50 protein-coding genes, 1 tRNA gene and 2 pseudogenes (1 of these 53 running past the window's edge) are annotated in these 56,990 nt (G+C 61.6%); 28 read left to right on the top strand and 25 right to left on the bottom strand.

Translation table 11 applies throughout. The features are described from left to right. Nucleotides 1-1,913, bottom strand: the 5' portion of a protein-coding gene (gene sctV / locus HX801_RS21310) for a type III secretion system export apparatus subunit SctV (protein ID WP_177022687.1). The gene continues 184 nt to the left of window position 1, outside the view; 1,913 of the gene's 2,097 nt are visible here — the first part of the coding sequence; its start codon is at nt 1,911-1,913; its stop codon lies off the left edge, out of view. Beyond that, nucleotides 1,910-3,004 (bottom strand): type III secretion system gatekeeper subunit SctW, encoded by a 1,095-nt coding sequence (sctW, locus tag HX801_RS21305; protein ID WP_177022686.1) that lies wholly within the window; start codon nt 3,002-3,004, stop codon nt 1,910-1,912. Before sctW ends, sctV begins: the two co-directional genes overlap by 4 nt. A gap of 263 nt (nt 3,005-3,267) precedes the next feature. Between sctW and HX801_RS21300 the strand changes: the two genes are divergently transcribed. Then, a complete protein-coding gene (locus tag HX801_RS21300; protein WP_008430705.1) occupies nt 3,268-3,813 on the top strand; it encodes an RNA polymerase sigma factor in 546 nt (181 codons plus the stop codon). Between the two features lie 114 nt (nt 3,814-3,927). Here HX801_RS21300 and HX801_RS21295 read toward each other — a convergent pair whose 3' ends face one another. Further along, the gene (locus HX801_RS21295) at nt 3,928-5,145 is read right to left on the bottom strand and encodes an MFS transporter (protein ID WP_003208347.1); all 1,218 of its coding nucleotides are present in this window, start codon (nt 5,143-5,145) and stop codon (nt 3,928-3,930) included. Nucleotides 5,146-5,571: 426 nt separating this feature from the next. Between HX801_RS21295 and HX801_RS21290 the strand changes: the two genes are divergently transcribed. Both HX801_RS21290 and HX801_RS21285 read left to right on the top strand, forming a co-directional pair. Then, entirely contained in the window at nt 5,572-5,892 is a 321-nt protein-coding gene (locus HX801_RS21290; RefSeq protein ID WP_010177056.1) for a DUF6124 family protein, read from the top strand. Between the two features lie 269 nt (nt 5,893-6,161). Continuing rightward, nucleotides 6,162-6,238 (top strand) — tRNA-Met (locus tag HX801_RS21285). An 80-nt stretch (nt 6,239-6,318) separates the two neighbouring features. Here HX801_RS21285 and HX801_RS21280 read toward each other — a convergent pair. Continuing rightward, complete coding sequence (locus HX801_RS21280) at nt 6,319-7,359, bottom strand: DMT family transporter (protein WP_177022685.1); 1,041 nt, start codon at nt 7,357-7,359, stop codon at nt 6,319-6,321. Nucleotides 7,360-7,504: 145 nt separating this feature from the next. On the opposite strand from HX801_RS21280, the gene rimJ reads away from it, so the two are divergent. The 4 genes from rimJ to HX801_RS21260 all read left to right on the top strand — a co-directional run bounded on the left by rimJ (nt 7,505) and on the right by HX801_RS21260 (nt 12,063). Further along, nucleotides 7,505-8,089 (top strand): ribosomal protein S5-alanine N-acetyltransferase, encoded by a 585-nt coding sequence (gene rimJ, locus HX801_RS21275; RefSeq protein ID WP_087693775.1) that lies wholly within the window; start codon nt 7,505-7,507, stop codon nt 8,087-8,089. Between the two features lie 33 nt (nt 8,090-8,122). Then, nucleotides 8,123-8,638 carry a sigma-70 family RNA polymerase sigma factor gene (locus tag HX801_RS21270; protein ID WP_177022684.1) on the top strand — a complete coding sequence of 172 codons (516 nt, stop codon included), beginning with the start codon at nt 8,123-8,125 and terminating at the stop codon, nt 8,636-8,638. Further along, on the top strand, nt 8,635-9,579 hold the full coding sequence (locus tag HX801_RS21265) for a FecR domain-containing protein (RefSeq protein WP_177022683.1): 945 nt from the start codon (nt 8,635-8,637) through the stop codon (nt 9,577-9,579). Before HX801_RS21270 ends, HX801_RS21265 begins: the two co-directional genes overlap by 4 nt. 75 nt (nt 9,580-9,654) lie before the next feature. Next, nucleotides 9,655-12,063 carry a TonB-dependent siderophore receptor gene (locus tag HX801_RS21260; protein WP_177022682.1) on the top strand — a complete coding sequence of 803 codons (2,409 nt, stop codon included), beginning with the start codon at nt 9,655-9,657 and terminating at the stop codon, nt 12,061-12,063. 42 nt (nt 12,064-12,105) lie between these two features. On the opposite strand, the gene HX801_RS21255 is transcribed toward HX801_RS21260, so the two are convergent. Then, a complete protein-coding gene (locus tag HX801_RS21255) occupies nt 12,106-12,996 on the bottom strand; it encodes a bifunctional helix-turn-helix transcriptional regulator/GNAT family N-acetyltransferase (RefSeq protein WP_177123018.1) in 891 nt (296 codons plus the stop codon). A gap of 197 nt (nt 12,997-13,193) precedes the next feature. Between HX801_RS21255 and ggt the strand changes: the two genes are divergently transcribed. From ggt to HX801_RS21235, 4 genes are all read left to right on the top strand, one after another. Beyond that, complete coding sequence (gene ggt, locus HX801_RS21250) at nt 13,194-15,020, top strand: gamma-glutamyltransferase (RefSeq protein WP_177022680.1); 1,827 nt, start codon at nt 13,194-13,196, stop codon at nt 15,018-15,020. A 23-nt stretch (nt 15,021-15,043) separates the two neighbouring features. Continuing rightward, entirely contained in the window at nt 15,044-15,766 is a 723-nt protein-coding gene (locus HX801_RS21245; protein WP_087693781.1) for a polyphenol oxidase family protein, read from the top strand. 159 nt (nt 15,767-15,925) lie between these two features. After that, nucleotides 15,926-16,246: a transcriptional regulator gene (locus tag HX801_RS21240; RefSeq protein WP_087693782.1), complete on the top strand. Its 321-nt coding sequence runs from the start codon at nt 15,926-15,928 to the stop codon at nt 16,244-16,246. Next, nucleotides 16,233-16,547: a DNA-binding transcriptional regulator gene (locus HX801_RS21235; RefSeq protein ID WP_087693783.1), complete on the top strand. Its 315-nt coding sequence runs from the start codon at nt 16,233-16,235 to the stop codon at nt 16,545-16,547. The genes HX801_RS21240 and HX801_RS21235 overlap by 14 nt, the downstream gene beginning before the upstream one ends. Before the next feature lie 13 nt (nt 16,548-16,560). Here the strand turns inward: HX801_RS21235 and ddlA are convergent, their stop codons facing one another. The 4 genes from ddlA to HX801_RS21215 are packed head-to-tail and all read right to left on the bottom strand — an operon-like array spanning nt 16,561 to nt 19,155. Continuing rightward, nucleotides 16,561-17,655: a D-alanine--D-alanine ligase gene (ddlA, locus tag HX801_RS21230; protein WP_177022679.1), complete on the bottom strand. Its 1,095-nt coding sequence runs from the start codon at nt 17,653-17,655 to the stop codon at nt 16,561-16,563. 43 nt (nt 17,656-17,698) lie between these two features. Next, nucleotides 17,699-18,337 carry a LysE family transporter gene (locus HX801_RS21225; RefSeq protein WP_087693797.1) on the bottom strand — a complete coding sequence of 213 codons (639 nt, stop codon included), beginning with the start codon at nt 18,335-18,337 and terminating at the stop codon, nt 17,699-17,701. A 40-nt stretch (nt 18,338-18,377) separates the two neighbouring features. After that, nucleotides 18,378-18,593 carry a helix-turn-helix transcriptional regulator gene (locus tag HX801_RS21220; RefSeq protein WP_010177071.1) on the bottom strand — a complete coding sequence of 72 codons (216 nt, stop codon included), beginning with the start codon at nt 18,591-18,593 and terminating at the stop codon, nt 18,378-18,380. Nucleotides 18,594-18,600: 7 nt separating this feature from the next. Beyond that, nucleotides 18,601-19,155, bottom strand: a complete 555-nt coding sequence (locus HX801_RS21215; RefSeq protein ID WP_087693784.1) for a DUF2975 domain-containing protein — start codon at nt 19,153-19,155, stop codon at nt 18,601-18,603. Between the two features lie 202 nt (nt 19,156-19,357). On the opposite strand from HX801_RS21215, the gene HX801_RS21210 reads away from it, so the two are divergent. Beyond that, complete coding sequence (locus HX801_RS21210; RefSeq protein WP_076014932.1) at nt 19,358-20,161, top strand: AraC family transcriptional regulator; 804 nt, start codon at nt 19,358-19,360, stop codon at nt 20,159-20,161. A 121-nt stretch (nt 20,162-20,282) separates the two neighbouring features. On the opposite strand, the gene HX801_RS21205 is transcribed toward HX801_RS21210, so the two are convergent. Next, on the bottom strand, nt 20,283-21,653 hold the full coding sequence (locus tag HX801_RS21205; protein WP_371316579.1) for an MFS transporter: 1,371 nt from the start codon (nt 21,651-21,653) through the stop codon (nt 20,283-20,285). A 121-nt stretch (nt 21,654-21,774) separates the two neighbouring features. On the opposite strand from HX801_RS21205, the gene HX801_RS21200 reads away from it, so the two are divergent. Next, entirely contained in the window at nt 21,775-22,659 is an 885-nt protein-coding gene (locus HX801_RS21200; protein ID WP_134325734.1) for a LysR family transcriptional regulator, read from the top strand. Between the two features lie 164 nt (nt 22,660-22,823). Here the strand turns inward: HX801_RS21200 and HX801_RS21195 are convergent, their stop codons facing one another. The 4 genes and pseudogenes from HX801_RS21195 to HX801_RS21185 all read right to left on the bottom strand — a co-directional run bounded on the left by HX801_RS21195 (nt 22,824) and on the right by HX801_RS21185 (nt 25,209). Next, nucleotides 22,824-23,399 (bottom strand): flavin reductase family protein, encoded by a 576-nt coding sequence (locus tag HX801_RS21195; RefSeq protein ID WP_177022677.1) that lies wholly within the window; start codon nt 23,397-23,399, stop codon nt 22,824-22,826. A gap of 54 nt (nt 23,400-23,453) precedes the next feature. Further along, nucleotides 23,454-23,882 (bottom strand): annotated as a pseudogene (locus tag HX801_RS32315) (methyl-accepting chemotaxis protein); the annotation flags it as partial. A gap of 111 nt (nt 23,883-23,993) precedes the next feature. Then, nucleotides 23,994-24,677 (bottom strand): annotated as a pseudogene (locus HX801_RS32310) (PAS domain-containing protein); the annotation flags it as partial. Nucleotides 24,678-24,876: 199 nt separating this feature from the next. Next, a complete protein-coding gene (locus tag HX801_RS21185) occupies nt 24,877-25,209 on the bottom strand; it encodes a DUF2790 domain-containing protein (protein ID WP_177022676.1) in 333 nt (110 codons plus the stop codon). A gap of 238 nt (nt 25,210-25,447) precedes the next feature. On the opposite strand from HX801_RS21185, the gene HX801_RS21180 reads away from it, so the two are divergent. The 4 genes from HX801_RS21180 (at nt 25,448) to HX801_RS21165 (ending at nt 29,416) form a co-directional block, all read left to right on the top strand. Continuing rightward, a complete protein-coding gene (locus HX801_RS21180) occupies nt 25,448-26,776 on the top strand; it encodes an OprD family porin (protein ID WP_134325732.1) in 1,329 nt (442 codons plus the stop codon). Between the two features lie 160 nt (nt 26,777-26,936). Next, entirely contained in the window at nt 26,937-27,122 is a 186-nt protein-coding gene (locus tag HX801_RS21175; RefSeq protein ID WP_008437498.1) for a hypothetical protein, read from the top strand. A 219-nt stretch (nt 27,123-27,341) separates the two neighbouring features. Then, a complete protein-coding gene (locus tag HX801_RS21170; RefSeq protein WP_003214417.1) occupies nt 27,342-28,016 on the top strand; it encodes a heavy metal response regulator transcription factor in 675 nt (224 codons plus the stop codon). Then, nucleotides 28,013-29,416, top strand: coding sequence for a heavy metal sensor histidine kinase (locus HX801_RS21165; protein WP_177022675.1), 1,404 nt, complete (start codon nt 28,013-28,015; stop codon nt 29,414-29,416). Before HX801_RS21170 ends, HX801_RS21165 begins: the two co-directional genes overlap by 4 nt. Nucleotides 29,417-29,453: 37 nt before the next feature. Here the strand turns inward: HX801_RS21165 and HX801_RS21160 are convergent, their stop codons facing one another. The 3 genes from HX801_RS21160 to HX801_RS21150 are packed head-to-tail and all read right to left on the bottom strand — an operon-like array spanning nt 29,454 to nt 34,988. Continuing rightward, entirely contained in the window at nt 29,454-32,615 is a 3,162-nt protein-coding gene (locus HX801_RS21160; protein WP_177022674.1) for a CusA/CzcA family heavy metal efflux RND transporter, read from the bottom strand. An 18-nt stretch (nt 32,616-32,633) separates the two neighbouring features. Beyond that, entirely contained in the window at nt 32,634-33,746 is a 1,113-nt protein-coding gene (locus tag HX801_RS21155) for an efflux RND transporter periplasmic adaptor subunit (protein WP_177022673.1), read from the bottom strand. An 18-nt stretch (nt 33,747-33,764) separates the two neighbouring features. Further along, nucleotides 33,765-34,988, bottom strand: coding sequence for a TolC family protein (locus tag HX801_RS21150; RefSeq protein WP_003214410.1), 1,224 nt, complete (start codon nt 34,986-34,988; stop codon nt 33,765-33,767). A 161-nt stretch (nt 34,989-35,149) separates the two neighbouring features. Between HX801_RS21150 and HX801_RS21145 the strand changes: the two genes are divergently transcribed. Further along, nucleotides 35,150-35,824 carry a heavy metal response regulator transcription factor gene (locus HX801_RS21145; RefSeq protein WP_008437506.1) on the top strand — a complete coding sequence of 225 codons (675 nt, stop codon included), beginning with the start codon at nt 35,150-35,152 and terminating at the stop codon, nt 35,822-35,824. Nucleotides 35,825-35,827: 3 nt separating this feature from the next. Here HX801_RS21145 and HX801_RS21140 read toward each other — a convergent pair whose 3' ends face one another. Then, a complete protein-coding gene (locus HX801_RS21140) occupies nt 35,828-36,733 on the bottom strand; it encodes a cation diffusion facilitator family transporter (RefSeq protein ID WP_008437507.1) in 906 nt (301 codons plus the stop codon). A gap of 217 nt (nt 36,734-36,950) precedes the next feature. Here HX801_RS21140 and HX801_RS21135 point away from each other — a divergent pair, with 217 nt between their 5' ends. Then, nucleotides 36,951-38,321: a gluconate:H+ symporter gene (locus HX801_RS21135; RefSeq protein ID WP_023659163.1), complete on the top strand. Its 1,371-nt coding sequence runs from the start codon at nt 36,951-36,953 to the stop codon at nt 38,319-38,321. Nucleotides 38,322-38,426: 105 nt separating this feature from the next. Here the strand turns inward: HX801_RS21135 and HX801_RS21130 are convergent, their stop codons facing one another. Then, nucleotides 38,427-39,710 carry an MFS transporter gene (locus tag HX801_RS21130; RefSeq protein WP_177022672.1) on the bottom strand — a complete coding sequence of 428 codons (1,284 nt, stop codon included), beginning with the start codon at nt 39,708-39,710 and terminating at the stop codon, nt 38,427-38,429. Nucleotides 39,711-39,899: 189 nt separating this feature from the next. Between HX801_RS21130 and HX801_RS21125 the strand changes: the two genes are divergently transcribed. The 5 genes from HX801_RS21125 to HX801_RS21105 all read left to right on the top strand — a co-directional run bounded on the left by HX801_RS21125 (nt 39,900) and on the right by HX801_RS21105 (nt 45,566). Next, a complete protein-coding gene (locus HX801_RS21125) occupies nt 39,900-41,318 on the top strand; it encodes a TIGR00366 family protein (RefSeq protein ID WP_177022671.1) in 1,419 nt (472 codons plus the stop codon). 137 nt (nt 41,319-41,455) lie between these two features. Continuing rightward, nucleotides 41,456-41,776 carry a hypothetical protein gene (locus HX801_RS21120; protein WP_010177091.1) on the top strand — a complete coding sequence of 107 codons (321 nt, stop codon included), beginning with the start codon at nt 41,456-41,458 and terminating at the stop codon, nt 41,774-41,776. Nucleotides 41,777-41,877: 101 nt separating this feature from the next. Next, complete coding sequence (acpA, locus tag HX801_RS21115) at nt 41,878-43,578, top strand: acid phosphatase (protein ID WP_177022670.1); 1,701 nt, start codon at nt 41,878-41,880, stop codon at nt 43,576-43,578. A 122-nt stretch (nt 43,579-43,700) separates the two neighbouring features. Beyond that, nucleotides 43,701-44,870, top strand: a complete 1,170-nt coding sequence (locus HX801_RS21110; RefSeq protein WP_177022669.1) for a hypothetical protein — start codon at nt 43,701-43,703, stop codon at nt 44,868-44,870. Between the two features lie 171 nt (nt 44,871-45,041). Next, nucleotides 45,042-45,566, top strand: coding sequence for an SET domain-containing protein-lysine N-methyltransferase (locus tag HX801_RS21105; RefSeq protein WP_177022668.1), 525 nt, complete (start codon nt 45,042-45,044; stop codon nt 45,564-45,566). Here HX801_RS21105 and can read toward each other — a convergent pair. After that, nucleotides 45,563-46,207 carry a carbonate dehydratase gene (gene can, locus HX801_RS21100; protein WP_003214385.1) on the bottom strand — a complete coding sequence of 215 codons (645 nt, stop codon included), beginning with the start codon at nt 46,205-46,207 and terminating at the stop codon, nt 45,563-45,565. The genes HX801_RS21105 and can overlap by 4 nt on opposite strands. 150 nt (nt 46,208-46,357) lie before the next feature. On the opposite strand from can, the gene HX801_RS21095 reads away from it, so the two are divergent. Further along, nucleotides 46,358-46,762 (top strand): hypothetical protein, encoded by a 405-nt coding sequence (locus HX801_RS21095; protein WP_003214383.1) that lies wholly within the window; start codon nt 46,358-46,360, stop codon nt 46,760-46,762. 73 nt (nt 46,763-46,835) lie between these two features. Here the strand turns inward: HX801_RS21095 and rimI are convergent, their stop codons facing one another. Together rimI and HX801_RS21085 are read right to left on the bottom strand one after the other, a co-directional pair. Continuing rightward, entirely contained in the window at nt 46,836-47,288 is a 453-nt protein-coding gene (gene rimI, locus HX801_RS21090; protein WP_003214382.1) for a ribosomal protein S18-alanine N-acetyltransferase, read from the bottom strand. Continuing rightward, on the bottom strand, nt 47,281-48,018 hold the full coding sequence (locus tag HX801_RS21085) for a hypothetical protein (protein ID WP_003214379.1): 738 nt from the start codon (nt 48,016-48,018) through the stop codon (nt 47,281-47,283). The genes rimI and HX801_RS21085 overlap by 8 nt, the downstream gene beginning before the upstream one ends. Before the next feature lie 206 nt (nt 48,019-48,224). Between HX801_RS21085 and mksB the strand changes: the two genes are divergently transcribed. The 3 genes from mksB to mksF are packed head-to-tail and all read left to right on the top strand — an operon-like array spanning nt 48,225 to nt 53,036. Beyond that, nucleotides 48,225-49,502, top strand: a complete 1,278-nt coding sequence (gene mksB / locus HX801_RS21080; RefSeq protein ID WP_003214377.1) for an Mks condensin complex protein MksB — start codon at nt 48,225-48,227, stop codon at nt 49,500-49,502. Continuing rightward, nucleotides 49,492-50,199 carry an Mks condensin complex protein MksE gene (gene mksE / locus HX801_RS21075; protein ID WP_003214375.1) on the top strand — a complete coding sequence of 236 codons (708 nt, stop codon included), beginning with the start codon at nt 49,492-49,494 and terminating at the stop codon, nt 50,197-50,199. The genes mksB and mksE overlap by 11 nt, the downstream gene beginning before the upstream one ends. After that, nucleotides 50,196-53,036 carry an Mks condensin complex protein MksF gene (gene mksF, locus HX801_RS21070; protein WP_008437530.1) on the top strand — a complete coding sequence of 947 codons (2,841 nt, stop codon included), beginning with the start codon at nt 50,196-50,198 and terminating at the stop codon, nt 53,034-53,036. The genes mksE and mksF overlap by 4 nt, the downstream gene beginning before the upstream one ends. A gap of 170 nt (nt 53,037-53,206) precedes the next feature. Here the strand turns inward: mksF and HX801_RS21065 are convergent, their stop codons facing one another. From HX801_RS21065 to HX801_RS21055, 3 genes are read right to left on the bottom strand one after another with little or no spacing between them, the layout of a single operon-like run. Then, a complete protein-coding gene (locus HX801_RS21065) occupies nt 53,207-55,510 on the bottom strand; it encodes a PqiB family protein (protein WP_003214369.1) in 2,304 nt (767 codons plus the stop codon). Further along, on the bottom strand, nt 55,503-56,126 hold the full coding sequence (locus HX801_RS21060; RefSeq protein ID WP_003214366.1) for a paraquat-inducible protein A: 624 nt from the start codon (nt 56,124-56,126) through the stop codon (nt 55,503-55,505). The genes HX801_RS21065 and HX801_RS21060 overlap by 8 nt, the downstream gene beginning before the upstream one ends. Then, nucleotides 56,113-56,772, bottom strand: coding sequence for a paraquat-inducible protein A (locus HX801_RS21055; RefSeq protein ID WP_177022667.1), 660 nt, complete (start codon nt 56,770-56,772; stop codon nt 56,113-56,115). The genes HX801_RS21060 and HX801_RS21055 overlap by 14 nt, the downstream gene beginning before the upstream one ends. Nucleotides 56,773-56,990 lie beyond the last annotated feature (218 nt).

Here is a 56,990-nt window from a genome sequence, read left to right as displayed (position 1 = left end):
GCCCGCACGGTAAAGGCTTGCTTGAGCAAGCTCACCAGCGTCGCACTGCTGTCGTTGTCGAGGGAAAAGAACACCCCGGTCTGGGTCTGGCGCAGCGCCTCGCGCAGGACATTCTCGGTATGCGGTGACAACAACCAGGCGTGCAGGCCATCAGCTTCGCTGTACTGGTGCAGAATCTGCGACTTGAGGGCGATTCGCGCATAGTCGGCCAGGGCATCCGCTTCACGCTCATGTTGGCCGTACTCGATCAACGACTCGACAATCAACCGCACCGCGCGCAGCGGAACGCCCTCGCTGGCCAGGCGCTGCAACACGGCAGAGAAGCGCGAAAGCGGCATGATCCGCTGCAGCTCCTGAACCAGCTCCGGCTGGTTGAACTCGAGCCAGCTGAGAATCGACTTGCACTCCTGGATACCGAGAAACTGCGGCCCGCTGAGCAGCATCGCGCGTGTCATGCGCTCGATGATCAAGTCATGGGCGGTATGGCGCTCAAGCTGTGCATCGTCGAGCAGCGGATCATCGGGCGCCAACCATAACCAGTCTTGCTCGTCTCGCTCCGCCAGACCCTGGGTACCTGCTTGTGGCTCGACGCCCAGCGCCGCCGATTCCACCGCGACCCGATCACCGAAGGTAGCTTTGATCACAGGGACTTCGTGCACGCAAAAGCGAAACTCATCGTCGGATAAGGCGGGAATAAACTCGACGTTAAAGGGCGGCAGTGTCAGGCCGATATGGGCAACCAGGCGGTTTCGGGCCTGGCGAATGCCATGAACCACTTGCGCTGTTCGGTCAGAGCCCTGCAGGCCCGATGAAAACTGCAGCAAGTAAGGCCGGGATGGATCAAAGGCGCGCAGGTCTTCGTCACCGTTGATCTCCGCCGGGACGGCGTCAGCCGCCGCATCTGCGGGCGCGTCCTGCTTTTGACGCTGACGCATAAGGTAATAACCCAGCGAGCCCGTCATCAGCGAAATGAGGATAAAGACCACCGTCGGCATGCCCGGAAGCGCTGCAAAAGCCAGCATGCCGATCGAAGAAATGATCCAGCTCTTGGGCTCACTGGTCATTTGCCGGGCGATTTCGGCGCCCATGTTATTGGCCCCTTTATTCGCCCCGGCCGGTGCTACACGGGTAATGATCATGCCGGCCGTCAGGGAGATCAGCAGTGCGGGAATCTGCGCAATCAGGCCATCGCCAATCGTCAGTACCGAATACAGCGCCATGGAGTCGGCGGCGCTCATGCCATGCTGGAACATGCCGGTGCTGAACCCGCCCAGCAAGTTGATCACCACGATAATCAGCCCGGCCACGGCATCGCCCTTGACGAACTTCATGGCCCCGTCCATCGCCCCGAACAGCTGGCTCTCACGGGACAACTGCTCGCGTTTGTCGCGCGCCTGTCCACCATCGATCAGGCCGGCACGCAAGTCGCTGTCGATGGACATCTGCTTGCCGGGCATGGCATCCAGGCTGAAGCGCGCCGCCACTTCGGCGACACGCTCCGAACCCTTGGTGATCACCAGGAAGTTGACGATGGTCAGGATCATGAAGATCACCAACCCCACCGCCAGGTTACCCCCCACCACGAAGTTGCCGAAGGCCTCCACAATGTCACCGGCGTCCTGCTCCAGCAGGATCAGGCGCGTGGTCGCAATCGACAACGCCAGGCGGAACATGGTGGTCAACAGCAGGATCGACGGAAACGAGGAAAACGCAAGCGGCCCGGGCAGGTACAGCGCCAGCACGATCAACAGGCACGAAATGCAAATGTTGACGGCAATCAGGATATCCACCAGCCAGGTCGGCAACGGCACGATAAAGATGAACACAATGCCCAGGATCACGACCGCACCCAGCACCTCGGCGCGTTGTGCAACCTTGAGCAGTATCGCGTTGACTGCCCGCAGCGCACTCATGAGTGGTTTATCGGCAGCGCGCCGACATGCCGGGAGCCTCGTTCGATGCGAGCGTACTCATCCATTACCACCATGAAATTGTGCAACGCTTCCTGGCGGCCCTTGCTGTCGCGCCACAACGCCAGGGGCAGGCTCCCGAGCACGGGGTAAAGGGCATTGAGCGAAACAATCTGGACGGATGATGCCGGCCCACCCAACTCGCAGGCCAGGCGCTGGACTTCGGCAGACGCGATGCCCGTGCCCGCGTAACCGAGAATGCGCTGCAGCAGCGCTACGGTGTCCCGATCAATTTCGGGGTGCAATACGGCCAGCCGATCGATCAAGTCACGGCAGCTGGCCAGCACACTGCCCAGTTGACCACAACTGCTCAACCCCAACAGCAAGGTGCGCAGCTGGGCGGTGGGGAGCGAAGGGCAATACGCCGCAATGTCGTCTGCCAGGGCCCGACGCATCAATTTCAACCCGCGGCCAAACTCATCGCCACCGAACAACCCCAACAGCGCCTGCATCATGCTGGCGAGCGATTGCCGGGCGACCACGCTGGCGTAATACACACTGCGTACCGCCTGCCGCAAACTCGGGTCGTCATTGCTTGCCTGCAAGGCCTGCGCGATGTTCAAGCCGGCCTGGATCTGCGGCTTGAAGCGGACCTCCAGCCGCGCCAGGGCATCGCTGGCCAGCGCCGCCTCGGAGGTACGCGCTTCAGCTTGTGCCTGCGCAGCCACCTGCTTGAGTACAACAAACGTACGGGCCGGGTCGTTTCCTGTCAGCTCCAGCAACTTCTCGAGGCTGGGCTTGAGCAACAGTTGAACCCTGATGGAGCGCGCAATGGTCGCCAGTGTTGCCTGAGCGGGATGGCCCAGTTGCTCATAGAGTTGTGTCAACTGCGCCACAGGCGTCACGCCCAGCCCCAACATACGCCGGCTCAAGGCCTTGCTGTTGAGTTCAACCTCCAGGCCGAACAGCGCCTCGAAATTGTCGACCGCCGTCCCGGCGGGTGCCTGGCGAACTGGCGGGTTATCAATACTCGCTGGAACAGGCTGATCCAGGCTCTGGTTTTTTTGCACATCAATAGAAGGATCAAGTTTCATGGAGATGCCTGGACAGGAAGTTTCGTTTCCTTGTGTGGCTGGCAATCCCGTTACGGTTCCATGTTTATCGACGATACCGGGCATGTGAAAAGATCGGCACGCGCCCGCAGCCACTTGTGCAAAACCTTGCACAAAAAAGCCTGGAAACAAGATATTTATTTATATAAATCAATTGCTTATGAATTTTTTTCCCTTGGCACAGGCAGTGCTAAGAGGGTTCCCGTCGAAATCATTTCGACCGTGTCTACCCTGAGGAAAAAATCATGGATATCCCTATCGATGTTTTAGTTCACCTTACACCTGACCCGCACCGCTCCATCCAGAACCTGTCGGAAGACCACCACAAGAAACTCCGGCGCTTCATTCATAAACGCGTACTCAACCCGGAAGATGCAGACGATATTCTGCAACTGACGTACCTGGAGGCCTGGCGCAGCCGAGACCGCTTCAGCGGCCAGGCCACCATCAGCACGTGGATGTGCGGGATTGCCCAGAACCTGATCCGCAATCACTTTCGGCGCATGTATGCCAAGCCGGTGCATTGCGAGTTCGATGAGGCGCTGTGGCATGGGCAGGAAGACAACAACAACCTGGACTGGCAGTTCGAGGTCAACCGCAAGCTCGAAAGAACCCTGCGGGCGATCACGGATTTGCCGCTGGAAATGCGTAAAACGCTGTACGCCTCACTGGAGACCGACGGCAGCTACCAGGACACCGCCGACGCCATGGACATCCCCATTGGCACCGTGCGCTCACGTTTGTCCCGGGCGCGCGAACACCTGAAGCGGGCCACCTACAACCCGCTGTAGGCGTAAATCAGGGCACCGGCGCAACGCCGACACCCTTTGCAGGAGCAGTTGATTTACCCGTTTGACGCAAGCGTTGGGCAGCAGGGATATCTGCCCGACTCGATTGACCTGGTATCAGGCCTTTTTGGTACGCGGCAACAGAATCGCCAACACCCCGAACAGCGGCAGGAACGAGCACAGCGTGTACACGTACTCGATGCCGTGGATGTCTGCCAGGTGCCCCAGCAGCGCCGCACCGATCCCGCCAAAACCGAACATCAAACCGAAGAACACCCCGGCGATCATCCCCACATTGCCCGGCACCAACTCTTGCGCATACACCACAATTGCCGAGAACGCCGAGGCCAGGATAAAGCCGATCACCACGCTCAGAATGCTGGTCCAGAACAGGTCCACATGAGGCAGCAGCAAGGTGAACGGCGCCACGCCGAGGATCGAAAACCAGATCACCGCCTTACGGCCGATCTTGTCGCCAATCGGCCCGCCAAAGAACGTACCCGCCGCCACCGCGCCGAGGAACAGGAACAGATGCAGCTGTGAACTGGCCACCGACAGGTCGAACTTCTCGATCAGGTAGAAGGTGAAGTAACTGGTGAAACTGGCCATGTAGAAGTACTTGGAAAACACCAGCAGGCCCAGCACCACCAGCGCGCTCAGCACCCGGCCCTTGGACAGGCCGTGAGTGGCCGCCTGGCCTTGCTTGAGCTTGAACAGGTTCAAGTGGTGGGCGTACCAGCGGCTGATCGCATACAGCACAAACAACGCAAACACCGCGAACAGGCCGAACCAGGCCACATTGCCCTGGCCGAACGGAATGATGATCGCCGCCGCCAGCAACGGGCCGAAGGCCGAGCCGGCATTACCGCCCACTTGGAACGTCGACTGCGCCAAACCATAACGCCCGCCCGAGGCCAGGCGCGCCACGCGGGAGGCTTCCGGGTGGAAGGTCGACGAGCCGATACCAATCAGCCCCGCCGCCAGCAGGATCAGCGGGAAGCTGCCCACTTGGGACATCATCAGGATGCCCACCAGCGTACAGATCATCCCGCAGGGCAACAGGTACGGCTTGGGATGACGGTCGGTGTAATAACCGACCCACGGCTGCAGCAGGGACGCGGTGAGCTGGAACGTGAGGGTGATCAGGCCGACCTGGGTGAACGTCAGGCCGTAATTGGCCTTGAGCATCGGGTAGATCGAGGGCAGTACCGACTGGATCAAGTCATTGATCAAATGCGCCAGCGCCACCGCGCCGATTACACGCATCACCAACGGGCTGGTTTGCCCGGCGGCAGGCGTCGTAGCCACGGAGGGCTGGGAATTGCTCAGAGCCATGGGAGGTTTTCCGTACAGCAGATGGATGCACAGGTGCAGGTGCGACAATGTGCCACTTTTGGGTGCAGGAAGGCTATCCCGTTAGCAGGCTAACGAGTAGATGAATCGATGCAGCGGTCATGGTTTGTAAAGGGCCAGCAAGATGAATCCCTTTAATTTGCGGGACGTTTCCTAGAGAATCTTTCGGCCTTGTGCCTGGGGGAGTCGGTGGCTAGTCTTCGGTCCGTCGCTGGTTTTCAGTGATCGGGTTTAGTCGCCCGGACTTATATCAGGCGCATGCTTTCATGAGGTCTCATGGTGGCTGTGCGCAGGGCACCTTCGGGTGCGCCGGGTTTTCCTGATTAGCCGGTCGACTAACCTGCGTACAGCCGCCACCCTTCGTTTAGTCGCGAACGGTACGGCTCCAAGTTAATCAGGAGCTATGCCATGTTTAAAATTGTCCCCGATCCACCCCGTGACCAAGCCAAAGACCGCGCCGCCTTCAACCGAGCGCTCGACCACTACTTACCCACCGACCCGCCGCAACCCTCGACAAACTTCTACGCCATCAGCGACGACATCAGCTTCGAAGACTCCCTGCTCTACACCGCCGACCTGCTGCACAGCGCCTCGGCCACCGCGCTCGACTGTGGCGAACAACTGCAAAGCCCCGAGCGTGCGAAAGTCCTCGCCGTATGGCACCTGCTGGAAATCGCCAAGGCCATGGTCGACCGCTCGATAGAGTGCCTGCACCCGCGCAAAACCTGACGCGCGAACGCCAGAACACCGCAGATCAAATGTGGGAGCGGGCTTGCTCGCGAAGGCGGTGGACCAGCCAATACCTCTGCTGGCTGACACACCGCATTCGCGAGCAAGCCCGCTCCCACCTTTTGATCTTCGCTGCCTTGGGACCTGCGCAAACCCCAACCGCTCGTCACCAAACCCGGTGTTTCCCGTTAAACAGTTGATAGCGTAGATAAATTTTCAAAAAAAGCGCTTGACGCATTCCCGTTCTCCGCGAATAATGCGCGCCACTTGGCTACATAGCTCAGTTGGTTAGAGCATAGCATTCATAATGCTGGGGTCCGGGGTTCAAGTCCCTGTGTAGCCACCAAGTACTAAAAACGGCTTACCGAAAGGTAGGCCGTTTTTTTATGCCTGCAGAAAAGTAAACCGCCCTATTGCCCCACGACGTCAGTGTTTATGCCGATGGTGTACATCGGGAAAATGCGCATGACTGTGCTGGATCGGTGCGTGCTCATGGGCATGACTATGTGGCTCGGTACCGTCCCACGCAAAGTTATGTACATGCCGGTGGTGCTCATCGTGTGTATGGCGATGACCGTGTGTGAGGGGATCGTGCTGATGCTCGTGCGCATGATGTTCCATCAAATGAATCCACACCCCGATGGCCATCAAGGCGGCCGCGAGCAAGAACATCAGCGAAACCGACTCGCCCAGGATCAGGATCGAGATGACTGCACCCAGAAAGGGAGCCGTGGAAAAATAGGCGCCGGTGCGCGCGCTGCCAAGCCCGCGCAGAGCGAGCACAAACAGCACCAGACTCACGCCATACCCAAGCAGCCCAACCACCATGGTTGACCCGAGCGTGGCCACCGCTGGCAGTTGCGACCCGATGGCCAACGCCAAACAGCAATTGACCACACCCGCCGCCAAGCCTTTGCTGCCGGCGATAAACAGCGCATCCGAGGCAGAGACCTTACGGGTCAGGTTATTGTCGATGGCCCAACAAAAACAGGCGAAAGCCACGGCCAGCGGCCCCGTCCAATCATGAGCCGTCGCCGTCCCCTGCGGCCATGACAAAACGATCCCGCCCAGAACAATAGCGATCATGCCGATCACGATGCGGCGATCTGCGTTCTCTTTGAACACGACCCACGCCAGCACGGCCGTGAGCACCGACTCAAGATTGAGCATCAGCGATGCGGTGGCGCCCGCGGTACGGGTGAGGCCATACATGAGCGCCACTGGCGCAAGCACGCCCCCAAAGACGATGGCGCCCATCAACCAGGGCCACTCTCCGGCTGCAAGGCCGGGCCGTTTCCAGCCGTGGTCGCGAGCAAACCGAACGATGGCCAGGCCCAGGCCGCTGCCCAGATAGAGCAGTCCGGCCAACAGGATGGGCGGCGTATCCACCCCCAGGAGCTTGGCAAGCGGAGTGCTGGCGCCGAACAACGCCGCCGCCGCCAACGCGTAGAGAACGCTCACATTCATAATGGGCCGCCCTGTCAGGCTTATTGCATAAGGACGAGCATCATAGCCGTGCCCGGGTAAGAATTATGTGAATGCCAGCCTGGCTGGATTCTGTACGACTGAAGCGGCAGGATAGCCCGGCTGGCAAACCACAAGAAGGTGACGCATGACATTCCCCGCTACCGGCATCAGCACTGACCGCCTCTTACTGCTGGGCGCCCACCCTTCCCACGCTCGCGCCCTGCAAATGTACCTGCTGCAAAATCGCGCCTTTCTGCAGCCTTGGGAGCCTTCGCGTGACGACGCCTTTTTTGAACCGGACGCCATCACCGAACGCCTCCACGCCATGGCCGACAAAACCGCCAGCGGCGAAGCGTTGCACCTGCTGATATTCAGCCAGGACCAAATCATCGGCGCCTGCAACTTCAGCAACATCGTGCGCGGTGCGTTTCAGGCCTGCCACTTGGGTTATGCGCTGGCTAAATCCGCCCAAGGCCAAGGCTTGATGCACGAAGCGCTGACGGCGGCGATTGCCCATGTGTTCGACGCCATGCAGCTGCACCGAATCATGGCCAACTACCGCCCAGAGAATGAGCGCAGTGCGCGCCTGCTGGCACGGCTGGGGTTTGAAAAAGAGGGCGAGGCGCGGGCGTATCTGAGGATCAACGGGGTCTGGGCGGACCATGTGTTAACGGCACTGATCAATCCGGCAAGCGACCGTCTATTGCAGCCCGAAGTTTTAAACCACTAGAATGGGATTAATTCTCACTTACGACTCTCTCTCATGAAGCTGTCTTCGCCCACCGACGCTCCTACGCTCGATGCGCTGTACCGCGGCTACCACGGCTGGTTGTTGACCTGGTTGCGGCGTCGCGTGCATTGCTCCCATCAGGCGGCCGACGTGGCGCAAGACACTTTCGTACGCTTGCTGGCATCGGGTACTTACGTGGCGCCGGGTGAGCCACGGGCTTATCTGGCCACCATCGCGCGCCGGTTGCTGATGGACAATGGCCGCCGCCGACGCCTGGAACAGGCCTACCGCGAAGAGCTCGAACGCTGCGCCGCGTACCTTGAACAGGCGCCTTCGCCGGAGCAGATCCTGCAAGCCGCGCAAATGCTTGAAGCGATTGATCGGGCCTTGGCGCGCATGAACAAGCGGATACGCAACACCTTCATCCTGCGTTACCTCGAAGGCCTGGACCAGGCGCAAATCGCCCAGCGCCTCGGGGTCTCGGTGCGCACGGTACAGAACGATCTGGTGGAAGCCTTGCTGGCGTGTGATGCGTGCGCCCAGCCATGAACCAGCCTCTGCCCCACGCAGTGCTGCGCCAGGCTGCCGAATGGCTGGTGCGGCTGGATCACGAAGGCAACGACGCCAGCGAACAGGCGTTTCGCACCTGGCTGGCCGCCGACCCGCAGCACCCGCAAGCCATTGCCCGCCTTCAGGGCCACTTGCAGCCCCTCAAACAAGCCCCGGCCCGTGCCGCATTGCGCCGGGCCCGGCAGCCTCGCCACGGGGCAACGCTGGTCAAGTGTCTCGCCCTGGCCCTGCTGCTCGCGGGGGTGCCGGCGTACCAGTACGAGCAACGTGGCTATCTGTTCGCCGACCTGAGCACCGACCGTGGCCAATGGCGCCAGACGCTGCTGGCCGACGGCAGCGACCTGCAACTGGAAGGCAGCTCTGCGGTGAACCTGCACCTGGACGCCAGCCAGCGCCGCGTGCAACTGCTGCATGGTGAAATTCTGGTAACAGTGGCCAAGGACACCCAGCGCCCGTTTTATGTCGACACCCCGCAGGGCAGCATTCGCGCCCTGGGCACGCGTTTTATCGTCGAACTCAGCGACACCGCCACCGTGGTCAAGATGCTCGAATCCTCGACCCGCATCGACAGTGCCGGGCATACGATTACCCTCGGCCCCGGCGAGCAGGTGCGCCTGGATGCAAGCGGGCCCGGCACGCCGAAAAGCGTTGATGTGCAAGCGCAGCAGCAAGCCTGGACGGCCCACCAGTTGCTGGCCAATGACGAGCCGCTGGCGGATGTGCTTGAGCGCCTGGCGCGGCATCGCACAGGTGTGCTGATGTTCGATCGCAAGGCGCTGCAAGGCATTCGGGTGAGCGTGATGCTGCCGACGGACGACAGCGACCGCGCGTTGCGCCTGCTCACGCGCACCCTGCCGATTGAGGTCAGCACGTACACCCCGTGGCTCACGCGTGTGCGCCTGAAAGTCCCCGCCGGATAATTCTTACGCAGCGTTGCGTGTTTTCGGTTTTACCGCGTCCTTTCCTTGGCCAACATCCAAAGGAGCACCGATAACATGTCTTCAACCCCCACACGCGGCGGCCTGTTGCTGGCCAGTCGACTGTTGCTTGGCTGCCTGCCCCTGGCGGTGCCGGGCCTGGCCTACGCGCAGCAGCAGGTACAGGCGTTCGACATCGCCCCCGGAAAACTCGGTGACGTGCTGACGCGTTACGCCCAGGCCGCCGGCGTGCCGATCTCGTTCCTGTCGCAACAAGTGGCCGGGTTGGACAGCCCCGGCGTGCGCGGCAGCTACAACGTGGAGGACGGGTTCGCGCAGGTGCTGGCCGGCACCGGCTTCGCAGCACGCGGCAATGCCGATGGCTACCAGCTGGAAAGCCTGCCGGTGGCCGGCGGCGCGCTGTCGCTGGGTGCCACAGAGATCACCGCGAATCAGTTGGGCACCATCACTGAGGGCAGCGGTTCCTACACCCCGGGCACCATCGCCACCGCCACGCGCATGGTGCTGACCCCACGGGAAACCCCGCAGTCGATCACCGTGATCACGCGCCAGCATATGGATGACTTCGCGCTCACTTCGATCGACGACGTGATGCGCCATACACCGGGCATCACCGTGTCGACCTTCGACAGCGAGCGTAACAATTACTACGCCCGCGGCTTCTCGGTGGAAAACTTCCAGTACGACGGCATCCCGACCCTGCGCAACTCCGCCTACTCGTCCAGCCAGACCCTCAGCGACATGGCGATCTATGACCGCGTGGAAATCCTCAAGGGTGCCACCGGACTGCTGACCGGCGCCGGCGCCCCTGGCGCGACGATCAACCTGATCCGCAAAAAGCCCACGCGGGACTTCAAGGCCAGCGTCGAACTCGGCGCCGGCAGCTGGGACAACTATCGTTCCCAGATCGACGTGAGTGGCCCGCTGACCGACAGCGGCAACGTGCGCGGGCGTGCGGTGGCGGCGTACCAGGACAAGCACTCGTTCATGGACCACTACCAGCGCAGCACCAATGTGTATTTCGGCACGCTGGAAGCCGACCTGACCGACGACACCCTGCTCACCGTCGGTTTCGATTACCTGGACAGCGACCCGCAAGGCTCGGGCTGGTCCGGCAGCCGTGCGCTGTTCGATCGCAACGGCAACCGCATCGATGTAAAACGCTCCTACAACAACGGCGCCAAGTGGAGCCGCTGGGAGCAGTACTCCCGCAGCGTGTTCTCCACCCTGGAACACAACTTTGACAATGGCTGGGTGATCAAGGGCCAATACACCCACCAACTCATGGGCTACGACGCGCCCCTGGGCTCGATCATGAGTGGCCCGTTCCCCGCCACCGGACTGTCGTCCCTGTACGCGAACAAGTTCACCGGCAACACCCGCGCCGACTCGGGCGATGTCTACGCCAGCGGTCCGTTCAGCCTGCTGGGCCGTACCCATGAATTGGTGATTGGCGCGTCGGCCTCGAATTCCCACTGGACCGGAAAAGACTACGGCGCCCCCACTTATGTGGGCAACAACCAGATCGATTTCTGGAACTTCGATGGCAACGCTCCGGAGCCGAACTGGGGTGAACCGACACGGATCATCGATGCCACCACCCGCCAATCCGCAGGCTATATGGCCGCACGTTTCAACCTCACGGATGACCTGAACCTGTTCCTCGGCAGCCGCGTGGCCAACTACAAATTGCGTGGCGAAGACGACTCCACCGAGACCGGCAAGCTGGTGCCCTACGCCGGGGTCACCTACGACCTGAACGACAACTTCACCGCGTATGCCAGCTATACCGACATCTTCATGCCGACGACCTACAGCCGCGACCGCAACAACAAATTGCTGGAGCCGGATGAAGGCAAGAACTACGAGACCGGCCTCAAGGGCGAGTTCTTCGAGGGCCGGCTCAACACCAGCATGGCCTACTTCGAAGTGCACGAAACCAACCGTGCGGAGCCGGACGCCGAATACAACGCCGCGCCGACCAACCCATCCCTCGGGTATGCCGAGAAAGGCATCAAGGCCAAGACCAAGGGTTTCGAGGCCGAGATGTCCGGCGAGCTGGCGCCGGGCTGGCAGGCCCAGGCCGGCTACACCCACAAGATCCTGCGGGATGAGCATGGCGACAAGGCTTCGACCTGGGAGCCGGAGGACCAGCTCAGTTTCTTCACCTCGTACAAACTCAAGGGCCCGCTGGACCGCCTGACCGTCGGCGGCGGCGCGCGCTGGCAGAGCAGAAGCTGGCAAGTGGTGTACAACCGGCCCAAGGCGCAAAACGAAGAGTTCTCGCAGGAAGCGTATTGGGTGGTGGACGCGATGGCCAAGTATCAGGTCAGCGAACATCTTTCCGCGACGCTGAACGTCAACAACCTATTCGACAAGCAGTACTACACCAACATCGGCTTCTATAACACGGCCTATTACGGCACCCCGCGCAACGTGATGCTCACCACGCGCTGGGACTTCTAACCGGCCAGGCGCCAGCGCCCCGTGACGTGGGGCGCTGTTGCGTCAAACAGCGTGCCGCACAAAACACTGCTCCACCACAGACTTGCCCCACTGCTGCCCCTCCTGTTCCGACTCCAGCACAAAGCCCGCGTTTTCATAGAGCTTGCGCGCCACATCCAGGCCCTTGAACGTCCACAGCCGCACCGCCGGGAACCGGTGCCCGTCACAGAAATCCAGCGCCTCTTTCAACAACCGTTTACCCAAGCCCTGGCCGTGAGCCGACGGGGCGAGGATGAAGCAGCGCAGGATCGCCTCGCCGTTTTCGCCCTCGCCATCAATCGCGATCGAACCGACGATCTGCTCTGCGTCCAGCACTGCCCAGACTTGGTTGCGCGGGTTGGCCAGGCGCCCCATCAACTCGGCCATGTCCGCCGCCACCAGGCTTTCAAACGGCTGGCCAAAATTCGCATGCTGGGCGTAGTACTCGGCGTGCATCTGCGCGATACGCCCGATGATGCCTGGCCGGTAGCCATGGGCAATGCGGTAGTGCCTCGGCTGCCGGGCGCCGGTACGTTGGGTTTGCAGGGCTGCGGCGTATTGATCGAGCCCGCGGCTGACGGCCTGTTGCTGTTCGCTGGACAAGTCGCCAATCGCCTCGCCCACCTGGCGCCGGGCAAACGTTTCAATGTCGCGTAACGTCTTCTGGCCTCGTGTGGTGAGCCGCAGCTTTTTCGAACGGGCATCGTCCTCGTTGGCAAACTCTTCCAGCTCGCCCGCCTCGACCAGCTTGCGCACCATGCGGCTTACCGACGACTTTTCCAGCCCCAGCAACATGACCAGTTCAGCCGCTGTCAGCGCGCCACGCTCGCCGATTTCAACAATCGTGTGCACCGATGACGGTGGGTAACTGCTGGCCGCCAACTTCGGCTGCATGAAGCCCAGCTCTCGCACCATAAGACGCGAGGCACAGCGGATCTGATCGATAAGGTCTGGCTTGGAACGGTTCACGGGGGGAAACCTCTTGCCCGAATGACGAAGGATGTAGTTGTACTGCACAACCAAATACAGATCAATCTCCCAACCTGCAAACCACTGAGGTACATTCCCTCCCCACGGACAACAGATCATTCTCAAATGAACGGAGTCATCGCGTGTTTTCGATTTTTCGCCGCCAACGCCTTACCGCCCTCTCGCTGATCACCGCCGCCCTCACCCTCGCCGCCTGCCACAGCGCCACCGCGCCGGAACTGCCGCCCGCCCCGGAGCTCGGCTCGGGCTATCGCACCGACATGAGCCCCCGCCACGCCGAGCGCCACATGGCCGCCGCCGCCAACCCGCTGGCCGCCGAAGCCGGGCGCGAGATATTGCGCAAGGGCGGCTCGGCCATCGACGCAGCGATTGCCATGCAGGCCGTGCTGACCCTGGTGGAGCCGCAGTCCTCCGGGATCGGCGGCGGCGCGTTCATCATGCTGTGGGACGGCAAGCAGGTGCACGCCTACGACGGTCGCGAAACCGCACCGGCGGGCGCTACCGAGCGGTTGTTCCTCAACGCCGATGGCACGCCGATGTCGTTCCCGCAGGCACAGATTGGCGGGCGTTCGGTGGCCACCCCGGGGGTGTTGCGCGCCCTGGAAATGGCCCATAAAAAGACCGGCCACCTGCAATGGGCCAAACTGTTTGAGCCGGCCATTCGCCTGGCCGAAGAGGGTTTCCCGATCTCTGCGCGCCTGCACAGCCTGATTGCCGCTGACCGCTACATCAGCCGCTCGCCGGAAATGACCGCGTACTTCCTGAATGCCGACGGCAGCCCGAAGGCCACCGGTACGCTGCTGAAAAACCCGGCGCTGGCCAACGTGTTCAAGCGCATCGCCAAGGAAGGGCCGGACGCGCTGTACTACGGCCCCATTGCCGACGAAATCACCCGCAAGGTGCAAGGCAACAGTAACGCCGGCAGCCTGACGCTGACCGACCTCAAGGGCTACAGCGCAGTTGAGCGGGCGCCGTTGTGCACCGACTACAAACGCTGGAAAGTCTGCGGCATGCCGCCGCCGTCGTCGGGCGGGATCGCCATTGCGCAGATCCTCGGCACGTTGCAGGCCCTGGAAACCCGCGACCCGCGTATGACGCTTGGGCTGTTGAAGCCGGTGAAGAACGACTCCCCGGCCGGCCTGGAACCGGTGCCCGAAGCGGTGCACCTGATCGCCGAGGCCGACCGCCTGGCCTATGCCGACCGCGCCCAGTACGTGGCGGATTCCGACTACGTACCGGTGCCGGTGGCCGGGCTGGTCGCGCCGGACTATCTGGCCGGCCGTGCCGCATTGATTGGTGAGCGCAGCATGGGCGTCGCCAAGCCGGGCAAGCCTGCGGGAATTAAAGTGGCCTACGCGCCGGATCGCTCGCCGTTGCGCATTTCCACCTCGCAAGTGGTGGCGGTGGATGACGTGGGTGGCGCGGTGTCGATGACCACCACGGTGGAGTCCGCATTCGGTTCCCATGTAATGGTCCAGGGCTTTTTGCTGAATAACCAGATGACCGACTTCTCCTTCATCCCCGAAGAGAACGGCCAGCCGGTGGCCAACCGGATCGAGCCGGGCAAGCGCCCGCGTTCGTCGATGGCACCGACCCTGGTGTTTGATCGCCAGAGCGGTGAGTGGGTGGCCACGGTGGGTTCGCCGGGCGGTTCGCAGATCATCGAATATGTGAGCAAATCCCTGGTGGCCATGCTCGACTGGAACCTCGACCCGCAAGCGGCCGTCGGCCTGCCCAACTTCGGCAGTCGCAACGGCGCGACCGAGCTGGAAGCCGGGTTGTTCAGTGCTCAGCTGAAACAGGCACTGAAGGACAAGGGCCACGCCCTGAGCGAAATCGACATGACCAGCGGCGCCCAGGCGATCGTCCGGGTGCGCGATGCGCAGGGCAAGGCGTCGTTGGTCGGCGGGGCTGATCCACGCCGTGAAGGCGAAGCGCTGGGGGATTGAATTGACTCACTGGAGAGCTGCGCGTGCACAAGGCAAATAACCTCGGCGCCCTGATGGGCGTCGATCATGGATTTTGTTCGATTGACGATCCGTTGCGGCCTGACGAGGTGTTCATCTGCAAGCAGGTGCACAGCGCCACGACCATTGAATGGCGCCCGGAGCTCGCCGCCAATACGGTTGAAGCCGATGGGGTTTTCAGCCGGGATCTGCAGCCGATTGCGGTGATTACCGCCGACTGCCTGCCGCTGCTGATGGCCTCGGAGGACGGGGACTTTGTCGCGGCGATTCATGGCGGCTGGAAGGGACTGCAAGGCGGGATCATCGCCAATGCCATGCAACGGTTTACCGCCGAGGGTGTGGCGCTGGATCAGTTGCGGATTGCGATTGGGCCTTCGATCAAGCCTTGTTGTTATGAGGTGAGTGGCGAGTTTGTGGCGCAGTTGCAGGCGAGTCAGGGGCATTTGTGGCGGGATGGAAATGCGCCGTGGACGTTCGAGCAGCCGGGGCCTTTGTTGGCACCGGAGATTCAGCCGCCAGAACCCAGGCAGGCCTTGAGTGCGTGGTTTGATTTGAGCCGCTATGCGCTGATCTTGCTGGAGGCGGCAGGGATAAAACGTGAGCAGGTTGAGGTAAGCGAAGTGTGTACGTATTGCACCTCGCCGGCGTTTGCGAGTTATCGCAGAAGGACCCATGACAGTACGGAGAGGAAGACGTTGTTGTACTCGTGGGTTGCTCGCGCAGTGTAATGGGACGACGCCCACAGCTCTCTTAGCTATTAGCCTTAGAAAATCTGTGGGCTGTCATTTTTTGCGAAACAACGTTTCTTGAATCCCTCTCCATCCGCTGACATTTTCTGGCCCCGCCCCTTCTTGCCAGAGGCTACGTCAAAGACGTAGAATTTTTGCGTGTTAACGATCATCGAGTCACCATTATTCAGCAAGCTATGGCCCGATTACTGGACCGAAGAAGAACGGGGTATTTTTATGGCTTTTCTAGCCAACCACCCCGATTCAGGTACTGTCATTCCAGGTTCTGGTGGTTGCCGAAAAGTACGCTGGAGCTTGGAAGGCCGGGGCAAGAGCAGCTCAGTACGGATCATTTACACAACGCAATTGGCGTGCGGCGCACTAGTTGCCTTGCTGATTTATGGCAAAGGTGCCACCGAGAATATTCCCGCGCATGTCCTCTACAAAATCGCCAAGGAGATGAACCATGCCACTCACTGAGAAACAGCTGAAGGAACGTGACGCCAAGCGCAACATCGGCGAGGAATTGCTGGCTGCCGTTATCGACGTCAAGGAAGCGCGTCATGGTCACGTCCATCACGTCGAAATTACCCAAGCGGCTGAGGCGCGCAGCAAGACCGGGTTGTCACAGCCCAAGTTTGCCGAACTGCTGGGGGTCTCTGTACGAACGCTTCAAGAATGGGAGCAAGGGCGCCGTTCTCCTTCCGGCGCAGCACGTTCCTTGCTGCACATAGCAGCCATCAGGCCAGACGTTTTTCGAGAAGTCCTCAGTAACGCCTGATGGCGTTACTGGTCTACCGGCTAATCTTCAACCCCTTGCGCCCCGCATGCCGCTCCAGCGCCAGCTCGATCAAGCGGCTCACCAGCTCGCTGTAGCTCATGCCTGCCGCCTGCCACAACTTCGGGTACATGCTGATGCGGGTGAACCCAGGCAACGAGTTGATCTCGTTGATCAGCACCTCACCCTCATCCGTCAGAAACACATCCACCCGCGCCAGCCCGGCACAGCCCAGGGTTTCAAACGCTTCGATGGCCAACGCACGAATGCGCTCGCTGGCTTCAACACTGATGTCCGCCGGCACCACCACTTGGGCTGCCTGGTCATCGATGTATTTGCTGTCGTAGGAATAGAACCCGTCGCGCACCACGATCTCGCCACAGCCGCTGGCGATGGGGTTCTCGTTACCCAACACGGCACATTCAATTTCCCGGCCTTTTACCGCCGACTCCACCAGCACCTTCTCATCAAACCCAAGTGCCAGCTCTACAGCAGCGTGATATTCAGCCTCGCTGCCCACCTTGCTCACCCCCACGGACGAACCCTGGTTCGCCGGTTTCACGAACATCGGCACTCCGAGTTTCTGCCGGGCTTGTTCGAAGGTGGTTCGCGCCGCCGTGCGACGGTTGAGGGTAATGAACGGCGTCACGGCAATCCCGGCATCGCGCAGCAGGCGTTTGCTGATGTCCTTGTCCATGCACACGGCCGAGCCCAGCACGTCGGAGCCGACAAACGGCAAGTCGGCCATGCGCAGCAGGCCTTGCAGGCAGCCGTCTTCGCCGAGGGTGCCGTGGACGATCGGGAAGATCACATCGACGTGTTCCAGCGAGGCCTGGCTGGCGGTTTCCACCAGTTGCTGGCTGGCCTTACCCGGCACGACCGCCAGTTCACGATTGGATTGATTGAGGGCGATCAGCGCCGGTTTTTCTTCGTTGAGCAGGAAACCCGAGGTGTCGTTGAGGTGCCAGTGGCCGGCCTTGTCGATGCCGATCAGGATCGGCTCGAAGCGCGAACGGTCCAGTGCATCGACGATGTTGCGCGCCGACTGCAGCGACACTTCATGCTCGGCCGAACGGCCACCAAAAATAATCCCTACCCGCAGCTTGCTCATGATCGGCCTCACGTTTGAAAGTAAGGCTTCTTACCATGAGCCGTCAGCGATTCGCTACCAGCGTGGCGCCGAACAGCACATAACAACCACCGGCAAACCGGTCCAGCCACTTGCGCGAGCGGCTGTAGGCGTTGGCCATCCGTTCACTGGAAAACACCAGTGCCACGCAGGTGTACCAGCTGAATGACAGCGTCGCCATGGTGATCACGGCCAGGGTCAGCAGCATCGGCGACGGTGATGGGGGCATGGTGGACGCAAAGATCGTCGCGACAAACAGCGCCGCCTTGGGGTTGGACAGGTTGCCCAATAAACCCAGGCGCCAGGCGGAAAACAACGAACGCCGAGGTTCGTCGGGCAACAGGTTCTGGGCCATGGCCGGTGCCGAGCGCCGGAACAGTTTCAACCCCAGGTAAATCAGGTAGCAGCCGCCGATGATCTTGAACGCGAGGTACAACATCGGCGCTGCGGTAAACAATGACTTGATCCCCAAGCCGCCGGCCAGGCCCCACATCACGGTGCCAGTGGCCACGCCAGCGGACGCCACTACGCCATGGCGACGTGAGCAACTGGCAGCCAACTGCGCGGTATTGAAAAAGTTCGGGCCTGGCGTCACGACCGCGACGGTCCAGAGCAAGGCCAGCGACAGAAGAGGCGCGGCGTACGGCAGGCTTGGGAAAAGCATCGGTTGATCCATCCTTCAGGGAATTAAAGATCCTTGCCGTTTACAGCTCAGGTTCGGGTTCATGCACCAGCAGGTCGCCCGGCTGACACTCCAGATACTTGCAGATTGCATCCAAGGTCGCCAGCCGTATGCCCTTGACCTTGCCTTGCTTGAGCAATGACAGGTTTTGTTCGGTGATACCAATGGCGGCGGCCAGGTCCTTGGACTTGACCTTGCGCCGGGCGAGCATAACGTCCAACTCAATCACAATAGACATGCTGTTCTCAAACAAACGTGCGGTTTTCAGAATCCACTTCACTGGCCTGCCACAGGATACGCGCGATCACCGAGATGCAGCCGGCGAGAAACAGCGCCACGATGCTGGGCGGGGTAAAACTCAAGGTGAGCAGCCGCTGGCCAACCGGCTCGTTCATCGTGACCCAGACACTGAGCAAGGGCTCACACAGAAAATCCAGCAACACCCACAGTGCCACGGCCCGGCCTACTTTACCCAAGTGCTGCGCGGCGGCGCTGGAAAAATACTCCCCACGAGCATAGTTCTGGAACAGCTGGCGCAAATGATTCAAACCGGACACCAGCGCCATCAAGGGAATGCTGGAGAGCAGGACGCCGCCCAGTGTCTGCCACCAAGGGAACGTCGCAACGATCTCCGCCCGTCCCTCGATCTGTTGACCACTCAGGGCGAAACCAAACCCGAACGAAGCGCTTTGCACCGGGTAAAGCCACGCAGCGGTATTGAGCAGCAGTATGGCGACGATCAACAACAGGGTAAGCAATGCCATGCGCTGGCTGAGCTGGGCAAGACGTTGGGAATTCATGGATAAGCCTCTGAGAAATTTGAGGCGGAAAAATAAACGATTAATTATCGTAAAACAATCATTTTTTAATGATTAGCGATACCTTAACGCAAAGCCGGTACTGCCCCCGAAATTTCAGCAGTGGCACAATCGTTCAAGACCGCAGCAGACAGCCCGGTCACACTGGGGTAACGTATTTGCGTCCCGACCTGCGACTGACACCATGATCAAACCCTCTCTCGACTGGCTGCACCGCGCGCCCCACGCCAGTGGGCTGGAGCGTATCGAGGCGTATTTTGCCGGGTTTGGCTTCGACCCTCATCGCCACGACACTTACGCCATCGGCCGCACCTTGTTCGGCGTGCAGAGCTTTCACTATCGCGGCGGCATGACCCACAGCCTGCCGGGGCGGACCATGGTGATCCATCCCGATGAAGTGCATGACGGCTGGGCCGGCAGCGAGGAAGGTTTCAAATACCGGATGATTTACGTGGAGCCGGCGCTGATCCAGCAGGTGCTCGGCGGCAAGCCGTTACCGTTCATCCCCGGCGGATTGTCCAGCGACCCGTGGCTGTACCGCGCCAGTGAAGTGTTGCTGCAAAGCCTGGATTGCCCGATTGACCCGCTGCAGGAACAGGACGCGATGTTTGACTTGGCCCAGGCGCTGAATAACGCGTCGGGCATCACGGTCAATCGCAAGACCTTCGACTACCGGGCCGCCGAGCGCGCACGGGAATTTATCCACAGTGCCCTGGGCCGGCCGATTACCCTCGATGAAATGGCGGAATACGCCAACCGCGACCGCTGGGCGTTGTCGCGGGATTTTCGTTTGTTGTTCGGCACCAGCCCCTATCGCTACCTGACCATGCGCCGCCTGGACCTGGTGCGCAGCCTGCTGGGCCAGGGCCAGTCACTGGTGGATGCGGCACTGACCGCCGGCTTCACCGACCAGAGCCACATGACCCGCCAGTTCCGCAGCACTTTCGGCATGCCGCCGTCGCGCTGGGTGAAGATGCTCGGGCGCTGAAATCCCGCCTTGAAATGCGATCAACCTGTAGGAGCTGGCTTGCCTGCGATGGCGGTGGGTCAGTTAATAAATTGTTGGCTGACACTCCGCTATCGCAGGCAAGCCAGCTCCTACAGTTGAACTATGTCGCTGCCGAAATCGTATTCGACGCTGGAGCTCGTTCCTTAAGGGCCAACGCCAGCACCGCCCCCGCCAGGGCAATCGCCGCGCTCCACCACAACGCCAGTTCAATCCCGCCCGCCTGCGCCGCGCCCGTCGACCCTCCGGCATTCGCCAACGACACCAGCAACGCCAGCCCCAACGCACCGCCAATCTGCTGGCTGGTGGACGCCATGCCTGCCGCCACGCCCTGCTCGCCCGGCCGGATGCCCAGCCCGGCGGCCACCCACATCGCCGTCCAGGTCATGCCCTGGCCAATACTCAGGATGAAAATCCCCGGCAGCAACGACCAGAACCCCGCCCCCGTCGGCAACGCCAGGCACACCAGGGCGATACCCACCGCGCCCGCCAACTGGCCGCTGACCAGGGTGTTGCGCAACCCCAGACGCGCCAATGAACGCTCCGCCAGCCAGATACCCGCGGTGCACACCAGCGTCGCCGGCAAAAACGCCAACCCCGCCTGCAACACGCTGTAGCCGTAGACCTGCTGGTAGTACACCGCCAGAAAGTAGTACTGCACGCCAAAGCTGCTCATGAACACCGCCGTCAACACCATGGCCATGCGCAACTCGCGATAGCCCAACAAGCGTAGCGGCATCAGGGGATCACGGCCCCGGTGTTCGATCCACCCAAACAATCCGAGCAGCGCCAGCGCCAGGGCCATGCAGCCCAGGGTTGACGGCGCCGCCCAGCCCCACTCCGGCCCCTGCACCAGGGAGAACACCAGCAAGGTGCCGCCCAGCGTCACGGTCAACGCGCCGCTGATATCAAAGTTGCGCCCGCGGGCCCGTTCGCCATCGGCGGGAATCCAGTAGCGCGCCGCCAGGGCGCAGGCGCCGGCCAACGGCACGTTCACCAGGAACACCGCTTCCCAGCCCCAGGCCTGGGTCAGCACGCCGCCGAGCAACGCGCCCAATGCCAGGCCCGCCGCAGACGCCGCGCTCCACACGGCAAACGCCCGATTACGCGCGGGCCCTTCGGCGTAGTGGGTGTTGATCAGCGCCAGCGTGGCCGGGAACAACAGCGCCCCGCCCACACCCTGCACCGCCCGCGCCAGCACCAGCAGCAAGGCGCTGCCACCGAGCACCGCCGCCAGGGAAGACAGCGCATACAGCGACTGGCCAAGCATGTACAAGCGCCGCTTGCCCAACAGGTCCGCCGCCCGACCGCCCAGCAACAGGAAGCCACCAAACGCCACGCTGTAGGCACTGACCACCCACTGCAATTGCTGGGCAGAAAACCCCAGGTGGCTGCCGATTTGCGGCAGCGCGACAAACACAATGGTCGCGTCGAGGGCGATGATCAGTTGCGCGGTTGCCAGCAGCAACAGCATCCAGCCAGAGGGTCGAGAAGAAGACATCACAGCGTCCTGCCTGAAAATGAGAGGCGCCAGTTTCTTTCATGCCCAACAGATGATAAATACCCCTATCACTCTTTCAGTAATGACTTTAATCATGGATCTGAATGCTGTTCGCCTGCTGGTGCGCGTCGCCGAAACCCGCAGTTTCACTCGCGCCGCCGGAGACCTGGGGCTGACCCAATCGGGCTTGTCCCGGGCCATTTCCCGGCTGGAAAACCAGCTGGGTGTGCGCCTGCTGCAACGCAACACCCGCAGCGTCAGCCTCACGCCCGACGGGCAGATGCTGTATGAACGCAGCGCGCCGCTGCTGGCGGAACTGGCCGAAGCCGAGCGGCAAATGCTCGACCGCCGTGCCTCACCGTCCGGTTTGCTGAAGATCAGCACGCCCTCGTTGTTTGGCCGCAAGGTGGTGATGCCGGTAATCGGCGAGCTGACCCTGCAATACCCCGATCTGCGCATTGAAGCGGTAATGACCGACCGCCTGGTGGACATCGTCGACGAAGGCTTTGACGCCTTGCTGCGCACCGGCGACATCCAGGACCAACGCCTGATCGCCCGGGCACTGCCACCGCTGCGCTGGGTCACCGTCGCCTCCCCGGCTTATCTCGCGCGTTTTGGTACGCCGCAAACCGTCGATGAACTCCAGGACCACAATTGCCTGACCGTACGTAACCTGCGCACCAGCCGGCTGGTGGACTGGCAGTTCATGCTCGATGGCAGGGTGCAGGACGTGAGTGTCGAGGGGCGGTTGATCTTTGATATCGGCGATGCGCTGGTGGACGGCGCGCTGGGCGGATTCGGCATCGCCCAGGTGATGGACTTTGCGGTGCGGGAAGATCTGGCGGCCGGGCGCCTTGTGCCCTTGCTGGAGGAATTTGCCGGTCGCAGTCGGGCGATATCGCTGGTGTATCCGCCATCGCGGCAGTACTCGCCGAAGTTGACGGCGTTTGCCGAGGCGCTCAGCAAAACCCAGTGGTAACACAACCTTTGTGGCGAGGGAGCTTGCTCCCGCTCGGCTGCGCAGCAGTCGTATATCTACCGACCAAGTGTATTGGCAGGAAACAATGGGACCGCTTCGCGCTCCAGCGGGAGCAAGCTCCCTCGCCACAAAACCAGGCTGTACCGGAAGAATTGGCACTGGGCTTAAAGCTGTCGCCCATCAATCGGCTCACCAATCGTCAGGAAATGCCCGCCCGCCACATGGTGCAAGGTACGCAGCGCATCCTGCCCTTCGAAATGCCAGCGACCGTCGCTGAATACGCGCTCATCAGCCTGGGCGGCCACCACTTCGGCGAGGAACAGATCGTAGGTCTGCTGGTTATGCGGTTCCGGCAGCAAGCGGCACTCCAGCCACGCCACGCAGCCTTCGAGCATCGGCGCTGCGGTGTGTTCGCCGCTGAACGTCTGCAAGCCATATGCGGCGAACTTGTCGGTCTCGCTGCCGGTGGTGTTGCCCACGGTCTGCACGATATCGGCCTGGGCCGCACACGGTACGTTGAGCACGAAAGTGCCGGCGCCTTCGAGCAGTTGCCGGGTCCAGGTGGCCTTATCCAGCACGACGGCGACTTTGGGCGGCTCGAAATCCAGCGGCATCGCCCATGCCGCGGCCATGATGTTGCGCTGGCCGTTGTGCGCGGCGCTGACCAGTACGGTCGGGCCGTGGTTGAGCAAGCGGTAGGCCTTGGACAGCGGGACGGGACGGCGATGGTTAGGGCTCATGGACGAAAGGCTCGGAAAAAAAACCTACGATACCTCAAGCATGAGCCCGGGTGACTAGCTGCTCAGTTGATTGGCGAATTGCCCTACAGCGCTGACCACTTTCTGGGCGCCGTCCTGGATCTCGACGATCACCGTGCCCGCCTCGGCCGCCAATGCCAGCCCTTGCTCGGCCTGCAGGCGGCCATCGGTCATCAGCGCCACTGCATCGCGGGCCATGTCCTGGTTCTGGCGCACCACGCCGACGATTTCCTCGGTGGCCTTGCTGGTACGCGACGCCAGTTGCCGAACCTCATCGGCCACCACCGCAAAACCACGGCCTTGCTCACCGGCACGGGCGGCTTCGATGGCGGCGTTGAGCGCCAGCAGGTTGGTCTGCTCGGCGATGCCGCTGATGGTCTTGACGATGCTGCCAATCACCTGGGACTGGGCGTTCAGCGCTTCAATGCCCTCACCCGCCTGCTCCATGTGCTTGGCCAGGTCGCGCATCACCTCCACCGCCTGGGTGACCACGGTGGTGCCGCGCTGGGCGCTGCTGTCGGTGTGCAGCGAGGTGCTGTAGGCGATGTTGGCCGCGTCGGCCACGGCCTGTTCCTGGTTGACCTGGTCGGTGATCACCGTGGCGAACTTGACCACTTTGTACAGCCGCTCGTTGGCGTCGAGCACCGGGTTATACGAAGCCTCCAGCCACACCACCCGCCCGTGGCTGTCCACTCGCTTGAAGCGGCCCGCGACGAATTCACCGGCGTTCAGGCGCTTCCAGAACTGCTGGTACTCGACGCTGCCGGCATCCTGCGGCTCACAGAATATCCGGTGATGTTTGCCCTGGATCTGCGCCAGGCTGTAACCCATGCCGTTGAGGAAACGGTCGTTGGCCGTCAGTACATTACCGTTGAGGTCGAACTCGATCACTGCCGTGGAACGCACCAGCGCGGTGATCAGGTTTTCGTGCTCGCGGGACGCCTCGATAGTGCGGGTCAGGTCGCTGGAGTACATCGAAATATGCTTGATACGCCCGTCACTGCCACGCACCGGTTGCACGATGGAGCGCAGCCACGCCTCATTGCCGTTGCCGCGCATCAGGCGTACGGAACCGGCGAAGTGTTCGCCACGCACCAGGGCGTTCGTGAAGCGCAGTTGAAAGGTGTCGTGCTTGACGTGCGCCGGCACCAGATCCTCGATCAGGCGGCCTTGCAGCTGGCTTGCCTGGTAAGCCATCTCTTGAAGGAAGATGGCATTGACGGACTCGATGCGCCCTTCGGGATCCAGGGTCAGGGCCATCATTTCGCTTTCCAGGCTCTCCTTGACCTGCTGCAAACTGGATAATTCTTCGCGAAGAGCAGACAGCTCCTGCTTGAGACGGGTGTTGAACATGGAGGCACCGGTGGGCAAATGAGGGCGGGATCTGACCTGCATCGGCGCTGCCGGCATTTTCTTAAGAGAGCTTTAGCCCATTGCCCAACTATATTTTTTCGGCCCCTCAACTGCCGTTGTTACGGCAGATGCCCATCACTTGGTAGTGGAGCGTGTTGAGCTTGCCGGTGGAGTCTTCGTAGGTCATGCGTGACGGCACCGCGCTGCACGAGCGGATCGGCGGCGTGACATTCACCACCTTGGCAATGTCCAGCTTCATGCCGTAGCGATACACCAGCACCTCGGGCGCGGGCTTGCCCTTTCTGGCGGCGTAGGCGGCCATGGCTTGCTCATTGTTTTGCATCAATTGGGCGAAGGTGCGGTCGCCTCCACCTTCGGCCATCGCGCTGGCGGAAACGATCAGGGCCAATGCAGCGACAGTGGTTTTCAGGGTATTCATGAGGGCGTCCTCGTCTGACTTATTGAATTAAAAGTTCAGAGCAAGAATAACTAACCAAGCCTGTCGCAAAGTTCACCGAAAGATTACTTATCCGTTATGTTTTATTGAAATTCCAAAATTGTAATCTGTGCGCCACCTCGCCGTTATCTCGTGTTTGCAACTATCTGCCCGGGCACCATCACAACAAGAATGCCCCATCGATAAGAAGCTGATAGCTGCCACTACCGAGGAGCGCTACATGAGCACTAACCGCACATTTTCACTCTCCATGATTGCCGCCCTGGCGGGGCTCACCCCGCTGTCAGGCATGGCCGTGGAAGAAAAACCCGAAGGGTTTATCGAAGGCAGCACCTTGAACGTGCTGGCCCGCAACTTCTACTTCAACCGCGATGACCGCAAGGGCCAGTCGAGCCCCACCGGCAATGGCTATTCCGAAGCCTGGGCCCAGGGTTTTATCGGCAAGTTCGAATCCGGATTCACTCAGGGTCCGGTGGGTTTCGGCCTCGATGCGTTTGCGATGTATGGCCTGAAACTCGACTCCGGCACCGGCCGCAGCGGCGGCAAGGGCTCGTTCGGCGTACTGCCGGTAGACAGCGACAACCACCCCGAGGATGGCTACAGCAAGCTCGGCGGCGCGGTAAAAGTGCGCCTGCTGGATACCGTGATCAAGGCCGGTGACGTGTTCCCGCTCACCCCGGTGGTGGCCTACGGCGACTCACGGGTGTTGCCGGAAAGCTTCCGTGGCGTCACCGCGCAAAACACCAGCATTGACGGCTTGAGCTTGCAGGCCGGGCACTTGAGCGGCATGAGCCAGCCCACCCAGAGCGGCATGGATAAAGGCTTCGCGACCTTTTATGCGGGCAAGGTGGATTCACCCTGGATCGGCTATGCCGGCGGCGACTACCAGGTGAACAAACACCTCAGCGTCAGCCTGTACACCAGCCGCCTGAAGGATGCCTGGGACCAGTACTACTTCGGCAGCGCCGCCAGCTACCCGCTGAACGATGACGTGTCGCTGTTTGGCGACTTCAACTATTACAAGGCCGTGGACGAGGGCAAGAAACGCCTTGGCGAGTTCGATAACAACATCTGGAGCGCCAGGCTTGGGGTCAAGGTCGGCGCCCACAGCCTGGCCCTGTCGCACCAGCGCAACAACGGCGATGACGACTTTGACTACCTGCGCATGTCGGACTCGATCTTCCTCAACAACTCGATCCAGTACAGCGACTTCAACTCGCCCAGGGAACGCTCGTGGATGCTCGCCTATAACCTCGACATGCAGGCCTTCGGCATTCCTGGCCTGACCTTCATGACCCGCTATGGCAAAGGTACCGGCGCCGACTACAGCAACGCCAACAGCGTGTACATGCGCCGTGACGCGGCCGGCGACCCGCTGACCGATCAACGCCGCTGGGAGCGGGATATCGAGGCGAAGTACGTGGTGCAGGGCGGTAACTTGAAAGACCTGTCGCTGCGTTTGCGCCAGGCGACCGTTCGCTCAAGTGCCTTTGAGTCGGACTTGGAAGAAGTTCGGTTGATTGTCGAATACCCATTGGCAATTCTGTAAATGAACACAACGGCAAATGCTTACATTCATTTGCCGTGGACTAACATCTGTTCACAAATTGAAGCCTGTCAGAACTGTAATATGCGCCTCACCTTCTCGTTAAGTTGCGCTTCATATACTGGCCACAACTAACGGCACACGCCTTATTTGGAGAAACGTCATGAAGCCATCCCACCTGTTATTGATCAGTTTTCTCGGCGCCACTTCCACCCTCGCATTCGCCGACGACGGCGCCGACCGCTCCCGGCAGTTCCTCGCCGAGTTCCGCCAGCAACAGCAACAGGTCCACGGTGAACAGTCCGTGGCCGAGACCGCGCCCGCCGACGCACAGAAGCAGTCGATCTGAACGGCGCACACCGAGCACATTCATCTCTGAAGCTTTTGTGTAGCTCCTTTGGAAAGAGATGAATTTTTAACGCCCCGGATGGGGCGTTTTTTTTGCTCGCCCGTTCTGCAACGCAACAACCAGTCACAAACTGGCTGATTGACCCTGTAGCTACTTCAGCCTTCAGGCTTCGGAAAATTCGAATTTCAGTCTCTCTCTATCAGTAAAAGGTAAATCCCCATGCGTATCCTTGTGGTTGAGGACGAGCAAAAAACCGCCGCCTACCTGCAGCAGGGCCTGACCGAAAGCGGTTACGTGGTCGACTGCGCGGCCAGCGGCGTGGACGGCCTGCACCTGGCCGGGCAACACGCTTATGAACTGGTGATTCTCGATGTAAACCTGCCGGCCAAGGACGGCTGGGAAGTGCTTGAGCAACTGCGCCGCGACAGCAACCAACGGGTGATGATGCTCACAGCCCGTGGCCGGCTGACTGACAAGATCAAGGGCCTGGACATGGGCGCCGATGATTACCTGGTCAAACCCTTCGAATTCCCCGAATTGCTGGCCCGGGTGCGCACGCTGTTGCGCCGCAGCGAGCACATACCGGTGCCGGAAGTCTTCCGCGTGTCGGACCTTGAACTGGACCCGCGCCGCCACCGCGCCTATCGCGGCACCCGGCGCATTGACCTGACCACCAAGGAGTTCGCGCTGCTGCATGTGCTGATGCGTCAGTCCGGCGAAGTGCTGACCCGCACGCAGATTATTTCCCTGGTGTGGGACATGAATTTCGACTGCGACACCAACGTGGTGGAGGTCTCCATCAGCCGCCTGCGGGCCAAGGTCGATGACCAGAGTGACGTCAAGCTGATCCATACCATTCGCGGCGTGGGCTATGTGCTGGAGGCCCGCCAATGAAAGCCAGCAGCCTGTCGATGCGCCTCGGGCTGACGGTGAGCCTGATGGGCGCGGGCCTGGTGGTGCTGCTCGCGACACTGGCCTACCTGGCGCTGACCCACGAGCTTGAGAAACTGGCGCGCAAGGGCTTGGAAAGCAAGATGGAGCAGATCCAGCACAGCCTCGCCCTCGGCCTGGACACCCGCGACATAAAAGCCCGCCCGCATTCGCTGATGGACCTGGTGATGGGGCATGACAATTTCTACCTGACCATCGTCGGCACCGCACCCGATGAAGCGGTGCTGCTGAGCGTCGGTGCCAAGCCACAGGAACCGTTACTGACCGACTTCGCACCACGCCAGACCCTCGGTTACCTGAACTGGGACGACAGCAACGGCAACCAGGTGCTCAGCGCCTCCAGCCTGATGCGCCTGTCCAGCGGCGAACGCGTGCGGGTGCTGCTGTCCCTGGACCGCAGGGACGATCAGGCATTGCTCAGTGCTTACCTGCGTTCCACGGTGATCGCCCTGCCGCTGCTGTTGCTGCTGATCGGCATCGGCGCGTGGTGGGTGGTGCAACGCGGGCTCGCACCGCTGCAACAGTTCAGCCGCGTCGCGGCCAAGGTCACCACACAGGATCTGACCCACCGCCTGGCTGTGGATAACTTGCCCAACGAGTTGGGCGAGTTGGCGCAGGGCATCAATTTCATGCTGCAGGGCCTGGATGGCGGTGTGCAGCAGCTGTCGCAGTTCTCCGATGACCTGGCCCACGAACTGCGCGCGCCACTGACCAACTTGATGGGCAAGGCCCAGGTGACGTTGTCCCGGGAGCGCCCGCCCGAGGAGTACAAGGCGGTGCTGGAATCCAGCACCGAAGAAATGGAGCGGCTGGCGCGGATCGTTTCCGACATGCTGTTCCTGGCACAGGTCAGCCACCCGGCGGCGCGGGTTTCGTTTGCGCCCGTGTCCCTGGCCGCTGAAGCACGCCGGGTGATGGAACTGTTTGCGTTGAGTGCCGAAGACAAGCAACTGAGCCTGAGCCTTCACGGTGATGCCTCGGTGCATGGCGATCGCCTGATGATTCAGCGGGCGATTTCCAACTTGTTGTCCAATGCCATCCGTCATACGCCACACGCTTCCACGGTGTCGTTGCAGGTGGAAACCCACGGGCAGCAAGTCTCGCTGTCGGTGGGCAACCCGGGCCCGGGGATTGAAGCGCACCACCTGCCGAACCTGTTCGAGCGTTTCTACCGCGTCGACAGCAGCCGCGCCCGCTCCGAAGGGGGGACCGGGCTGGGGCTGGCCATCGTGCGGTCGATCATGACCCTGCATCAAGGCCGGGCAGAAGTCAGCAGCGAGCCCGGAGATTTCACTGTGTTTCGGTTGGTGTTTCCCCTTCATACCAACGCTATCTGCCAATAAACCATTGTGGTGAGGGAGCTTGCTCCCTCACCACAGGTTATTGGCCAGGCATCGGGCGGTCTTCCTGTTCTTCACGCCGGTGCGCCCAGTGATACAGCGCCGGCAATACCAGCAGGGTCAGCAGCGTCGACGAGATAATCCCGCCAATCACCACCGTCGCCAACGGGCGCTGCACTTCGGCGCCGGTGCCGGTGGCCAGGGCCATGGGGATAAACCCCAGCGACGCCACCAACGCCGTCATCAACACCGGGCGCAAGCGCGTCAGGGCGCCTTCGTTGATGGCCACCGACAATGAGCGCCCCTCTTCCCGCAGGTTGCGAATGAACGCAATCATCACCAACCCGTTCAGCACCGCCACCCCCGACAGCGCGATAAAACCCACGCCCGCCGAGATCGACAACGGAATGTCCCGCAGCCACAGCGCCATGATCCCGCCGGTCAACGCGAAGGGAATCCCGGTGAACACCAGCAGCCCGTCCTTGAGGTTGTTGAACATCATGAACAGCAACCCGAACACCAGCAGCAACGCCACCGGCACCACGATGCGCAAGCGCTCGGAGGCCTCCTTCAACTGCTCGAACTGGCCGCCCCAGGTGGTCCAGTAGCCCGCGGGGATTTTCACCTGAGTGTCGATGGCCGTCCCGGCTTCCTCGACAAACGAGCCGATATCCCGCCCACGCACGTTGGCGCTGACGATCACCAGGCGTTTGCCGTTTTCGCGGCTGATCTGGTTGGGGCCGAGCACCAGGTCCAGGCTGGCGACTTCCGACAGCGCGATAAAACCCAACTGCCCCGCCGCGTTATTCGCCAGCGCCGGGATCGGAATCAACAGCCGCGACAGGCCTTCGATATCGGTGCGCAGCGCGTCCGACAAACGCACGACCATATCAAAACGCCGGTCGCCTTCGTACATCGTCCCGGCCCGGCGCCCACCCACGGCGACGGCAATCGTGTCTTGCACATCGCCCACGTTCAGGCCGAAACGCGCGGCCTTGTCGCGGTCGATATTGATGGTCAGCACCGGCAGGCCGGAGGTCTGTTCCACCTTCACTTCCGAGGCGCCCTTGAGGGTTTGCAAGGTCTCGGCGATTTCCCCGGCGGTCTTGTTGAGCACCGCCATGTCGTCACCAAACACCTTCACCGCCACGTCACTGCGCACGCCGGAAATCAGTTCGTTGAAGCGCAGCTGGATCGGTTGCGACAGTTCATACACGCTGCCCGGCACAATCGCACTGGCGCGCTGGATGTCGGCGATGATTGCCTCGCGGGACTTCTTCGGGTCGGGCCACTGGTCCTTGGGCTTGAGCATCACGTAGCTGTCGGAGATATTCGGCGGCATCGGGTCGGAGGCGATTTCCGCGGTGCCGGTGCGGGCGAATACCCGCTCGATTTCCGGCACCTCGGCCATCAAGGTCTTTTCCAGTTGCTGCTGCATCTGTACCGACTGCGTCAGGCTGGTGCCCGGCACCCGCAACGCTTGTTGGGCGAAATCACCCTCGCTGAGGCTGGGGATAAATTCGCTGCCCATGCGACTGGCCACCAGGCCCGACGCAACGATGGCCAGCACCGCCAGGCCGAACACCAGCGGCCGGCGCGCCATCACCCAATCCAGCACCGGCGCGTAGACACGGCGTGCGCTGCGCATCACCAGGTTTTCCTCTTCCTTGACCTTGCCGGTGACGAACAGCGCAATGGCCGCCGGCACGAAGGTTACGGACAGAATCATTGCCCCCAGCAGCGCGATCACCACGGTGAACGCCATCGGGTGGAACATCTTCCCGGCCACCCCGGTGAGGGCGAAGATCGGCAGGTACACCACCATGATGATCAGTTGCCCGAAGATCAGCGCGCGCCGCGCTTCCTTGGCCGCCGCAAACACTTCATGCAGGCGCTCGCTGCGGGTCAGCAATCGCCCGTGGCGCTGCTGGGCGTGGGCCAGGCGGCGGATGGCGTTTTCGACGATCACCACCGCGCCATCCACGATAATCCCGAAATCCAGCGCGCCGAGGCTCATCAGGTTGGCGCTGACCTTGTTGGTAAACATCCCGGTAAAGGTGAACAACATGGCCAGGGGAATCACCATCGCGGTGATCAGCGCAGCGCGGATATTGCCGAGGAACAGAAACAGCACCGCCACCACCAGCAGCGCCCCTTCGAAGAGGTTTTTCTTCACGGTGCTGATGGCTTTTTCCACCAGGTTGGTGCGGTCGTAGACGGTGACGGCCACCACACCTTCAGGCAGCGAACGGTTGATCTCTTCGAGTTTTTTCGCGACCGCCAGGGACACCGTGCGGCTGTTTTCGCCGATCAACATGAACACCGTGCCCAGCACCACTTCGCGGCCATTCTCCGTGGCGGCACCGGTACGCAGCTCGCGGCCAATGTCGACCTGGGCGACGTTGCGCACCCGAATCGGCGTACCGTCGGAAGTGGTGATGACGATGTTGGCAATGTCGTCGATGGACCCGACTTGCCCCGGCGCACGGATCAGCAATTGCTCGCCACTGCGCTCGATGTAGCCGGCGCCGACGTTGGCGTTGTTGCGCTCCAGCGCCGTGACCAGGTCGCCCAAGGTCAGGTTGTAGGCCGCCAGGCGCTTGGGGTCCGGGGCGATCTGGTATTCCTTGGCAAAGCCGCCGATGGTGTTGATCTCGGCCACCCCCGGCACGTTGCGCAGTTGCGGCTTGATGATCCAGTCCTGGATCACCCGCAGGTCGGTCGGCGTATAGGCTGAGCCGTCCTCCTTGCGCGCGCCGTCTTTCGCCTCCACGGTCCACAGGAAGATTTCCCCGAGCCCGGTGGAGATCGGCCCCATCATGCTTTCGATGCCATCGGGCAGTTGCTCGCGAGCCACCTGCAAGCGTTCGTTGACCAGCTGGCGGGCGAAGAACAGGTCGGTGCCGTCCTTGAAAATCACCGTGACCTGGGACAAGCCCGAGCGCGACAGCGAGCGGGTCTGCTGCAAGCCCGGCAGCCCGGCCATGGCGGTCTCGATGGGAAAGGTGATGCGCTGCTCGGTTTCCAGCGGCGAAAAACCCGCCGCCGCCGAGTTGATCTGCACCTGGACGTTGGTGATATCCGGCACGGCGTCGATGGGCAATTTCTGATAGCTGGCGATACCGACACCGGCCATCAACAGCACCGCCAACAGCACGATGATGCGCTGCTCGATGGCGAATTGGATAAGGCGCTCAAACATGGGAAATCACTCGCAGGGTCAATGGGCGTGCTCGGCCGAGGCCTTGCCCAACTCGGACTTGAGGATGAAGCTGCCGACGGTGGCCACCTGCGCGCCGGCGTCGAGGCCCTGGCGCACTTCGACGAAACCGTTTTCGCTGACGCCCAGTTCGATATGCCGGGTCATGAAGCCGTCGCTGGTGCGCACGAACACCGAGGGTTTGTCCTCGACGGTCTGGATCGCCTCCTGGGGGACGGTGACCTTGGCCGGGTAGGTGTCGGTGGCGACCTGCACGGAAACGAACAGCCCTGGACGCCACGAAGCATCAGGGTTCGGCACCGTGACGCGCACGGTGGCCGTGCGGGTCTGCTCCCCCAGCAAGTTGCCGACATAGGCAACGGTGCCGAGCACTTCGGTGCCCATTTCCGAGGAGGTGACTTTCACCGGCTTGCCGACCCGGACCTTGTTCAAATCCTTGGGGAACACGCCGAAGGTGACCCACACCTGGGACAGGTCCGACAGGGTGAAGGCGTTGCTGGTCTCGCTCACCACCTCGCCGACACCCAGGTGTTTTTCCACCACCACGCCGTCGAACGGCGCCCGCAGTTCGTAGCGATTGCCACCAACCAATACGGCGCTGCCGCTCAGGGCGTTCATCTTTTGCCGGGCATTGTTCAGGGCGATTTCGGCCTCTTGCAGCGCCTGGCGCGCCAGCAGGTAATCCTGTTCGGCGGAGATCCTGTCCTGCCACAACTGGCGCTCGCGCTGGAAGGTGATGCGGGCCAGTACCACCCGGCGCTCACTGGCCGCCAGTTCACTGCGCTGATCGGAAATCTGCTGGCTGGCGATCACCGCGAGCAGCTCGCCCTTCTTCACCGATTGGCCGAGGTTGACCTGCACCGACTCCACCACGCCGGCAGCACGCGGGACGATGTGGGAGGTGCGGTCTTCGTCGAAACGCACCTCGCCCGGCAGCGAAAGCACAGTGCTGATCTGCCGGGATTGCGCCGGGGCCAGTTGAATACCGGCGGCCTGGATCTGCTGTTCGGTCAGCTCGATCTTGCCTTCCTCTTCCGTCTCTGCCGCACCGCTGATGGCCGGCCACGCCAGCATCAGCGCAACGGCCAGCGCCATCCTGTGTTTGTTGTTCATGGAACGCTCCTGAAAAAATCAAAACCGGGCAAGGTCGCCGTAAATCCGTTCGATGCGCACCCAGGCTTCGGTGGCCTGGGCGGTCGCCGCGAGGTATTGGGTGCGGGCCGCAATCAAGGTGCGCTGGGCGTCGAGTACGTCGAGGAAGTTGAACTTGCCCATCTCGAAACCGCGGGTGGCGCTGTCCACCGCGCTTTGGGCGGCGGGCAGGATCTGTTGGTTGAACGAGCGCACTTCGGTATTCGCGGTTTGCCAAAGGTCCAGGGCCTGGCGGGTTTCGGTGCGCAGGCGCAGTTCGGCAGCGTTGCGCAGGTCGCGGGCCTGGTCGGCACGGCGACTCGCGGCCAGCACGTTGCCCTGGTTGCGGTTGAACAGCGGGATCGGCATCGACACGCCCACCACGTTGACCCGCTCGCGCACGCTGGCGTCGTATTGGCTGCCGATGGACACGTCGAGGTCGGGAATGCGCTGGGCTTTTTCCAGGCCCAGGGCCGCTTCGCCCTGGACGATTTGCAGCTCGGCCAGGCGCAGTTCGGCGGTCTGTTCCAGGCGCGCCAGCAGCTGCGCGGGCGACGGTAATGCCGGGGCGGCCTGGGCTTGGGTGGCGACGGCCTGGAAATCGGTGCTGGCCGCGCCAGTACTGGCGGCGAGACGCCGGTAGGCATCGGTCAGGCCCATCTGCGCGCGGTTGAATTCCAGGCGGATTTCCGAGAGTTGCACCTGGGCGCGGGTGGCTTCCACCGGGGACGTTTTGCCGGCGGTGACGCGACCATTGGCCACCACCAGGCCGCGCTCGGCCAATGCCACTGAGCGCTGGGCCAGGTCGAGGCGTTCCTGGGCGCGAAGTGCACCGTAGTAACCGTCGATGACCTCCGCTCGCAGACCGTTGCGGCGCTGTTCCAGGGTGAGTGCGGCCGCCTCCTGGGCACGGGTGGCGACATCAATCCGGGCGCCGCGCTTGCCACCCAGTTCCAGGGTTTGGCTCAGTTTCACGGTGGTGGTGCGCGAGTTGCGGCGGGTGTCTTCGGCATCCCAGGAGGCCACCGGATTCGGGATCAAACCGGCCTGCTGGCGACCGCCTTGGGCGATGTCGATTTCCCACTGCGCAGCGGCCATGTCGGGGTTGTTGGCGAAGGCGGTTTGCAGGGCCGATTCGAGGGTCAGGGTTTGCGCGTTTGCGCCCTGGACCGTCATCAGCAACAGCACCGAAGCGCCGATAAACGTGCGGACAAAAGTTGGCATAACAAGAGTTCCATGCCCATGAATTAACAGGTGGGCAATGTAACTTTCGGTACTTATCAGAGGAGTGGCCAGAACATTACAAATCCGTTAGCAACGGCTCTGGCGCGGGCTTTTGCTTTAAGCTCCGGGCAACTTTTCCACTGCCCAGCGGGATCCTCGACATGCGTATTCTGGTTATCGAAGACGAACCTAAAACCGCCGATTATCTACACCAGGGATTGAGCGAAAGTGGCTATATCGTCGACTGTGCCGCCACCGGCGCCGACGGCCTGCATTTGTCTCGCCAGCACGCCTACGACCTGGTGATGCTCGACGTGAATTTGCCGTTGATGGATGGCTGGGACGTGCTGCAACGCATCCGCCAGAACAGCAGCACCCGCATCATGATGCTGACCGCCCAGGGCCGCCTCGCCGACCGGATCAAGGGCCTGGACCTGGGCGCCGATGATTACCTGGTCAAGCCGTTTGAGTTCCCCGAATTACTCGCGCGGGTGCGCACCTTGATGCGCCGCAGCGTGCATTCGCCGGTGCCGGATGTGTTGCGGGTGGCCGACCTGGAATTGGATCAGGGCCGCCACCGGGCGTTTCGCGGTTTGCAGCGCATCGACCTGACCACCAAGGAGTTCGCCCTGCTGCACCTGCTGATGCGCCAGAGCGGCGTGGTGCTGTCGCGCACGCAGATCATCTCGTTCGTGTGGGACATGAACTTTGATTGCGACACCAATGTGGTGGAAGTGTCGATCCGCCGCCTGCGGGCGAAGATCGATGACCCGTTCGAGCGCAAGTTGATCCATACCTTGCGCGGCGTGGGTTATGTGCTGGAAGACCGTGAGTGATGGTCAGGCGTGCACCTCGTCGTGCTCGTCATGCTGAAAACCTTCGCCCTCGATCTGGATCGTGGCGTGGGAAATATCGAATTGTTCATGCAGTAACTCCGTCACCTGGCTGAGGATCTGTTGCTCGCTGCCTTGAGCAGAATCCGCCACCAAGTGAGTGCTCAGCACGTTCTTGCCGCTGGTGAGGGCCCAGATGTGCAGGTCGTGCACGTCCTTGACCCCGGGAACGCCGCGAATTGCCTGTTCCACCTTGTCGATATCGATGCCGTCCGGCACGCCTTGCAGCAGCACGTTCATGCTTTCCTTGAGCAGCGTCCAGGTGCGGGGCAATACCCAGAAGCCAATCGCCGCCGCCACCACCGAATCCACCCAGCCCCAGCCGGTGTACATGATCACCAGCGCCGCGATGATCACGCCGATGGAGCCGAGCATGTCGCTCCAGACCTCCAGGTAAGCGCCCTTCACATTCAGGCTTTCGCCGCTGGCCGCACTCAGCAATCGCATGGAAATCAGATTGACCACCAGCCCCAGCACCGCGATCACCAGCATGCCGGTGGACTGGATCTCGGCGGGCGCCTGCAAGCGTTGATACGCCTCATACAGGATGTAGAACGCCACGCCGAACAGCAGCAGCGCATTAAACGCTGCCGCCAGGATCTCGAAACGCGCATAGCCGAAGGTGCGCTTGCGGTCGGCGGCGCGCTTGGCGACCTGGATCGCCACCAGGGAAATCCCTAGCGCCAGGGCGTCGGTCATCATGTGCGCGGCATCGGACAACAGCGCCAGGCTGCCGGTGATAAAGGCGCCGATCACCTCGGCGATCATAAAGCTGCCGGTCAGTGCCAATGCGATCCATAACAGCCGTTCGTGGCCGGCGCGTACCTGGGCGTGGCTGTGTCCTGCGCTCATGAAATGTCCTCGTGGGTCGTGGTCCGGTTGATCATAGAGCTATAGGCCAAAACCACCGGCACGAGTTGCAAAATTGTCATCTCGCCGTCAGCTGGGCGTTAAGCCATACGCACCAAAATTGAACATGAACGCTCTGGAACCGTTGTATCAGGTATGCTTTTCGAGCAGGAAACAAAAAGAAACACATTAGCCAACCTGTTCGATAAGGAGTCCCGTTTTGGAGTTATCGACTGCCGCGTGGATGGTTCACGACACCCGCCTCATGTTCTGCGTATTACTGGCCATCGCCAGCATCATTGTGTTGATCAGCGCGACCAAGCTGCCGCCCTTCCTGTCGATCCTGATCGGTACGTTTATCGCCGGTGTCGGCGCCGGCTTGCCGCCGGAAGAAGTGGCCAAGGCATTCAGCAAAGGCGCCGGGGCGATCCTCGGTGAAGCCGGGATCATCATTGCCCTGGGCTCGATGCTCGGCGCGTTGATGGCCGAATCCGGCGCTGCCGACCGTATCGCCACCACCCTGCTGGGGTTGGGCAAGGGCAAGTCGTTGCCCTGGGTGATGGCGCTGGTGGCGATGGTGATTGGCTTGCCGCTGTTCTTCGAAGTGGGCCTGGTGATGATGGTGCCGATCATCTTTGTGATGGCCAAGCGTTCGAACCAGCCGCTGCTGAAAATCGCGATCCCGGCGCTGGCGGGGATGACCACCCTGCACGCCTTGATGCCGCCGCATCCGGGGCCGCTGATTGCGGTGGGCGCATTGCACGCCGACCTGGGCCTGACCATGTTGCTGGGCTTCTGCCTGGCGGTACCGGCCGTGATTCTGGCCGGCCCGCTGTACGGCAACTGGCTGTCCAAGCGCATGCACGTGGACGAGCCGGCCGACATTGGCGCGCTGTTCAGCGCACCGCCCAAGGCGCCGCGCCAGCCGAGTTTTGGTGTGTCGCTGCTGATCATCCTGTTGCCGGTGATCCTGATGCTCGGCAGCACCCTGGCCAAGGTTGCCATGTCGCCGGAAAGCCCGGTGGCACTGACCTTGAAGTTCCTCGGTGAGCCGTTGATCGCGCTGGGCCTGGCGGTGATTGCCGCGGTGATCTGCCTGGGCTGGGCCAGCGGCATGCCGCGGGCCGATGTCGGCAACACCCTGCGCAAGGCGCTGGCGCCGATCGCGGTGCTGTTGCTGACCATCGGCGCCGGTGGCGGGTTGAAGCAAACCCTGCTGGATGCCGGCGTGAGCCAGACCATCAGCAAGGTGGCCGAAGGCGCGCACATGCCGTACCTGTTGCTGGCCTGGTTGATTGCGGTGGCGCTGCGTCAGGCCACGGGGTCGGCGACCGTCGCCACCACGACAACGGCGGGCATCCTGGCGCCGATGATGGCGGGGTTGGCGGCGACGCAAAGCTCACTGGTCGCCCTGGCGATTGGTGCCGGCTCGGTGTTCTTCTGCCACGTCAACGATGCCGGCTTCTGGATGGTGCGCGAATACTTCGGCTTGCAACTGAAGCAGACGATCTGGGTGTGGTCGGTGTTGCAGACCATTGTGTCGGTGGTGGGCCTGGTGGGCACGCTGCTGATGTGGCACTTCCTGACGTAATGATCGTTCCCACGCTCCGCGTGGGAATGCATCCGTGACGCTCCGCGTTACACGAGCGGACGCGGAGCGTCCAGGGAGGCATTCCCACGCAGAGCGTGGGAACGATCAGGTGGGTAGGCGCTTGCCAAAATGCGCCGCACTCATTGCGCCCACCGCGCCCATCGCCACGCAATACCCCACGCAGATCCACGGGCTGGTCGGCATCAACGCGATCAACATCAGCGGCGTGGTACTCGCCCACAGCGCATACGCAATGTTGTAGGTGAAGGAAATCCCCGAGACGCGCACCTGCGCCGGGAACAGGTTGACCATCACCGACGGCACCGCGCCCACCACCCCGCAACTCAAGCCAGCAATTGCATACGCTGCGCCCAGCCACACGCCACCGGCAATCAGGCTGGCATAGAGCACGGCAATCCCCACCGGCAGCAGCAGGCTATAGACCAACACCGCACGCCAGGCGCCGATGCGGTCCACCAGCAGCCCGGCCAACACGCAACCGATATTCAGGAACACGATGCCCAACGCGCTCAGGGCGAAGGTGTGGCTGGGGCTCATGCCGAAGGTTTTCTGCATCATGGTCGGGGTGATCACCACCAGTACGACGACGGCCGAGGTGAGCACGCAGGTGAGGATCATCGCCGGCAGCAGCGCGCTGCGATGTTCCCGCAGGACGGTACGCAGCGGCAGTTCGGCGCCGGCCTGGCGACGGGCCTGCATTTGCAGGAACACCGGGGTTTCGCTGAGCCAGCGCCGCAGCCAGACACCGATCACGCCGAACACGCCGCCGAGCAGGAACGGGAAGCGCCAGGCGTAGTCGAGGATTTCGGCCGGGGTGAAGACTTGCGCCAGCAGCGTCGCCGTCAGCGCGCCGAGCAGGTAGCCGAAGGTCAGCCCGGCCTGGAGGAAGCCCAGGGCATAACCACGATGGTTGTCCGGAGCGTGTTCGGCGACAAACACCCAGGCGCTGGGCACTTCCCCGCCCACTGCCGCACCCTGGAGGATGCGCAGCGCCAGCAGGATCAACGGTGCGAAATAACCGATTTGTGCGTAGGTGGGCATGATGCCGATCAGCAGGCACGGCAGCGCCATCATCAGGATACTCAGGCTGAACACCCGTTTGCGCCCCAGGTGATCGGCGAAGTGCGCCATCAGGATTCCGCCCAGCGGGCGTGCCAGGTAGCCGGTGACAAAGATGCCGAAGCTTTGCAGCAGGCGCAGCCACTCGGGCATTTCCGGCGGGAAAAACAGCTGGCTGAGGGTGAGCGCGAAAAATACGAAGATGATGAAGTCGTAGATTTCCAGGGCCCCGCCCAGGGCGGCCAGGCCCAGGGTTTTGTAGTCGGAGCGGGAGAAACGCTGCGCCTGTGGATAAGAGGTGGCAGTCATGGAAAAGCTCGGCAGGCAAACGAAATGGACTGCAGGTTATGAGCTGGGCCGAGTGATGGCAATCACGCTGGATATATTTGCTTTACTCATTGATCAATGAAGATAACTACATTCCCAAATGAATAGCCGTAGAGGAACATGCAGCAAAACTGCCGCCCCCCATAATAAATACAAATAGAGGTACTGAACGTGGCCGATGCTATCGAAGACAGCCGCTACGCCCGATTCGCCCTGCGTTGTTCAAACTTCGCCGAGCGCTGGTTCCCTGACTCCTGGGTGTTTGCCGCCCTCGCCGTGATCATTGTCGCCGTGGCGACCCTGGGCATGGGCGCCGCGCCGACCGAGGCCGCCAAGGCGTTTGGTGACGGTTTCTGGAGTTTGATCCCGTTCACCATGCAAATGGCCTTTGTGGTGATTGGCGGTTACGTGGTCGCCAGCTCCCCGCCCGCCGTGAAATTGATCGACCGCCTGGCGCGCATCCCGAAGAACGGCCGTTCTGCCGTGGCCTGGGTGGCGCTGATTTCGATGGTCGCCTCGTTGCTCAACTGGGGCCTGTCCCTGGTGTTCGGTGGTTTGCTGGTGCGTGCGCTGGCCCGGCGTACGGATTTGCGCATGGATTACCGCGCGGCCGGTGCTGCGGCCTACCTCGGCCTGGGTGCCGTTTGGGCGCTGGGGCTGTCGTCGTCGGCGGCGCAGTTGCAGGCCAACCCGGCCAGTTTGCCGCCGTCGATCCTGTCGATCACCGGGATGATCCCGTTCACCGACACCATCTTTCTGTGGCAGTCCGGCGTGCTGTTGCTGGCGCTGATCGTGGTGTCGCTGATCATCGCCTACGCCACCGCGCCCGGGCCGAACTCCGCCCGTGACGCCAAGGCTTGCGGTATCGACCCGGCCTTCAACATGCCCAAGCCGCAACCGCCGACCCGTCCGGGCGAGTGGCTGGAGCACAGCCCGTTGCTGACCATCCTGCTGGCGTTGCTGGCCGCCGGTTGGTTGTTCCATGAATTCTCGACCAAGCCGGCGATCAGCGCGATCTCGGGGCTGAACACCTATAACTTCCTGTTCCTGATGGTCGGTGCCCTACTGCACTGGCGTCCGCGCAGTTTTCTCGATGCGGTGGCCCGTGCGGTACCCACCACCACCGGGGTGCTGATCCAGTTCCCGCTGTATGGCTCGATTGCCGCGCTGATGACCGTGGTGAAAGGCAGTGACGGCGCGACCCTGGCGCACCATATCTCGACCTTCTTCACCTCGATCGCGTCCCACGACACCTACGCGCTGTTGATGGGCGTGTACTCGGCGGTGCTGGGCTTCTTTATCCCGTCGGGCGGCGGCAAGTGGATCATCGAGGCGCCGTACGTGATGCAGGTCGCCAACGACCTGGAATATCACCTGGGCTGGGCGGTGCAGATCTACAACGCCGCCGAAGCGCTGCCTAACCTGATCAACCCGTTCTATATGCTGCCGCTGCTGGGCGTGCTGGGGTTGAAGGCGCGGGACTTGATCGGCTTTTCGTTTGTGCAGTTGCTGGTGCATACGCCGCTGGTGTTGGTCCTGCTGTGGGCGTTGGGCACGACGCTTAAATATTTGCCGCCGGTGATGCCATAGGGCAGCTGCCAGTAACCTTTCTGATCAAACGCGTCGGGGTTGTCCCACTCACTACGGTGGCAACCCCTGATTTCTGCCGCCAACGCCTTTGATTAACCTGATTCGGATAACGCCTCACACCCCCCAAGGAAAATCCGATGACGCCCCTATCCAAATCGCTGGAAGAGTTGATCAATGCTATTTACAAGGACGGCAACGTGTCGTTCGTTGAGTACCAGGGCCTGCGCGACAATGCCGATTGCCGCATGGCCACTGTTATCAAGGAGTTTGGCCTGCACAACAACGTGACGGCGTTCCAGAAAGCCATGGATGTGGCCATGCAACTGCTGCAGTCCTGCGTCATCGATGCCAAGAAAGCCAAGCTGACTGACACGGGCGAAGCCATCGTCAAGGATGCGCTGGCGTCCCAGGTAGAGTACTTGCGCGCCGGCAGCCAATTGGCACTGCGCTTGTTATGAGTGGCCTGTAGCGTTCAAGGCACTGTCTTCGTTCCGTCACATTGCATTGCTACCGTCCTGCGAAATATCTTGCAACATTCAACCAGCAGGAACTCCCAGCAATGAGCGACGAGCACGAAGACCGCCCTTCCCAAGACATTGAAGCCAAACCGCCAGTCGACACCAGCCGGCGGCGCTTCCTGGGAGGCGCGGCCGTGCTGGGCGTGGGTGCGACCCTGAGTGCCTGCGGCAATACCAGCGAGGCACCCGGCAAGCCGGTGGAGCGTCCGCTGACGCCGCAAGAGCTGGACAAGGCTCTGCACGAACAGGTTAAAACCGTGGTGGTGATCTACGCCGAAAACCGCAGTTTCAACAACCTGTTTGCTGATTTCCCCGGCGTCGAGAAACCCCTGTCGGCCCTGACCGCCGCTGAGTATCAACAACGCGACCGCGACGGCAGCCTGCTGAGCACGCTGCCCCCGACCTGGGGCGGCGTGTTGCAAATCGGCCCGCAGACCGTCGATGGCGTGACCTACCCCAGCGAAGTGCAATACCAGGAAAACCTGCCCAACGCCCCCTACGCCCTGAAGGGCCCGAACGGTGAAGACCAGCCCCTGAGCCTGGTCACCCGGGATTTGTGGCACGTGTTCTATCAGAACCAGATGCAGATCAATGGCGGTAAAAACGATGCGTTCGTCGCTTGGGGCGACTCCGGCGGCCTGCTGATGGGCCATTACGCCCAGAGCCGTTACGCCCTGCGCTTGTGGGACGTGGCGAAGGAGTTTGTGCTCTGCGATAACTTCTTCCAGGGCGCGTTTGGCGGCTCGTTCCTCAACCACCAATACCTGATCAGCGCCACCCCGCCGGTGTACCCAAACGCTGCGCAATCGGTGGCCAAGGCACAGATCGCCACGCTGCAAAGCGACGACCCGACCGACCCGCGCCTCAAGCCTCTGGACAAGTCCCCGGCCAGCGCCATGACCGGCCCGCCGCAATTCGGCCCCAGCGCACTGACCCCGGACGGTTTCGGCGTGAACACCCTGGCCCCGCCTTACTGGCCTACCTGGATTCGCGACCCCGAGCGCCCGGATTACTCCAAGCCCGACTTGCCTAACGTGCTGGTGCCACAAACCCACGAGCACATCGGCGACAAACTGTCGAAAAAGAACGTCGACTGGGCCTGGTACGCCGGTGCGTGGCAAGCAACGCTGGATCAGTTCAAGGACTCGGGCGGCATTCCGAAGATTCCGAACTTCCAGTACCACCACCAGCCCTTCAACTACTTCAAGCAGCAAGGCCCGGAAAACCCGGCTGAGCGCAATAAACGCCTGCGCGATGGCGGCCTGGGGGATGACGCCAGCACCAACAAGTTCTTCGCCGATGCCCAGGCCGGCAAGCTGCCTGCGGTGACCTTCTACAAACCCCAGGGCAACCTGAATATGCACGCCGGTTACGCCGACGTCGCTTCGGGCGACCGGCATATCACCCGCGCCTTGAAGGTGCTGCAGGAAAGCCCGCAGTGGAAGAACATGGTGGTGATCGTCACCGTCGATGAAAACGGCGGCTGGTGGGACCACGTTGCACCGCCAAAAGGCGATCGCTGGGGCCCGGGCACGCGGATTCCGGCACTGGTGGTCTCGCCGTTCGCGCGCAAGGGCACGGTGGACCATACCGTCTACGACACCGCGTCGATCCTGCGTCTGATCACCCGGGTGTTCCAGCTGGAAACCCTCGATGGGCTCAAGCAGCGTGACGACGCCATGACCGCGCGCGGCCAGAAGCCCATGGGGGATTTGACCAACGCCCTGCACTTCAAGGTGTAGACGCACTTGCTCAAAAGCGACAAGCACGCAGTTTTTCTACGCGCTTTTCCCGGTCAACCGCTAATGTGTGAGGGTGGGCATTCACCCCGCGCAGACGGGCTTTCGCTGACAGGGAACCATCCATGTTCAAACTCACCAGGTTGTCCTTCACCCTGGCCGCACTGACCTTGAGTGCGGTCGTACAGGCTGACATCACCGTACCGCTGGGTACCCCGCAACGTGTCACCCAGTTGTTCGCGTACCCGAACAATTGCAACGTCATCTGTTTTCGTCCCTGGACGCTGGAACAGACCGTCGAGCACTACCTGAACCAGAGCCTGCAACGCGACGGTTACAGCCGGGCCAAAGTCAGCGTCAAAACCGAGCATGACCAGGTGCTGGCCACGTTCAGCGGTGTGCCAGACGGTTATGGCCAGCCGTTGACCACCTTGCTCGATACCGCCGACCTGGCTTACCAGGGCGCCAGCAAACTCAATGGTGATGGCAAATGGCAGTTCAACTGGTACCTGTTCCTGCCGCTGGGCATGGCCCTGGAAAACCGCAAGAGCATCGAGCTGCTGCACTTCCCGCCGGATTATTCCCTGACCCACTTCCAGGACTACCTGGAGTCGGCCACCACCGACCGCTGGGCGACCTTGCTCACGGCCAACGGCATCCCGGCGACCCAGACGCCGGAATACCAGACCATCATCGACATCGCCCCGATCGCCGCCCCTGCCACGGCGGGCAAGGACCTGGAAGGTGTGTACGGTTACTTCACCGACTACCAGACCCGGATGGTCAAGGAGCTGAGCCAGCACGCGGGCGGCGCGTTGCCGATGGTGGCCTTCGGCGCCCCGGTGCGCAGCTGGATCAAGCAGCAATACGGGCAAACCGTTGCCGTACTGGGCCTGGCGCAAATCAGCCCGGCCGTCGGGAGCCAGGTCGCCGTACTGGGCGCCAATCACCCGAGCTACATCTGGTATGCCGCCAACCCCGACACCTATGACGGTGACGAGCAAAAGGCCGACGAGGCCGGTTTGAAGGTGATGGGCCAAGACTTGAGCGCCGCCTGCTGGCAGGCCTCGATGGGCCAGAAGCCCGCCAGCGATCCGAATGTGCAGCTCAAAGGCTGCATGAACACTTGGCAGGTAACGCGCAAGGAGCAGACCTGCGAACTGTTCTACACCTCTATCCGCGAGCTGACGCCTGATCAAGCGAACGCCAAGTGTGCCCAGCCGGCGATCAAAACCCAGCTGAGGCAATTGAAAAGCGCCGTGCCAGAACCGGCAATTGAAGCACCGGCGCTCTGAAGCGGGCTGCAAGAAGGGCATTTTCCTACATAAAAGATAGCCAACTTCTACTGTCAGATTTGACAGTAGAAATTGGTTCCCACTTAAGCGAGTCTTGAGCCGCGCCCATCCGCTGCAAGACTGGCAGTCAAGACACCACCGGCAGGTCGATGCAGCCCCTCCTGGAGAGTCATGAAAACTCAAGCCATGGACAAGGCTAAAACCGCTGTGAGCAAGTGTCTTTACCCGTTCGCGACCGCCCTCGCCGAACACGGCTACCCTCGCGCTCGCGACTATGAAGTGGTGCGTACCCGAGACGGTTCAGGCGACGGAATCAAGACCCGCGTCGCCTTTGACAGCCGCATGTGCATCGCCAGGGTGTCCGGCTACGCATTGAATGAGCGGCGCCTGCATACGGTGCAGATGTCCTCGCGTATCCACTTGTACGACCCGTGGTTCAGCGGCCTGATTTCGCACTCGTGCAACCCGAACGCGTTTCTCGACATGACGTACCTGGAACTGTGGTCCGTTCAGCCCATTCCCGCTGGCGCCCTGCTGACCATGGATTACGCCCACACCGAGGACGTATTGTTCCGACAGTTTCGCTGCCAGTGCGGCGAGCTCAACTGTCGGGGCTGGATCACCGGCATGAAGGAGCCGTTGAATCCCGAGGGTCAGCAATTCATGGAGCAGTGGCGCGAACGCAAAAGCCCTTAGACCGCACCCAGCGGGCGCAGGCGGTATTGCGGCGGCAATTGCTCGAAGCCACTGATGGTGGTGTTCAGGCTTTTCCAGCGGCCGTCCTTGATCCCGTAGATACAGCCATGAACCGACAGGCTCTGCCCGCGGTGCCAGGCGTTCTGCACGATGCTGGTGTGGCCGACGTTGGCCACCTGCTGGATCACGTTCAGTTCGCACAGGCGGTCTACACGTTCCTCTTCCGTGGGCAACTGGGCCAGCACGTCGCGGTTTTCGTAGTACAGGTCACGGATGGTGCGCAGCCAGCCGTCGATCAGGCCCAACTGGTTGTCCTGCATCGAGGCGCGTACGCCACCGCAGCCATAGTGGCCGGTCACCAGGATGTGTTTGACCTTGAGCACGTCGACTGCGTACTGGATCACCGACAGGCAATTGAGGTCGGTGTGCAATACCACGTTGGCCACGTTGCGGTGCACAAACAGGTCGCCAGGCAGCATGCCGACGATCTCGTTGGCCGGTACCCGGGCGTCGGAACAGCCGATCCACAGGTATTCCGGGGTTTGCTGGCGAGCGAGCTTGGCGAAGAATTCGGGATCTTCCTGTTTGATCGCATCCGCCCAGCGTTCGTTGTTATCAAGCAAGTCTTGTAGTTCGTTCATCAGGGAAAGCCTCAGGAATGATGCGCAGTTTTGACACTCGACCGCCCGTCCGGGTCACGCCAACAATAAAGATAGCCGGCGGCAATTTCTTGAATCTTGGGGAGCCATGCCTGTCCACACACTATAAGCCCCACAGTATGAGGAATCGCCATGACTGAATCACGACGTCCCTACGGCGCTACACAGCCGGAACCGATTGATGACAACGAAGATCGCATGGGCGAAATGCGCGAGCTGGATTTTGACAAGGAGGAGCCGACTGCGGAAATCGGCGACGAAATTCCGCCTCGGGAGCGTGAGCACCTGATGCCCGACGAACGGGTGCGCGAAGCCGGGATGACCGGTGCTTCCACTGACGATCATGATTCAACCGATGATGACATGAGCCCGGAAACGCTGATCCATGAGGATGGTGCGCGGGATGCGCAGGAAGCAGGTGAAGACCATCCGGCGGATTACGATTTGAGTATCGTCGATGAAGACGAGATCGGCGGCGGCAATGGCCTGGATGAGGCCGAGTTGGCCGATATCGATCCAGTAGACGGCAACCGCTGACACCCTGCCGAACTGAATGTGGGAGCGGGCTTGCTCGCTCCCACCAAGCCCGCTCCCACATTGGGCCCTGTGTTTAGTCGACCAGGGTGCAGGCCATCACCACCGCATCTTCGCGGCCACCGACGGCGGGGTAATAATCCCGCCGACGGCCAATTTCGTTGAAACCATAACGCTCGTACAGCCGGAACGCGCCGGTGTTGCTGTCGCGCACTTCCAGGAAACATTCCCGCGCCTTGGCCTCGTAGGCCCGGGACATCAGGTGCTCCAGCAAGCTCAAGCCCAGGCCACGGCCCTGGTTTTCCGGCTTGACGGTGATGTTCAGCAAATGCGCTTCATCGAGGATGATCTGCACCACCCCGTGCCCCACCTGCTGCTCACCTTCGAACATCAGCCAGATCTGGTATTTGCCCAGCCCGTCGAGAAAAATCCCGCGGGTCCAAGGGTGGCTGAACGCTGCGTATTCGATCTTCAGTACAGCGTCGAGGTCCGCCTCGGTCATCGGGCGGAAGGATAAAGCTTCACTCATCGGTACTTTTCCAGCGCGCCATCAGCCGGCGCATGGCTTGCCAGACATCAGCCTTACGCTGTGGCTCTTCCATTAATAGTTCCAGGCCCGGCAGGGCCCAGACGGAGCCCAGGCCTTCGACCTGCAGTTCGCGGTACCAGGCCTCGGCATTCGCTTCGCCGGCAAAACGCACGGCGGGCAGGCCGATCAGCCACAGGCACACGCAGGGTTCGTCTTCCAGGCGCGCCGAGACAAAACCTTGCACAAAATCCCGTGCAGCTTCCGGGCCCTGGTCCATGGTGCCCCGGGCCAGCAGCGGCCAGCGCACCGGCTCGCCAACGATTTGCGGACTGTCGGGCAGGCCGGCGGCGCGCAACATGTCCTTGAGCAGCAGATAGGCCGGGTCGCGGGCCTGGAAGCGCTCGCCTGTGGGTAACTCCACCAGCAGCAGGCATCGCCCGGCCCGCAGCAGTTGCAGGGCAAAGCGTGGCGGCGGTACGACCGGAGCCTTGACCACGGCAGGCGCCTCTTCGGCGACGACCGGCTTGGCCACCGGCGACGGGCGCGGCACTTCGACCTTTGGCCGGACCACCGGGGTTTCTGCCACGGGCTTGACCAGCGGCACCGGCGCAGCCGCCTCCTCACCCGAAGGCTCGAAAGCCTCGAACGGTTCCGGGGCCTCCAGCAGCTCGGGCCGCGAAGGGGCGGCGAACGGTAATTCAGTGCGCGGCAGCCAGTTGACCACCTGCATGGCGGTCAAGTAAGCGCGACGTCGGGACTCGATAAGCAAAGGTCGGCCACTTGTGGATAACTAAAGAACAGGGATTCTACCGCCCTTCGACGAAGATCGCCCGCAGTTGATCGCTCCGCTGAGCGCCTCACGACCGGCTGTGGATAAATCCCGGCACCGATGCAGTACAATCGCTGCTTTTAATCGCTAACCAGCCGGCCATTCCGATGATCGAACCCAAGCGCGTCTTGCGCGCCCTCGCCGAACACTGGGCCCTGCTTGAGCCACTGTGCGAACACTTCGACCAAGGCACCCTGAGCCTCAGCGAACTGCGCGCCCAGCTGGCCGCCCAACAACTGGACAGCACGCCACAGGACATCACCAGCCTGCTGGACGTGTGGATTCGCCTGGATATCCTGGTGCCTGTCGCCAAGAGCCCGAACCGTTTCGAGCTCAACGCACAGATCCACGACTTCCTGGCGTATCTTCGCAAGGAGCACCGGCTAGGCCTGTGCCTGGAAATCGAAGCCTACCTGCGCCACCTTGAGCGCCTGGCGGGTTATATCCAGGACGCCTTCGACATCCGCGACGGCCATGACCTGGCGCGCCAATTGCGCCTGCTGGACATGCGCGTGCGCGACGTGCTGAAAAAACTCGCCAACGATGAACAGGCCCTCGCTGCCGTGGCCGATCGCGCCAAGACCAGTGACCGGCAGATCCCGTTGCGCCAGCGCTACGCCGAAGTACTGGCGACCTGGGACGAATACGTCGAGCCGATGATTCAACTGGTGAACGCCGACGGCGCCTTCGAACAAGGCGTGCGCAAGGTGGAAAACGTACTGTTGCGCATGCTCACCGAGCAGCAGCGCCTCGGCCACCTGGTGGACGACGACATGCTGCTGCGCACCCACGCGCGCATCCTCGAAATGCAGACCAGCGCCCAACTGACCTTGCGTCACGCCCGGGAACTGCTGCTGCCGTTGCGGGAAGAAGCGCGCCGGCACAACGCCGTGACCCGGGGCGCGGCGCTGGCCTTGTCGGCGATTCGCCGCAAGGGCCTGGACGCGGTGCCGCAAGCGGCGATGCCGATGTTCACCCGGCCGCAAAGCACCTTTCTTGGCAGTGCCAGCCAGGTCGAAGCCTACGTGTACGCCCTGGCCAACTTCGAACCGAAGCCGGCGCGTTTCCCCAAGGCGCACAAATCCCACAAGGGCGAAGCCCCTCGCGCACCGCGCACGGTCAAGGAAATGCTCGAGCGCTGTGAAGACGCGCTGCCGATGCCGGACCTGATGACCTGGCTGCTGGAGCAGGAACCGGACGGCGCAACCGACGAGTTGCTGTACTGGTTCTCACGCCTGTCGCGGGAAAAACGCTTCAAGCGTGAACGTCTGGAACGACGGGATTACCACACTCACGAGCACCAGGTCAGCCTGCGCTCATTCGCCCTGCTTCCAGCCAGTATTGATACGGCCGGGAATTCTGCGAGCACCCCTCATGCATCTTGATCTATCCGAACTGTCCCAGCTGGCGCCGATCTTTCGCGAGCTGTTCAAGGGTTACCACGTCAGCCGCCGCGACCCGGAGCTGTACGCCCAACTGTCGAACTTCCAGGACCAGTACCGCACGTTGTTCAAGGCCCTGGGCTTTGAGTTGGTGTGCGACACGCGGGGTTTCTACTACTTCGTGCCGGACTCGGCCGTGGCCGCCGCGCAGGTCAACAAGACCGCCCAGCGCCTGGCGTTGTTCACCTTCATCATCGTCGAGCACCTGGCCGACCAGGGCCGCGACCCGATCGCCGTGCTCGACGGTGGCAGCCTGGGCCGTGACGAACTGCCGTCGTTGCTGGAAAAGTACCGCGACCTGTTTATCCAGGCCGAAGTGCAGACCGTCGAGGAACTGGAAGAAAAAATCATGCGCCGCATGACCCAGCTGGGTTTTGCCGGTGAAGAGAACGGCATCTACCGCTTCCTGCCGCCGATGCACCGCTTCCTCGATGTGTGCCTCTCGGTCCAGCAAGACCGCGACCTGGCCGCGAGCATCCACAGCGTATTGCCGTTGCCGGCCCCGGTGATCATCGACGAAGACAGCGATGAAAAACTGCTGAAGACCGATGACCCGCTGGACTTGAGTGACTTTGCAGAAGAAAGCGAAGAAGACGCCCTGGCCCGCGCCATTGCCGAAGAACAGGAGACCGACGCATGAGCAAGGAACGCTACGGCATTCGCCGCTTCGCCCTTTTGAACACCGCCGGTTACAGCCTGGGCCTGTTCCCGCTGGAAGAACCGCTGTCGGTGTACGGCGCGAACAACCTTGGCAAATCGGCGTCGATCAACGCCTTGCAGTTCCCGATTCTGGCGCGCATGTCGGACATGAGTTTCGGCAAGTACACCCTGGAGCAATCCCGGCGTTTCTACTTTGCCACCGACACCAGCTACATCCTCGTGGAAGTCTCGCTTCCCCATGGCCCGCACGTGATCGGCGTGGTCGGTCGCGGCCCGGGCGGTGGTTTCGGTCACCAGTTCTTTGCCTACGCCGGCAAGCTGGACCTGGCGCACTACCAGAAGAACGACACCTGCCTGCGCCAGAAAGAGCTGTTCACCAACCTTGAGCGCGAAGGCCTGAAAGCCTATGAGCTCAAGCCCGATGAGCTGCGGCGTTTGCTGGTGGGCGGCCATACTTCGATCCCGCTGGACCTGACCCTGATTCCGCTGCGCTCCACCAGCGAGCAGAGCCTGAAGACCTTCCGCGCGCTGTTTATCAATTTGCTGCACATGCGGGAAATCACCGCGGCCAAGTTGAAGCAGCTGTTTCTGGATGCGTTCGAACACAGCCTGCGTTCCGGCAGTGTCGATTACATCGCGGCGTGCGAAGAAGCCTTCCGCGATGTACGACGCATGGAGCAGGACTACAACTCGCTGGTGGCTGCCGGCCCTCTGGTAGAAGCCTTGGCCAACGGCGTGAAGCAGCGGGACATTCTGCGGGGCAAGCTGCATCGCCTGTCACCGCTGCTGGATTCGTTGCTGGGCACCTGGTCGGACTACGCCAGTGCGCGCAAGGAAGAACTGACGATCCAGGCCGAGCATTACCGCAACGAGCAGGATTCGCTGCAGAACGACCAGCGCGGCGGCACTCAGGAGCTGATGCGCCTGGAGCGGGAAATCAGCGGGATTCAGCGCTGGCTGGGTGAGCTGTCAGTGCTCAAGCACCGCTTCGCGCTGGTGGATGACGTCAAGGTGCTGGAGCAGCAACTGCTGGCCGCCAAGGATGCTCACGATGAACTGGCCGGGGCCTTGGCGCAGTCGCGTCAGTTCAGCGCCGAGGATCTGGATGAACGTCTGCGGGACCTGGAAAAACGCCTGAAGTCGGTGAAGCAGCAACTCGATCACGCCGACAACAACAGCTACGCCAAGCTGCGGGAAGAATTCTCGCAGCAGGATGTCGAGCGTCTGATGCGCCTGTTCAACAGTTCGCTGTTCAGCTTGCCGCTGGGTGAGCATGGCATCACGCTGGACGAGGACGGCCTGTGGGTGAAATCCCTGGAGCAGATCCTTGATGGCTTCAAGGGCGAGCGTTTTGAAGTGCCGGGGCTGGCCATCGACATCTCGCACATCGAGCCACCGGCGTTGCAGGCACTGGCTGACCGCGCCGCGTTGCGCGACCAGAAAGAGCGTCTGGAAAAAGAACTCAAGCAACTGAAAACCCAGCAAGCCGTGGCGGCCGACCGCGCGGCGAGCAAGACCCAGACTGAAGCGCTGTACCAACAGGTACTGGACGCGCAGAAGGCGCTGGAAGATTTCCGCCGTGCACAAACCCTGAGCGCCGAGGAAGGCGAGAAGCTGGAAAGCCTGGCGCAGATGGAAGCGGCCCAGGACGAATTGAAACGCTCCAGCGATGCGTTTACCGAGCGCGTCCAGCAACTGTCGGCCAAGCTGCAATTGGTAGGCCGGCAGATTGGTGATATGGAAGCCAAGCAGCGCACCCTGGATGACGCATTGCGTCGTCGCCAGTTGCTGCCGGCAGACTTGCCGTTTGGTACGCCGTTCATGGACCCGGTCGACGATTCCATGGACAACCTGCTGCCGCTGCTCAATGACTACCAGGACAGCTGGCAAGGCCTGCTGCGCGCTGATGGCCAGATCGACGCGCTGTACGCACAGGTGCGCCTCAAGGGCGTGGCCAAGTTCGACAGTGAAGACGATATGGAGCGCCGCCTGCACCTGCTGATCAACGCTTACGCGCACCGTACCGATGAAGCCCTGACCCTGGGCAAGGCCCGGCGGGCGGCGGTCACGGATATCGCGCGCACCTTGCGCAATATCCGCAGCGACTACGACAGCCTTGAGCACCAGTTGGCGTTGTTCAACCGTGAGATCAACAAGCGCCAGGTGTCCAACCTGCAGAGCTTCCGCATCGTGCTCGCGCCGAACAAGGAAGCCCTCAAGCATATCGACCAGATCATCCACAGTGCCGGCCAGTATGAAGAAGGCGAAACCCTGTCGGTGTTCGATCTGAGCCAGAGCGCCGAGCAGGACAACAAGAACGAAGAGGCCAAGGAATACCTGGCGCGCCTGGTAGCGGCCAATCATAACCAGTTGGGCCTCAAGGACTTGTTCGAACTGGCGTTCGAGATCACCAAGGTCAACGGCCAGCCGATCATTCACACCGACATCGATGGCGCCGCCTCCAACGGCACCACCATGACCATCAAGGCGCTGACCAACATGTATTTGTTGCTGCACTTGATGGACCGCGACCAGGCCGGGCGCGTGCGCTTGCCGTACTACCTCGACGAGGCGGCGGATATCGATGAGAAGAACCAGGCGGCGTTGCTGGAAACCAGCTTGCAGCTGGGCTTCGTGCCGATTCTGGCCAGTGTGAAGCCGCAGGTTTCCGCCCAGGTGGCGATCGACCTGGAAGGCGGCAGCGGGCCGAACGGGATCTACATTGATGAAGCGGACTGGAAGTACATCCGTCGTCACGATGTGGTAAAGGCGACGGTGAATGTGCAGGCGGATGAGCCGGAGCTGGATGAGGTTTAATCAGTTGCGCTGAAATGCAAAAAGGCCGCGATCTTCTGGATCGCGGCCTTTTTTTGGTGTTTTTGAGGGCCTCTTCGCGAGCAAGCCCGCTCCCACATTCAATCGGGTTCCTTCAATGGGAACTGGGTCAAATGTGGGAGCGGGCTTGCTCGCGAAGGCCGCGCCTCGGTCTATTTGCCGAGTGGGATTTTAGGCGCCCAGGTCAGCCATTCATCTTCAAATTTGTCGAACAGCGGGAAGGTCTGCTGGGGCCGTGCAGCGTTGCCCATACGCTCGCCGTCCGGCGTGGCAAAGGCGATGCCGCCGGCGACCAGGGTCTCCAGGGACTCAGTGCGAACAGTCGCGCCCTTGAACAAGCCGAAGTCGAGCCCGAAGCCGCTGGTGTTCCAGAACCGGCTGCCACTGCGCACCAGAGGCGCGTACTTGGGCTCGATCAGGATGTGAACCAGCACACGGTCGGCGGTCTGGCCCAGCTCGTAGCCGGTAACTTTGCCTACGGTGACTTCGCGGTAAGTGACCGGAACGCCTTCCTTCAACGAGCCACGGCGTGCGGCGCTGAGTACCAGGCTCAGGCCCTCCTCCTGATGAACGGCTTCTGGCGGCTTGTCCAGCGCGACGAAACTCTTCTGTGGGCCGATGCTTTTGGTCGCTGGCTGTACTTCGATGTACTGGCCGGTCACCAGGGTTTCCAGGTTCGACGTTTTCATCAGGCCCAGTTCAGGCTTGACCACCCAGAACTGACTGCCGGCCCGTGCAATGCGGTCGGCCACTTGGGTGATACGCGCGCTGAGCAGCACCGATTGCATGTCGGCGCTCAGGTCGACACTTTCGATCTTGCCTACGTCCAGGCCCTTGAAGCGCACTGGCGTACCCGGGCGCAGGCCATCGGCGCGGTCGACCTTGATGGTCACCAACGTACCGTGCTGGTTGGCGGCTTCGCGATCCGGGAACAGACGGAAACGCGGGATGCGCTTTTTCAGCGGCACATTCGGCTCCGGGGTTTCGAAGGCGATACCGCCCGCCATCAGGCTGGCCAGGGATTCGCTTTTCACCTGGATGCCGCCGGTAAGCCCACCGGTCAGGGTCACGCCGCTGGCATTCCAGAAACGGGTCGAACCATTGACCAGGCCTTCGTATTCTTTCTCGATATGGACGCCGATCACCAGTTGCTTGTTCTTGCGGGAGAACTGGTAGCTCTGCACGGAACCGACCTTGACCTGCTTGTAGAGGATCGGGCTGCCGACATCCAGGGAGCCGAGGTTGTCGGTGAAGAGCACCATGTGCAGGCCGGGGGAACGCAGGTCCAGTGGCGGCGCCTTGGCGCGGGCGACGTACTCCCGTTGTGGCGCGGTGCCCTTGTCGCCGGGACGGATGGCGATGTAGTTACCTTTGACCAACGCTTCCAGCCCGGTGATGCCCGCCAGGGAGATAGACGGTTTGACTACCCAGAATTGGGTGTCCTGGACGAGGTAGTCTTCGGCCAGTGGGTCGAGGGTCAACTCGGCATTGGCGCTGGACAGGTCCGGATCGATCTTCAGGGTTTTCAGGCTGCCGACCTGGATGCCTTTGTACATCACCGGGGTGCGGCCCGCCTGGAGGCCTTCGAAGTCGGTGAGTTTGACTTTGACCTTGATGCCCGCCGCGGCTGCATCGAAATCTTCGTACAGGCGGAACGGCAGGCTCGGGTCCGTCGGTGGGCTGTCCTTGCGGTTCTCCGGCGTGGCGAAGGCGATACCGCCGGCAACGATGCTGGCCAGGGATTCACTGCGGACTTTTACGCCGGAAAGGTTGGCGTCGATGCTGATGCCGCTGGCGTTCCAGAAACGCGTGTGTTTACGCACCAGGCTGGCGTAGGTCGGCTCGATGTAGACCTTGATTTCAACGGTGGTCTGGTCTTCGGAGAGCAGGTAGCTTTTGACCTGGCCGACCTGGATCTGCTTGTAGAACACCGGGCTGCCACGGTTCAGCGAGCCGAGTCGATCAGCTTTGATCGTCAGGTGCAGGCCGGGCTTGGCGTCGGATAAAGGCGGTTCTTCGGACAGGGCCTTGAACTTGCGCGTCGGCTCACCATCGCCTGGGCTGGCGGCGATGTAGTTACCCGAGACCAGGGTTTCCAGGCCGGTGATCCCGGCCAGGCTGACACTTGGCTTTACCAGCCAGAAGCGGGTGTTGGTCTTGAGGTATTGCTCCACATCCTTGTTCATCTCGATGGTAGCAATCACCCCGCGATTGTTACCTTCGTCATCCAGGGCCAGGGTTTTGACCTTACCCACGGACATGCCTTTGTAGACCACTTCGGTCTTGTTGGCCTGGATGCCTTCGCCGCTTTCAAAGCGAACCTGAATCTCGATGCCTTGCTGGTTGTAGGCGCGCCACCCCAACCAGCCGCCGATGATCAGGGCAATCAGGGGCAGCACCCAAATGGCCGACCAGTTGGAAGCTGGGCGGGTTTTAGCCTTAGGCAAATCACTCATGGTCGTCGTCCGACTCCGTGTTATCCCAAATCAGTCGGGGATCGAAAGTTACTGCGGCAAGCATCGTCAAGATCACCACACTGGCGAACGCTACGGCACCGAGATTGGCCTCGACACTGGCAAGTCGCCCAAAGTTTACGACTGCCACCAGGATGGCAATCACGAAGATATCCAGCATGGACCAGCGGCCAATGAACTCGATAAAGCGGTACATGATAATGCGTTGTTGCGCGGAAAGTGGCTGGTGACGCTGCACCGAGAACAGTAACAAGCCGATGCCCACCAGCTTGAAGGTGGGCACCAGAATGCTGGCGATGAACACTACAGCGGCGATCGGGAACATGCCGTGCTGCATCAACTGGATCACGCCGGACATGATGGTGCTCGGATCGCCTTGGCCCAGGGAGCTTACGGTCATGATCGGCAACAAATTGGCCGGGATGTACAAGATGGCTGCCGTGATCAGCAGCGCCCAGGTGCGCGTCAGGCTGTTCGGACGACGGGCGTGGACCAGCGCGCCGCAACGGGTGCAGGTTTGCTCGTCGGTGTCCGGGTCTTGTTTGTTTAGTTCGTGGCATTCGGTACAGATCAGAATGCCCGCATCAATCGCCCGCATGAGCATCCTCTCCTGACAGCGCTTCCCAGATCTGGTGAGGTGACATGACCACCTCCAGCAGTATCTGGACCATTAACAGACTTACGAAGCAGGCCAGGCCCAGCCCAACGGTGATGGTGGCCATGTCGGCCAGCTTTACGATCGCCACCAGCACGCCCATCAGGTAGACCTCGAGCATCCCCCAGTCTTTCAGATGATGGTAGATGCGATAAAACAGCAGACCGTAGCTACGGCCGATGTTCCAGCGGATGCTCAGCAATACCGCCAGTTGGCACAGGAGCTTGAGCAATGGAATGCCCATGCTGCAGAGGAACACCACCACGGCGACGCCTTGCATACCGGTGTCGAACAGACCGACCACGCCGGTCCACACGGTGTCCTGCGAGGACTGCCCGAGTAGATTGAGCTGCATGATGGGTAAAAAGTTCGCGGGGACGTACAACAGCAGCGCGGCAATCACTAACGCCAGGCTTCGTTCAACGACGTTGTGGCGGTGAGCGTACAGCTCGTAGCCGCAGCGTGGGCATTGGGCCTTTTCACCGCGGGCAAGCTCCGGCTTGCGCATCAACAAGTCGCACTCATGGCATGCCACGAGTTCGTCCAGCGGTAAGTCTGACGCCTCAAGGGCATCAACCGGGTCGGGCATATAGGGCTCGGACTCTAAAAAAGATTAGGTGCCTATTCTAGTGTTCTGGTTCAGAAATAACTGTGCAAATTTGTCGGGAGATTCAGTAGCGTTTGTGTGCGCGAGGGGGGGATTGGGACGAGGGGATTTAGACCAATGCGTGGCATCAGGTAGCCCGCGTTACCGTTGGAGTTTTTCGCCAGCAAGCTCGCCATACTTTCCGACCGCGCAAAACAAAA

The sequence above is a fragment of the Pseudomonas sp. G1002 genome (assembly GCF_013385455.1).
Classification (GTDB): domain Bacteria; phylum Pseudomonadota; class Gammaproteobacteria; order Pseudomonadales; family Pseudomonadaceae; genus Aquipseudomonas.
This window is presented reverse-complemented; position numbering and strand designations above follow the sequence as displayed.

What these genes read in the sequence shown, in the direction of transcription:
- HX801_RS21150 (WP_003214410.1), bottom strand. Translation starts at nt 34,988, where the DNA reads ATGCCAACTTTTGTCCGCACGTTTATCGGCGCTTCGGTGCTGTTGCTG.
- HX801_RS21185 (WP_177022676.1), bottom strand. Translation starts at nt 25,209, where the DNA reads ATGAATACCCTGAAAACCACTGTCGCTGCATTGGCCCTGATCGTTTCC.
- HX801_RS21225 (WP_087693797.1), bottom strand. Translation starts at nt 18,337, where the DNA reads ATGCTTTTCCCAAGCCTGCCGTACGCCGCGCCTCTTCTGTCGCTGGCC.
- HX801_RS21160 (WP_177022674.1), bottom strand. Translation starts at nt 32,615, where the DNA reads ATGTTTGAGCGCCTTATCCAATTCGCCATCGAGCAGCGCATCATCGTG.
- mksB (WP_003214377.1), top strand. Translation starts at nt 48,225, where the DNA reads ATGATCGAACCCAAGCGCGTCTTGCGCGCCCTCGCCGAACACTGGGCC.
- mksF (WP_008437530.1), top strand. Translation starts at nt 50,196, where the DNA reads ATGAGCAAGGAACGCTACGGCATTCGCCGCTTCGCCCTTTTGAACACC.
- HX801_RS21300 (WP_008430705.1), top strand. Translation starts at nt 3,268, where the DNA reads ATGGATATCCCTATCGATGTTTTAGTTCACCTTACACCTGACCCGCAC.
- HX801_RS21120 (WP_010177091.1), top strand. Translation starts at nt 41,456, where the DNA reads ATGACGCCCCTATCCAAATCGCTGGAAGAGTTGATCAATGCTATTTAC.
- can (WP_003214385.1), bottom strand. Translation starts at nt 46,207, where the DNA reads ATGAACGAACTACAAGACTTGCTTGATAACAACGAACGCTGGGCGGAT.
- HX801_RS21235 (WP_087693783.1), top strand. Translation starts at nt 16,233, where the DNA reads ATGCCACTCACTGAGAAACAGCTGAAGGAACGTGACGCCAAGCGCAAC.
- HX801_RS21165 (WP_177022675.1), top strand. Translation starts at nt 28,013, where the DNA reads ATGAAAGCCAGCAGCCTGTCGATGCGCCTCGGGCTGACGGTGAGCCTG.
- HX801_RS21215 (WP_087693784.1), bottom strand. Translation starts at nt 19,155, where the DNA reads ATGAATTCCCAACGTCTTGCCCAGCTCAGCCAGCGCATGGCATTGCTT.
- HX801_RS21220 (WP_010177071.1), bottom strand. Translation starts at nt 18,593, where the DNA reads ATGTCTATTGTGATTGAGTTGGACGTTATGCTCGCCCGGCGCAAGGTC.
- sctW (WP_177022686.1), bottom strand. Translation starts at nt 3,004, where the DNA reads ATGAAACTTGATCCTTCTATTGATGTGCAAAAAAACCAGAGCCTGGAT.
- HX801_RS21105 (WP_177022668.1), top strand. Translation starts at nt 45,042, where the DNA reads ATGAAAACTCAAGCCATGGACAAGGCTAAAACCGCTGTGAGCAAGTGT.
- HX801_RS21110 (WP_177022669.1), top strand. Translation starts at nt 43,701, where the DNA reads ATGTTCAAACTCACCAGGTTGTCCTTCACCCTGGCCGCACTGACCTTG.
- HX801_RS21145 (WP_008437506.1), top strand. Translation starts at nt 35,150, where the DNA reads ATGCGTATTCTGGTTATCGAAGACGAACCTAAAACCGCCGATTATCTA.
- rimJ (WP_087693775.1), top strand. Translation starts at nt 7,505, where the DNA reads ATGACATTCCCCGCTACCGGCATCAGCACTGACCGCCTCTTACTGCTG.
- HX801_RS21155 (WP_177022673.1), bottom strand. Translation starts at nt 33,746, where the DNA reads ATGAACAACAAACACAGGATGGCGCTGGCCGTTGCGCTGATGCTGGCG.
- HX801_RS21085 (WP_003214379.1), bottom strand. Translation starts at nt 48,018, where the DNA reads ATGCAGGTGGTCAACTGGCTGCCGCGCACTGAATTACCGTTCGCCGCC.
- HX801_RS21210 (WP_076014932.1), top strand. Translation starts at nt 19,358, where the DNA reads ATGATCAAACCCTCTCTCGACTGGCTGCACCGCGCGCCCCACGCCAGT.
- HX801_RS21260 (WP_177022682.1), top strand. Translation starts at nt 9,655, where the DNA reads ATGTCTTCAACCCCCACACGCGGCGGCCTGTTGCTGGCCAGTCGACTG.
- HX801_RS21095 (WP_003214383.1), top strand. Translation starts at nt 46,358, where the DNA reads ATGACTGAATCACGACGTCCCTACGGCGCTACACAGCCGGAACCGATT.
- HX801_RS21255 (WP_177123018.1), bottom strand. Translation starts at nt 12,996, where the DNA reads ATGGTGCGAGAGCTGGGCTTCATGCAGCCGAAGTTGGCGGCCAGCAGT.
- mksE (WP_003214375.1), top strand. Translation starts at nt 49,492, where the DNA reads ATGCATCTTGATCTATCCGAACTGTCCCAGCTGGCGCCGATCTTTCGC.
- HX801_RS21060 (WP_003214366.1), bottom strand. Translation starts at nt 56,126, where the DNA reads ATGCGGGCGATTGATGCGGGCATTCTGATCTGTACCGAATGCCACGAA.
- HX801_RS21270 (WP_177022684.1), top strand. Translation starts at nt 8,123, where the DNA reads ATGAAGCTGTCTTCGCCCACCGACGCTCCTACGCTCGATGCGCTGTAC.
- HX801_RS21175 (WP_008437498.1), top strand. Translation starts at nt 26,937, where the DNA reads ATGAAGCCATCCCACCTGTTATTGATCAGTTTTCTCGGCGCCACTTCC.
- HX801_RS21180 (WP_134325732.1), top strand. Translation starts at nt 25,448, where the DNA reads ATGAGCACTAACCGCACATTTTCACTCTCCATGATTGCCGCCCTGGCG.
- HX801_RS21295 (WP_003208347.1), bottom strand. Translation starts at nt 5,145, where the DNA reads ATGGCTCTGAGCAATTCCCAGCCCTCCGTGGCTACGACGCCTGCCGCC.
- HX801_RS21195 (WP_177022677.1), bottom strand. Translation starts at nt 23,399, where the DNA reads ATGAGCCCTAACCATCGCCGTCCCGTCCCGCTGTCCAAGGCCTACCGC.
- acpA (WP_177022670.1), top strand. Translation starts at nt 41,878, where the DNA reads ATGAGCGACGAGCACGAAGACCGCCCTTCCCAAGACATTGAAGCCAAA.
- HX801_RS21290 (WP_010177056.1), top strand. Translation starts at nt 5,572, where the DNA reads ATGTTTAAAATTGTCCCCGATCCACCCCGTGACCAAGCCAAAGACCGC.
- HX801_RS21200 (WP_134325734.1), top strand. Translation starts at nt 21,775, where the DNA reads ATGGATCTGAATGCTGTTCGCCTGCTGGTGCGCGTCGCCGAAACCCGC.
- HX801_RS21205 (WP_371316579.1), bottom strand. Translation starts at nt 21,653, where the DNA reads ATGCTGTTGCTGCTGGCAACCGCGCAACTGATCATCGCCCTCGACGCG.
- HX801_RS21130 (WP_177022672.1), bottom strand. Translation starts at nt 39,710, where the DNA reads ATGACTGCCACCTCTTATCCACAGGCGCAGCGTTTCTCCCGCTCCGAC.
- HX801_RS21140 (WP_008437507.1), bottom strand. Translation starts at nt 36,733, where the DNA reads ATGAGCGCAGGACACAGCCACGCCCAGGTACGCGCCGGCCACGAACGG.
- rimI (WP_003214382.1), bottom strand. Translation starts at nt 47,288, where the DNA reads ATGAGTGAAGCTTTATCCTTCCGCCCGATGACCGAGGCGGACCTCGAC.
- HX801_RS21170 (WP_003214417.1), top strand. Translation starts at nt 27,342, where the DNA reads ATGCGTATCCTTGTGGTTGAGGACGAGCAAAAAACCGCCGCCTACCTG.
- HX801_RS21055 (WP_177022667.1), bottom strand. Translation starts at nt 56,772, where the DNA reads ATGCCCGACCCGGTTGATGCCCTTGAGGCGTCAGACTTACCGCTGGAC.
- ddlA (WP_177022679.1), bottom strand. Translation starts at nt 17,655, where the DNA reads ATGAGCAAGCTGCGGGTAGGGATTATTTTTGGTGGCCGTTCGGCCGAG.
- HX801_RS21280 (WP_177022685.1), bottom strand. Translation starts at nt 7,359, where the DNA reads ATGAATGTGAGCGTTCTCTACGCGTTGGCGGCGGCGGCGTTGTTCGGC.
- HX801_RS21065 (WP_003214369.1), bottom strand. Translation starts at nt 55,510, where the DNA reads ATGAGTGATTTGCCTAAGGCTAAAACCCGCCCAGCTTCCAACTGGTCG.
- HX801_RS21265 (WP_177022683.1), top strand. Translation starts at nt 8,635, where the DNA reads ATGAACCAGCCTCTGCCCCACGCAGTGCTGCGCCAGGCTGCCGAATGG.